Genomic DNA, 57,089 nt, shown 5'->3' with positions numbered 1-57,089 from the left:
TGGATAAGCCGTTGGGGCGGGAGTTGCGGAGGTTGGCGGGGGAATTTTCCGGTGTTCAGACGCTGGAGCAGCTTGATGCCCCGCTCGTTGCGCTCAAGGATTATCTGAAAGACATTCAATGAATAGCGCCAGCAATGTATTGCGCCAACCTAAAATAAATAAATTACAGCGAAACTTTCCACACACCATCAGGTTACGCCCTCGCCACACTTAACTCTCTTCTTAAAAGATCCATACGTCGATAATTGGCAAAACAAAAGAAAAGGAAAGGAAAGGAAATGGGCCGTACAATACATCAACCCATCCCCCCTATTAGCTCATTCTTCTAACAGCAAAAAGTAAACCACCACAACCAATAATATTATAAAAGCCCGTTTTACAAAGCTCAACCTTCTCTTAAGGAAGACTGGAAGTCCGTTCAAATCCTCCACACTTACTCCGCCACGCTTCATGTAATAACCGGGAAACGTAACAATCCCGGATATCCACCCAACCAAAAGAAGCTTCCCACACGGCCCGCCATGCCTTAAAGGGGCTTGAACCATGACAGCGGAACTGTTTTTAATATGCTCTAGCATTAAAATCCATTTTTGAATATGCCAGATGTAACGCGAGCCCAACACAAACCAATATACCGCCAAAACTCATTAGCCCGACAACAAGAAATGCTTTATCCGCAGCATTCAAGCTCATTGAGTAGCCTCATAAATAACCTCACCTATATCTTCGCCAACGGCACTGCCAAGTTTGCTTGATGCATAGCTACCCATGCCAACCACTACGACCCTACAAGCTAAACCGCCTAGTCCGCCAGTAGGCACACTCAATCCGACACATACAGCTGTGGTTGCAGCACCTGCTGATGCCAACCCAAAGATCGCGCCAACCGCCATTCGGACCAGTGGGGACAGATTCATTTTTACTTAATAATAAGCCCGCCCCCCTATTCGCCCCGCCATCTATTTACCCACTATTTGCCAAATCGCTCTCTAATCAAGGACTCTTGCACTGCCTATACTGACCAGCAATAGCATAGTGATGAAGACTCCTAGAAACCCCCATTGCAGCCCTACAAGCTTTCGCCTAAGGTTCAAAGGGAAACTCCTCATATCCTCAGCATCGAGAATTCCATGTTTTAAAAAATAACGAGGAAATGTCACTACAAAAGAAACCCCTCCAACAAACTGTATTTTACCGTAAGGACCTGAGTTCCTATGTGTAACGCTAGTTATGCTGGAAGAGCTATACTTGAAACACTTGGATATTTCTTCGCCCTGGGCATATCCCAAGTAAAGAGCAAGTGCAATGCAAACAAATAAACAAATGGCCACGAACAAACTCAAGCTACCAATAACCATTCCCGCAGTAGTCATTTCGCCGCCTCATAAATTACTTCACCAGCCATTTCACCGAGGTTACTACCCAATTCACCTCCCACCAGAGAACCAGTTCCAACCACAACAATACTACATGCCAACGTTCCAACTCCGCCTGTAGGCACCCCTAATCCAATACACAGTGCACCGACAACAGGGGCACTCAACATCCAACCAGCCGCCATGCCTCCGCCCACACCAACCACAAAACTCCCGGTCTCGGTAAACCTGATCCGTTTACACGCCTCGGTATTTCCTGCAGAACACACATCCTGAATCTTCGCAGCAGAAACGCCTCCGCCGACGGCGGTCCCTAACCAACCGCCGTATTTGACGTATTTTGCAGCTTTTGCCACACCGTCAAGGTGGGTTGCGTGACCCGGTATCTGCCCCGCAGGACTGGCATTGCTCCAGTGATGAACCATGCTTTGACTGGAGATGCCCAACATTTTTTTCAAATTAATGTGGTGAGGAAAACCAATCCCCTTGCGGGTCAGCGTCGTCATGTGGCTGTTAAGTATTGCAAGCAAACGCTGACGTTCTGCAAAAAAGGCTGGCGAGCGCAGGTGTCCATCTCTTTGCAGCGTTTTCTGTTGCAGCACTTCAATGTCCGTTAAAGCACTGCCGACGCTATCCAGATTATTCTTGAAAATACTCGCGCCAACGCCAATAGCGCCAGAGCTATAAGTCAGGAGGGTCTGGAAGGCCTCGCGGTGTTCCACCATGAAGTTCGCTTCTTCCGGACTAAGCGTTTCAAGCACCTGATTGGTCTTGGCCGCCATCTCCATGAGCAGCGCTTCTTCACGTGTGCACTGGAAATTGTTGGGATCACTCAGCACGATCAGCGAGCCGGCTTTGACGTCGCGCAGATTGGGATTGAGCAACTTGAATTTGCCCATCACCGCCGGGTCGCGCAGAGTGAACAGCGAGGCCTCGAGTTGTTCGCTGGTGGTGCTCTTCGGAACGATGTAAAAGCCTGGCTCGACTAGCTCTGCGCTGTTGTCACGCATCGGCATGGGAAGGGTTGGCGTCGGCGCGAAGCTGGAGGATCGAGACGCTACGGTTGCGCGGGTAGCGGCGGGCTCGGCTTGCGCAGTGGCGGTTCGCGTGGCGTGAGGCGCTGCACTGCGCTCGGACTGGTAGCCCGCCGTGTCCTGCGACGGGATCAGCCCGGCTCTGCAAGGACAACTACTGAAGCTATCCAGCGATCCCGCCACCATCTTGCCGTTGCTGCTTCTGATGTAGGAAACACCGCCAGCGATCACGTAGCTCTTATTGTCTTTGCCGCAGGAAACCCGGTCACCGTCGCGCGCATGGGCGAAACCAAACATCATGATGTGAGTATCGCCCTCCAGTACTTTGCCGCCGCAGGTGGTTTTGTCACCCTCGCGAATGAAGTATCCCTTTGCCATTGCTTGTACTCCTTGTCCATCCACGCGCCAGGCAGGCGCATGCTGCGTTTTATGAGTCGCGCCGACTCGGGAACGAGTCGGCGAACACAAACTACGTGGGCGCGGAGGCAATTCAAGACATTGCGGAACGAACAGGAACCTTCCTACAAGCTATACAGAAAAAGACGACAAAAACTAAAAAAACAAATACGCATAAGTGCTTGGTTTGCAGTCGAACTGGAAAAAAGAAGAACAAACCACATTAGTTCGCCAAAAGTAGATTTCTGGCTGATGTGTTCAAAAGTTGCGAGAAAGGAACCTGCACGATACCCTTCCGCCGTCGCTGCCAATTCAGCGACCGGGCTTGGTAACCCGAGGTAAATCACTGCGTAACAGTGCCATGCGTTCGCAGGCGCTTTTTTTCGCCTGCGATCTGCGTTATGGCGGCTGTGCGTGGGACGTCTTCGGACGTGCCGGTTTCCTTGATTTCCCGGTTTACCAACCTGCGCACAGCTGCCACCCATTCGCTTGGTAACGAATGCGGCAGCTCTTCAAATTAAGGAGCTTCAGAATGCGCAGTATCAATCCGTTTGAAATTTGGCTTTCCCCTCTACGCAATTCCCAATCGCGTAACACCCTCTCCCATTGCCTCTCCATCCTCGGAGGTGGCCAATGACTGAACAATCTGAACTCAAAACCATTGGCCTGACGCCTGCGATCTACTGCGCGGATCAACCGCTGTTTCATGTCACTCGCGGGGTTCCTCTTGGTGATGCGTTGTCCATGGCCTCCGATTTTCTGTTCCTGGCCAAGACGCTCACTGAAGATGCTGCTTATGCCAGCGACACTGATCGTCATGCTTGGGCTGCGCATTATCTGACTTCTATGAGTAAGGCGTTGGTGGATGATGCGGTGAAGGTGTTGACTCGGGATCGGGCTTTTGTGCCGGTGTCCAAGCGTGCGGGGGCTAAGGCTGAGGGATAGTGGTTGAGCCTGTGGGTGTGGTTTGTGAGGGTGGTGGCTGATTCGGCATTTGTGTTGGCTGAGTGGGCGCTATCGCCGGCAAGCCAGCTCCCACAGGTTATTGCGATGGGCTGTCGGGGGTTGTTTGCCGTCGGGGTGTGGGTGGGTTCTTGGTGCATCTTCGGCATTGTGGATGGTTGGCATGGCGCAATCGCCAGCAGACTGGCTCCCACAGTAGGTTTGTGGTGCATCTTTGGCATTGAGGGTGTTTGGGCTGGCGCTATCGCCAGCCATCCTGCGCCGAAGAAAAATCCTGCCGATTACTTCAGTGCTTTTACGACTCGAACGTCGATGGGAAATCCATCCGCACCGGCCAGTTTCTTCCACCCCACGTACTGAAAAATCCCTTTCGGATTGATGTAGTCGCCTCGCTCCACCGTTTCACCGCCCAGCACGGCGACGAACTTGTAGACGCCGCAGCTGCCATCCGAACGATGGACGGTGTACACCACATAGGGTTTGACGTATTGCGCGGCGCGGAAATGGCGGCCGCAGCCAAAATCGACTGTGATCATCAAGGTCTTCAGATTCGCTTCGCCATCCAGCTCGGCGTGCTGGTCGAGGTCGCCGATTTCGCCGACGTCGGTGAAGCCCAGAGAGCGTGCACGCTTGTATTCCGGGGAGTTCAGGTGCTCGGTCTGGGCTTGCCGGAAATGCTGATCCATCGCCTCGTCGTATTCACCACTGCCCTTGGCCCATACGTCTTTGGCTTGGGAGACGACGCTTTCACAACGGGCGTAATCGGGGGAGCCGAGGCTTGGCTGGGCCAGGTTCTTGCGGTGTACCGTAATGGTTCGCAGAAAGCCCTGGATGTTGGGCAAGACATCCATGGCCATCTTGCGCCCGTTCTGTACATCGGTCACATCCCGCTGCAATTGCTGGCAATCGGAGAGGTAGGTCTTCCAGGCGTATTCCGGGGATTCTTCCCAGTCGGCGAGTGCCGGGGTCATCACGACGGCGAAAGTGATCGCGCAGAGCAGACGCGAGGCTGGAGCGACAGTGAGCATGTGTAGTCCGTTACAGAGAGGAAGGCAGTGGCGCGACGCTACTATTTTGCCATTTTGCTGTCCACTGGCAGCAAAGGGGGCAGAGGGATTGCGTTGGCAGCACAGCTGCACCTTAGTATTTCCCACCGATCTGATGCTGTTTCCTGCCCGTATCGCCTGCTATACATCAGGCATCGACAGGCCCGTGGGTAAATGCCCCCGCGCCACTCTCATCTAGACTCAATAAGAGGTCGTAGGCAGAACCGAGCACGTCGCTTTGGTGCAGGTCGATCAATAGCCGCGTGGCAAGCTGCCTTTTATGCCCTGAAAGATGTGCGACAGAGATCGCATCGGGCACAACAAGATGCCCGCCAAGGGTGCCCTGGCCACCGGCCTGAAATCCACGATACCGTGACGTGGTGTGAGTGCCGCAGCCGACACTTTCGGACGACCGACGACCTTCTGGTTTGTCCGTGACCGTGAGGATTGCTGAATGCCTGATGAGTTGTTGCACCTGCCTGTGGTCAACAGTCTGCTGGAGCGCCATAAGGGCACCCCGGGTGCGCTGTTGCCCATTCTTCATGATATTCAGGAGCGCATCGGTTACGTCCCCGATGTCGCCGTCCCCGAGATTGCCCATGCCCTCAATCTGAGTCAGGCCGAGGTGCGTGGGGTGATCAGTTTTTACCATGACTTCCGTACCGCGCTGCCTGCGCGGCATATCTTGCGGCTGTGCCGGGCCGAGTCGTGCCAGAGCCGTGGCGCCGAGCAGTTGGCCGCGCAGTTGCGTGAGCGGCTGCAGCTGGATGATCACGGTAGCAGCGCCGATGGCAGCATCAGTTTGCGTCCTGTTTATTGCCTTGGTGCGTGTGCCTGTTCGCCGGCACTGGAGCTGGATGGGCGGGTGCATGCGCGGCTCAGTGCCGAGCGGCTGGATGCGTTGCTCGATGCTTGTCGGGAGGACGCGTGATGCCGGCTTTCTATCTGCCCCGTGATTCGCTGGCCCGAGCCGTAGGCGCCGAAGAGATTGCGGCAGCCCTTATCATCCATGGCCGGGGCCGCGTTATGTCTGAGTTGCAACGCACCAGTTCGCGCGGCCTGTATTGGCTGGAACCATTGCTGGAAGTGGACACGCCGCAAGGCCGTTTCGGCTTCGGCCCACTGACTGCTGACGATGTACCGTCAGTGCTCGAAGCCTTGAAAGGCGATCCGTCTGCCCATCCGTTGGCGCTGGGCCTGGTGGAAGAGTTGCCCTATCTGAAGACGCAACAACGCCTGCTGTTTGCCCGCGCCGGCATCACCCGGCCGCTGTACATCGACGATTATCTGGATCATGGCGGTTTCGAGGGTTTGAAAAGAGCCATTGCCCTAGGTGGCGAACAGACTGCGACTGAGGTATTCGATTCGGGCCTGCGCGGCCGTGGTGGCGCGGCCTTCCCCGCCGGGATCAAATGGCGCACGGTGCGCGCTACCGAGGCGGCGCAGAAATACATCGTATGCAACGCCGACGAAGGCGACTCCGGCACCTTTGCCGACCGCATGTTGATGGAAGGCGACCCTTTCCTGCTGATCGAAGGCATGGCGATTGCCGGCATTACCGTCGGCGCCACCTTCGGCTACATCTATGTGCGCTCGGAATATCCGGATGCCGTGGCGACATTACGCGCAGCGCTGAACATCGCCCGAACTGCCGGCTACCTCGGCGCCAATGTCGGCGGCAGCGGCTTGGCTTTCGATATGGAAGTGCGCGTCGGTGCCGGCGCCTACATCTGCGGTGAAGAAACCGCGCTGCTGGACTCCCTCGAAGGCAAGCGCGGGATCGTTCGCGCCAAGCCGCCGATTCCGGCGTTGCAGGGTTTGTTCGGCCTGCCGACGCTGGTCCACAACGTTCTGACCCTGGCCTCGGTGCCGCTGATTCTGGCCAAGGGTGAGCAGTTCTATCGCGATTACGGCATGGGCCGTTCCTTGGGCACCATGCCCTTCCAGTTGGCGGGCAATGTTCGCCGCGGCGGTCTGGTGGAACGGGCCTTTGGCCTGACCTTGCGGGAGCTGGTGGAAGACTACGGCGGCGGGACCGCCAGTGGCCGGCCGCTGAAGGCTGCTCAGGTGGGCGGCCCGCTCGGCGCCTGGGTTCCGCCTTCGCAATTCGACACGCCGCTGGATTACGAAGCCTTTATGGCCATCGGCGCGATGCTCGGTCACGGTGGTGTGGTGGTGGCTGACGACACCCTCGACATGGCCCACATGGCACGCTTCGCCATGCAGTTCTGCGCCGAGGAATCCTGTGGCAAATGCACGCCGTGCCGCATCGGCTCGACCCGTGGCGTCGAAGTGATCGACCGCTTGCTGGCCGCGCCTGACCAGAACAGCCGCGATGCGCAGGTGATCATCCTCAAGGACCTGTGCGACACCCTGCAATACGGTTCGCTGTGCGCGTTGGGCGGCATGACGTCTTATCCCGTGGCCAGCGCCCTCAAGCACTTCCCCGCTGACTTCGGTCTGCAAGCCTCGGAGGCCGAACAATGATCACTCTCTTCGACCCGAAAACCGATATCGACCTCGGCACGCCGGCCCGCGACAGCCAGGTGCAAGTCACCCTGAACATCGACGGCCGCAGCATCAGCGTGCCCGAAGGCACTTCGGTGATGCGCGCCGCCGCGTTGCTCGGCACCACCATTCCGAAACTCTGTGCCACCGACAGCCTGGAAGCCTTCGGCTCCTGCCGCATGTGCCTGGTGGAGATCGACGGCATGCGCGGTTATCCGGCGTCCTGCACCACGCCGGTCAGCGAAGGCATGAGCGTGCACACCCAGACGCCCAAGCTCGCGACCCTGCGGCGCAACGTCATGGAGTTGTACATTTCCGATCACCCGCTGGACTGCCTGACCTGCTCGGCCAATGGCAACTGCGAACTGCAAACCGTGGCCGGTCAGGTCGGCCTGCGGGAAGTGCGTTATGGCTATGAGGGCGAGAACCATCTGGAGGACGTGAAAGACACCTCCAACCCGTATTTCGATTACGACCCGAGCAAGTGCATCGTCTGCAACCGCTGCGTGCGTGCCTGCGAAGAAACCCAAGGCACTTTCGCCCTGACGATTACCGGGCGCGGTTTTGAATCCCGGGTCTCGGCCGCTGGTGGGGATAACTTCCTAGACTCGGAATGCGTGTCCTGCGGCGCCTGTGTGCAGGCCTGCCCCACCGCGACGCTGATGGAAAAAAGCGTGGTCGAACTGGGCCAGCCCGAACGCAGCGTGATCACCACCTGCGCCTATTGCGGGGTGGGTTGCTCGTTCCGCGCCGAGATGAAAGGCGACCAGTTGGTACGCATGGTTCCGGACAAGAACGGCCAGGCCAACCACGGCCACTCTTGCGTCAAAGGGCGCTTTGCCTGGGGCTATGCGACCCACCCGGATCGCATCACCAAACCGATGATCCGCAAACACATCAGCGACCCTTGGCAGGAAGTCAGCTGGGATGAAGCGGTGACTTACGCCGCCAGCGAGTTCCGCCGGCTGCAGCAAAAATATGGCCGCGATTCCATTGGTGGCATTACTTCCAGTCGCTGCACCAACGAAGAAACCTACCTGGTGCAGAAACTGGTGCGCGCCGCCTTCGGCAACAACAACGTCGACACCTGTGCGCGGGTCTGCCACTCGCCGACCGGTTATGGCTTGAAGCAGACGTTGGGTGAATCTGCCGGCACCCAGAGTTTCGACTCGGTGATGCAGGCCGACGTGATCCTGGTGATGGGCGCCAACCCCAGCGACGCTCACCCGGTGTTCGCCTCCCAGCTCAAGCGCCGCTTGCGTGAAGGCGCGCGGCTGATTGTTATCGATCCGCGTCGCATCGATCTGGTGGACACGGTGCATGCCCGCGCCGAGTATCACCTGGCCCTGCGCCCCGGTACCAACGTCGCCATGCTCAACGCGCTGGCCCATGTGATCGTGACCGAAGGACTGCTCAACCAGGACTTTATCGACGCCCGCTGTGAGCCTGGCGATTTCGCCCACTGGAGCGAGTTCGTCAGCCGTGCGGAAAATTCGCCGGAAGCCCTCGGCCCAATCTGCGGTGTACCCGCTGCCGACATCCGTGCCGCTGCACGCTTGTATGCAACCGGCGGCAACGCGGCGATCTACTACGGCCTCGGCGTCACCGAACACAGCCAAGGCAGCACCTCGGTGATGGGCATCGCCAACCTGGCCATGGCCACCGGCAACATCGGCCGCGAAGGCGTGGGCGTGAACCCGTTGCGGGGGCAGAACAACGTGCAGGGCTCCTGTGACATGGGCTCTTTCCCCCACGAGTTGCCCGGCTACCGGCACGTCTCCAACGATGTGGTACGAGCGCAGTTCGAGCAGGCGTGGAACGTCACTCTGCAACCCGATCCGGGATTGCGCATCCCCAACATGTTCGAGTCGGCCCTGGCCGGTAGTTTCAAGGGTCTGTATTGCCAGGGTGAAGACATCGCCCAGAGCGACCCGAATACCCAGCACGTCACCGCGGCTCTGTCGGCCATGGAATGCGTGGTGGTGCAGGACATTTTCCTCAACGAAACCGCCAAGTTCGCCCACGTGTTTTTGCCGGGCAGTTCGTTCCTGGAAAAGGACGGCACCTTCACCAACGCGGAGCGACGCATCTCCCGGGTACGCAAGGTCATGGACCCACTAGGTGGCAAGGCCGACTGGGAAGGCACCGTGGCGCTGGCCAATGCCTTGGGCTACCCGATGAGCTACAAGCACCCGTCAGAAATCATGGATGAAATCGCCAGCCTGACGCCGACTTTCACCAACGTCAGCTACGCCGAACTGGACCGCCATGGCAGCCTGCAATGGCCGTGCAACGCGGCGGCACCGGACGGCACGCCGACCATGCACATCGAGGAGTTCGTGCGCGGCAAGGGGCGGTTCATGCTGACCGGGTATGTGCCCACCGAGGAAAAGGTCAACGCTCGCTATCCGCTGCTGCTGACCACCGGGCGCATCCTCAGCCAGTACAACGTCGGCGCCCAGACACGGCGTACCGACAACGTCGCCTGGCACGACGAAGACCGCCTGGAAATCCACCCGACCGACGCCGAGAGCCGTGGCATCAACGAAGATGACTGGGTCGGCATCGGCAGCCGTGCCGGGCAGACCGTGCTGCGGGCGCGGATCACCGAACGGGTCGCGCCGGGCGTGGTGTACACCACGTTCCACTTCCCGGAATCGGGCGCCAACGTGATCACCACCGACAACTCGGACTGGGCTACGAACTGTCCGGAGTACAAGGTCACGGCCGTGGAGGTCAGCCGCGTTTATCACCCTTCGGAGTGGCAGAAGCGCTTCCAGGAGTTCAGCGATGAACAGCATCGTCTGCTCAAGGACCGGGGCCGTGGCGCCAAAGCGGAGGTACGCCGATGAGTACGGACAATCTGGTCAAGATGGCCAACCAGATCGGCCAGTACTTTGCCACGCAACCGGACCAGGAGCAGGCGGTGCTGGGCGTGCGCAATCACCTGCAGATGTTCTGGGCGCCGAGCATGCGCAAGGAGTTGTTGGCTTGGCAGATGGAGCATAAAGGGGCGGACTTGCACCCGCTGGTGCAGGCGGCGGTGATTGGGGCGGGCTGGGAGGCTTAGCCTGCTGGCTGAAAAACCTGTAGGAGCGAGCTTGCTCGCGATGGTCGTCAACGATAACGCGCAAATCCTGGATAAACGCGGCGTCCTTGAAACCATCGCGAGCAAGCTCGCGCCTACACACCCTTGCGCGACGCCGTCACGGTCACTTCAATCGCCCGCACGCTGATCGCCGCGAATGTCGCCGTCATCAGTACGCCGTTGAAGCCCAGCAGGACCGCCAGCACTCGCGAGACGCCGAGTTTGGGCACCAGTTCTCCGTAGCCAATGGTCAGGCCTGTTACGAAGGCGAAGTAGACACCGTCATCGGGGCTCCATCCTTCCAGTTGGGCGATGATGAGGCCGAACGCGACCATCACTAACAGCAGGATCGAGAAGATCGGCCAGACCACTTTGAAGTAGAACCAGACGGCTTTGTAGAACTCGTGGCGGACGTTTGATGCACGGGCGGGGTTCATGGCATGGGCTTCCTGGGGTTTGCCTGGCCGGCATTGACATGCGCGGCGTTTCAACAACCTACTAGTTTGGCACAACCGTTGGAGACTGTCGGCCAACGTCGGGTTGCGACCAACAGGGCACTGTCCGTGAAGGACAGCAACTCCCCAGAATCGTGAACTTCATCAAACCACCCGCCACAATCGAGAATGTTAACAATCACCCTGCCAATTCAAAATGCCAGTTATAAATATCAACAGCCCCTACACACATACGCCCACAGAAAATTCTTGCAGCAGTGACACTAAGCGTTTATATAACCGCCCCGAAAAATTGGAACTATCGTCTCAACTTACCAGCACTACCGACATCAGAGAGCAGCTTTCAAATCAGGATGCCAGACCCAATAAAATAATTTTCATTTGCTGGCGCATCGAGTCCGCTCCACACTGTAGAATCCCGGCGCATCGCGGCGTCCGCTGATCTCGGGATCAACGCGCAACGACCACCCTGGTGACTATTCGAGGAAAGGAAACCCGCTGGCGACGACATTGCCAGATTCACGTCATTGAACATTAAACAGCTCGCGAGCGGATCCCGACCACCAGGATTCCGAACACCGAAACTGTTGTTCAGACGGACTAAATCAGCAAAGGAATGGATTATGATTTCACTGGATGAACTTCTCACCATGTCGGATTTGTCGCGCAAGAGCGATTGGTTCGAAGCCCTCAAGTCAAATACTACGGCACTGGGTTGTGATGGTGTGTTGTTTGCTTTCAAACCGAACAGCAGCACCGATAATAATCAAGCCATTATTCTCAGTGACTATCCCGCTGCGTGGCGTAAGAAATACGACACTGAACACTATGCCCGGATAGATCCCGTCGTTGCCCACTGTCTTACCTCAACGGTGCCCATCGTGTGGTTCGACAATATTTACACCTCTGTACAACAACTGAATTTCAGGGAGGAAGCAAAAAATCACGGCCTTATGCAAGGTGTGAGCTTGCCAGTGCACGGCGCCGGTGGCCAGGTGGGAATGCTCAGCGCCCGACTCGAAGCGGTCCCGGAGCGTCAACTCAAATACCATTTGGCGCGGACGCTTCCCAGCCTGACCCTTATTCGCGATTACGCTCTCGATACGCTCCTGAAGTTGATCGGCAAAGAGGAGGCCGATGAGCCCGTTGCCCTCACAAATCGAGAGCTGGAAGTACTCAAATGGAGCGCTTTCGGCAAGACCACTTGGGAAATTGCCCGTATTCTCAGTTGTTCAGAAGCCAACATCAATTATCATTTTTCAAAGGTCAGGGCGAAATTCAATGTCGGGTCCAGGAGAATGGCGATTGTCAAAGCCTTGCAAACCGGTGTATTGGAGTTTTAAACAGCAGGCTGCGATCATCAGGTTACGACTGAACAGGTGTATTGAATCAAAACTTAGAACACAGCTGCACTGGTCAAACGCAGGACGTTCGGTTTTCAATTTCTACAAGCAGTCGTTCCCGCAGCGCGGGCTCCCACACTTCGTCCCATTGCCGCACATAATCATGGCGCTGATCAAGGATCTGCTGACTATTCAAATCAAAATCAGCGCCAATAAGTTCAATCTGCCGCGCCTTGGTATATGACATGAACGGAGAGCTGGATAAACGCCGGGCATCTGTGTCTATGCCAAGACGCTTTGCGCAGTATTGTGCTGCGGCGAGGGCTTCGTGCTCAGAGTGGTTGGCGTCCATGACTTCAGACTGGACTCGCTGAGCATTCCAGACCGGCTCCTGAAAGATATGTTGATAAACATCAACGGCGACGTCGCAATGCTCTATTTCTTCGGTGAAGTGATAGCCCAACAAATAGAGCACACCCAAATTCGCTGAAATATTGCAAGTCCGGGCAAAATTCTTTCCGGAGAACAGTTGCTCAAAAAAAATGAAACTGGAAATACAATTCTTGCTTTCAAACACGGCAATTTTTAGTAGAGCGTCCCTGATACCTTCCCGCTCGCCCCTGGAAACGCTTTGCAGTATGGGCTCGTAGTTCTGCACATGAAACTCATGAAGATAGGGATACACCCTTGGGTGTAATTGATCTTTGTACACATTGCCCGGACAGAGAAACGAATTCAGGTGTTTATGTGCCTTGGCATGGTGCATCTCCTGGACCAGAAACGTATGCTCAAGGTCCAGCAACCCCTCATCGGCAATCAATCCCCGCGAATGTTTGCTGACGAAATTACAAAAATACTCAATGTATTCCAGGTAAAAGGAATACCCCAGTCCCACTAGCGAAGTCTGATCGTCATAAGCCCAGCGAAAATCGAAATCCGCACCGATCTTCATGGCTTGCTTGATATCAAATGGAATTCTTCTAATTTTCATGCGGCGTCCTGGCTGCCTATCGCGAAATGGCGCTCGCCCTCGGTAGAGCGCCCCCCGACACTGTCAGTTCTGAAGAAACAGAATCCCGTCTTCGCTTTCCGGCGAATGAACCGCTCGGGTCTGCCCCAATCCTTTAACCAGGAAAGAAACATGCTGGGCACGCATCTGTTCCTGGGTATAAGGGTTTTTGGCACCGAAAATCTGCTCCATCAATTGTGTTTTCTTGCGCACAATTCGATCGACCGCGCCCTCTCCGCGCTTGGCGGGCAGGAACAACTGCATCAGTTTGTTTTGCCCTTCAAAGTAGGTTTCATGGACCATTGCATTGTGGTACGTCAAACCGACATCAATCACGGCTAGCGAACGCTCGAGATGAGCGGGATCGGACTTGACCATTTCCTCGATCACCGCTGCCCATGCCTGAGTGTGCCGTGCCTCGTCTTTCATAATATTGGTGATTAGCGCCTGGAGAGCCGGGTGGTGCACTTGACTACGTACATCCCGGTACAACTCAGTGTTGACCACCTCACCGAACAAGTGGGCGAAGGTATAACTGTAAAGATCCCAGTACTTTCTATCTTCGTAGCACCAGATGTATTTTTCTGAATACTCGCGGACTGACAGTTTGTCCACATACCCTAACTCACCCGTTGAAACATAGTGATAGGCCGTCGCTAGTGCGATGCCATGACGCATTTCCTCGTAGGCAATGATGTTGACATACGCAAGAATCTGCCCCCAGTCATTGGCAAGGTCTTTTGGGTAACCTTCACGGACTTCAGTGAGCAGCAGATCATGAAACTGCACCGCTGATGCCTGGCCGGAAAACTCGCCATCAGACAAACAGTCGAGCAAGTTCACAATATCTCGATCATGCTCGTCCAGTTCCGTCAGCCAGTTCCAGTCATAGCGCTGCGCATCCCACCTTTGCTCATCGGAAAGGCAGCCAAAGTTAACGATAGTGCTGATCCCGGACATGCAATGTTCTCCTTGAAATGAGTCACCTGCTAGAGAGCGACTCAGTTATTGCCTGATGGTAATAACGATGTTCAGCAACTCAGGCCGCCATCGATCACGAGCGTCTGACCGGTTATATAGGCCGCGCCCTCGCTCATCAGGTAATCCACCAGTGACGCCACCTCGGCGGTGCTTCCGAGACGACGCAGCGGAATGCTTTTTTTCAACCCTGATCCATTGTCTTTCAAGTGCCTGGTCATGTCGGTCTCGATATAGCCTGGCGCGATACTGTTGACGCGCATGTTAAATCGGGCCATTTCAAGCGCGAGCGAGCGGGTCATTCCAATCAACGCAGCCTTACTGGCTGAATACGCTGTTTGGCCGATATTGCCCTTCACCCCTGAAACCGAACTGATGTTGATAATGCATGTATCTGATTCCCCCATCATCGCCCCAATAAAAGCCCGGGAAACCGAAAATGCAGAAAAGACATTTTGACTGAAGATCGCGTTAAGGACCTGTTCATCCAGATTGGAAAAAAGCCGATCCTCGGCAACACCCGCATTGTTGATGACCGCATAAGGTGGGCCAAAACGATGGATGAGCGACTGTGCAATATCATTGACCTGACTGACGTCTGACACGTCGCAGTGAACAGCTTCCACCTGCCTGCCAGGCTCACTATTCAACTGCTCAGCCAGCAACCGGGCCTCGTCCACGCTGGATTTATAGGTGAACACAACATCGAAGCTACGGCTGGCCGAGCGTACGATTTGCGCGCCAATACCCCGAGAGCCACCCGTCACGAAAATCCATTTGCGTTTCATGCCGGCTCCTCCAGCAGATTGGCGATCAACCCCATTTCTACCGCCAATACAGGCCGATCCTGGGTGTACAAGGTAAAAACGACAGAGGCAAAAATAGAATCGTTGACCCTGACCAGATCCTTACCCTTTACGCTGTAATACGTTGAGTCATAGCCCGCGCGCGGTAGCTGGGACCAATCACTGTCCATGAGTGTCAGCGCATGGGATATCTGATAAACGACGTAAGGCCGCGCCTGGGAAATGCCTTCCCTGGCGAGAAAGCGCTGAACGTCACTGGCCAAGGCTGTCTTGCGGTTATCTTCGATATAAATGGAAAACAGGATTGCGTCCCAGTACACACTCGGATGTACCGGTGTTCCAACAAGCGTCGACAACAACTCGTATTTCTCATCCAGCTCTTCGGCGCTAAATCGCTCCAGTATCGGGCGGCGCTCGTCCGCTGCTACCAGGGCCGCAACTTGCGGGGCAACCCGCGCCTTGACACTGCCCATATACAGAGACTTTCCGTCAGAACTCACTTTAATGCTCTGAACCGGACTGAGTGTGTAGTCGACAAACTGGTCGATCGGCACCGCGTGTTTGAGATGCAGTTTTATCTCGCAGGCCTGGGCACAAATGGAGGCTTCCAACGCCAGTTGGTTTTTTAGCGGCAACATGGCCAGCATTCCATGGACAATGCGCCCGGAATGGCCATTTTTTATGGCAAAGTCCGCATCAAAATGCACCGGGTTACGATCACCGGAAAACTGTGCCCATCGCTCCAGGTCTTCATGATTAAAGTTTCGACGCATTTCACGAATACCTTCTGATTACCAGGCAACTATTTGCCCCGCCGAATCCGTAGTTGATGTTCAGTACGTTGTCGACAACCCCCAGGTAGCGATGCTCGTTAGGGATGTAGTCAAGATCGCAAAGTGGATCGGAACGCTCCAGATTGATCGTTGCCGGCGCCATGCCGGTCTGGATGGTCTTGATGCAAAAGACTGTTTCAATGGCACCCGCCGCGGCGATGAGATGGCCGGTATAGGACTTCGTACTGGAAATCGGCACCGTATGGGCATGCTCACCAAAAACCTTCTTGATGGTATTGGTCTCGTTCAGATCATTGAGCTGAGTCGAGGTCCCGTGCGCATTGATGTAGTCGATATCCCATGTATTGAGACCTGCCTCTTCGATAGCCTTTTCCATCGACATCGCTCGCCCCAACAAGTCCTCGGCCGGGGCAGTGATGTCGTAGGCATCCGAATAGTTGGCGTAGCCGCTGATCTCGGCATAGATCGTAGCGCCTCGCTTGAGTGCCTCATCCAGGTCTTCCAGAACCAGTACGGCGCTGCCTTCTGACAACACAAAGCCGCTACGGTCCTGACTGAATGGACAGCAAGCCTTCGCTGGATTCTCCTGTTCCTTGCTCAAGGCACCGAGGATGTCCACCGACCATACGTTGTAGGCTCCGGTGATGCTCTCGCTGCCGCCTGCAAGCATGCATTTGGCCCGACCACTGCGGATAACTTCGCAGGCATCACCGATAGCAATGTTTCCTGTGGCGCAGGCCGCGACCAACGTGTTCTGGTAACCCCTGAGGTTCCAGGCCATTGAAGCCGACCCGGTCCATACGCTATGCATGGAAAAAATGGTACTGAGCGGTGAAGCGAGACCCGACTCGACATACATGTCGTTGTTATCAATGGTCGAGTCGACGCCCCCCCACCCTGTCCCCAGCACGACGCCACGGTCGAAGGGTGAATAGTGCTTGTCCATCTCAGCGACCGGGTCATCGCCGAAGGCCATGCACAATGCCTGCTCCGATGCGGACATACCAATCCGCGCAAAGCGGGGAAGATTCTTGGCGATACGCTTGGGCACCGCTTTGAGCTCAATCGGAAAATCGATCTTTCCGAAAAACCTGGCTGTAACCGACTGATCTTGCATCGGATGCAGGGCGTAACCCATTTGATAGTCTTTTATCGCCCCCCAGATCTCTTCCGTGTTCCGACCCAAAGCACAGACGGAACCGAACCCCGTAACGACTACCCGTTTCTTAGTTTGCACTGCACGCCTCTCCCTAGCTGTGTTTGCATGGTTATGCCAGCGTACTGGACCGGGCCTGCTCGCTTCGGCAGAAGGCATAAAAATCGCCCATCGTGCTGAGCTTCGCCTCAGGTAACTTGTTGACATCGATGGCGATGCCCAACTCTTTCTTCAGGGCAACCTGAATACTTACGTAATCAAGACTGACCAAGTGGATATCGCTGATCAGGGTTTGGTCGGTGATGGTCGCGACGTCAAAATCAGTCAGCTCGCCAATCACATTATTAACCACGGTACTTACGTTCATTATTCCACTCCTACTGATTGAGGTTTATTGGCACTGCCGGACATGATTTCACTCATGATCGCGCGAATTTCATCAGTCATCGGCACTTCCATGGAAAAAGTATTATCGATCACTGAATAATCGAGATATCCCATTCGACCAATGGGCCGAACCTTCTGAATATCGACACAACCATCCGGCTTTATGTAGTCATCATTAATATGTACACGAATCACCTCACCGATGATCAGGTCCACTGTTCCCAGTTCACTTTTACCCTTGACCACCGTTGTTGAAACATAACGACACTCAAGGTGGCACGGACTGTCTTTCACCATCGGCACATCGGAAAGATCGGCCTTTATTTTCTCGAGGCCTGCCAGTTCGAACTCACTCTGATCGGAAGGGACAATCATTGCGGAGATATTTACCGCTTCCTTAAGCGCCTCGGTTGCCATATTCCAGACGAACCAGCCGGTCTTTTCAGCATTAACCGCCGAATCTTTTCGTTGACCTGTCGGATAATGGTTAGCTGCGAACATGACCATAGGCGGATCAAATGTAAGAATGCCGCACTGACTGAATGGCGCCAGGTTTTCATTGCCACTTTCATCGACGCTGGATATCCAGGCGATTGGACGGGGCACGACGCAACTTCTGAACGGCGAGTGGGGTAGAGGGCAATTATCTTCTTGTGGATCGTATTTCATTTCTTAACTTCACTCCTCATATATCCAACCAATGTTTACAGTTGAATTTTTCCGAGTCAAGCACACCAACAACTGACTATCTCAACTAACAGTGACGACCGAAGCACTGACAAACAAGAAAACGAGCACCGACTAGCACAACTACTAGTCGATAATTAAACCAAGCACAATAAATAGAGATGCCCCGTAGTAGTCACTGTTGCACCCACGCATAACCAGCGACTCGCCGTTGTTATACCTGATTCGACGAACGAGCCCAGTGGGTGTTTAAGTACATGAGTTGATCGGGGATGCAATAACGCGGATTGGTGCTGATCCAGGCTGAACAAATGTGTTCGCATTGGATGCCGAGGCTGGGAGCCCCTGCTTTCTGGAGGATGGCCGAGCAGGCATGACGCAAAGCGGCTTGAACAAGCCAGACGACAGATCGCCGTTCTGCGTTGTCTCGGAAGGTCGCTGCCGGGCGAACCCGGCAGTGACGGTTAGAACAGTTCGATGCCACCCAGCCTGTCACTCAAGCGACAGAACTGAAGATAAACACGAAGGATGTGGCAGGTGTCAATCGCGCCACGCCTTAAGCAGTAGACTGGCATTGACCCCACCAAAGCCGAAACCGTTGCACAGCGCGTAATCCATCTCTATAGCGCGCGGTTCACCAAGCACCAGGTCGACATCTCGGGCGTCTTCATCAGGTTGGTGGCAGTTAAGGTTGAATGGCACCACTTGGTTAACCAGCGACATGGCCGTAAAAATGCCTGCCAGGCCTCCTGCCGCGCCCAGTAGATGGCCGGTGGATGACTTGGTAGAAGACACCGCGACATTCTTCGGACCAAATACCGCCTTGACTGCCGCCAGCTCGCCTTTGTCACCGACCATCGTCGAAGTGGAATGCGCGTTGATGTACTTCACCGCGCCCGGTTCAACACCTGCTTTCTTCAGGGCAACCCGCATGCAACGCTGAGCGCCCGCGCCGTCCTCAGGCGACGCCGTAACGTGATAGGCGTCGGCGCTGGTGCCATAACCGACAATCTCGGCGATAGGTTTGGCACCGCGAGCCAAAGCATGTTCCAGGGTTTCGATGACCATCAGCCCTGCGCCCTCCGCAATAATGAAGCCGTCGCGATCCGCATCGAAAGGACGGGAGGCCTCTTGCGGGCGATCATTGAAACTGGTCGCCATTGCCTTGGCCGCGACGAACCCACCAATGCTGACCTCATTGATGCACGCCTCGCTGCCACCACAAATGGCAATATCAGCTTCATCGTTCTGGATCATTCGCACGGCATCGCCAATTGCCTGCACGCCAGCGGCGCAGGCCGTTGCAGGTGCTCCCAGCGGCCCTCTGAAACCGTATTTGATCGAAACCTGACCGGATGCCATGTTCACCAGAAAACCGGGGACGGTAAAAGGCGAAACACGGCGCACGCCACTTTCGTTGATCGAATTCACCGCATCACGAATGTAATTCAACCCCCCGATGCCCGAAGCGATGACGGTCGCTGTGCGTGCCTTTTCTTCATCCGTTGATGGAACCCAGCCCGATTGCCGGATCGCCTCACTGGCGGCAGCCAGGGCAAATATGATGAAGCGATCCATGCGTCGAGCTTCTTTGGGATTCACGAAGACGCTGGCATCGAAACCGGCTTCAGGGTCGGCACCAATGTCCGGGACAGTACCCGCAATTTCAACCGGCAGATCGCCTATTCGCTCGATCTTGCGCACGCCAGACTTTCCCTCTAACAGACGCTTCCAGCTGTGTTCAACGCCAACACCCAACGGGGACACCGCCCCCATTCCAGTAATTACAATTCGTTTTGTCATCGCGTTGATCCCTCTGTTTCGATATTTGGCAAGCAGTGAATCTTCCGTCCATTGAACCGGTGGTCGTGGAGGCTGAAACCAAATAGAACATTTGATAGAGGCACCTGCGGCAGGTCAACCTGTGAGCAGATTGACTATCAGTTCTGATAGTCGACCCTGGCCCAGACACGGACTTTTACCGTGAAACTATCAATTTGCTCAGGATCTCCGAACGCCCACCGTTGCTTTATTCACATGGAGAGGGATGCACGAGTGGTGTCGTTAAGTTCTATACGCAGCGCAACGGCATTCTCGACACCAATGCGCATGGCCGGGCCAAAACGGCTGATATCGAGCCCTTTTCGCCTGAGTAATTTTTCCACGCCGAGTGTGGTCACCGTTACAAACTGATCAACGCCCCGTTCAATGGCAAAATGAATCAGGGCCTTGATTGCCAGAATTGAATCAAGCGACAGACATTGCGGGGACTTTTCCCGCGGCAAGATAGCGAAACGACTCAATTCCCATATACGCTCTGAATGAGGGGCTTGGGCACCGTACAACAACGCTGGAAAAGTGTCCTTGAGCATATAAGGGCCAGTGGTCGGCAAGATTCGCCAACATCCGAATAAACGCTCAGAGCCAGGCTCATCCTGCAAGATCAGATAATAGGGGTTCAGCGCATCATAACCATCGATTTCCATGCCGGCGATGATCGAAACATCCCAACATTTACGCTCCTTGAAAACTTCGGCACGCAGCCTGTGCATTTGTTCAAGTCGCTTGTTATCAAGTTCGATACGGGAACCAATTGCGATAGCCATTATTACCTCCTTTTCAGAGCTAATATTATTTGGCCATTTAGCATTAATGATAACTAGCAAATGTGTTAGACCGTCATTGATTATTGCAATGACAACTAGCTAATTCACGGACCCCCATCAACTTTTCTTGATCACCTTACACACGCAACTATCTATTATGTCAGTCGCGAACAATTGCCAGGAAACTTACCATTGGATCCCCAAAGGCTGACAATGAGCGAATCATGAACTTCTCCGCGCTAATCGACGCAAGTCGTCTACCCCATCGTCCCCTGATGATTCCCGCGAGTTGGAGCCAAGGCCGAGCTGCTTTCGGTGGCGTCGTCGTGGCGCTTGCGCACGAAGCAATGCGTCAGTTCGTTCCTCGGGATCGTTCGCTACGGTCACTTTCGTTGACGTTTATAGGCCCCGTAGCGGTAGATCAACCGTTGTTCTTTGAAACCGAAGTACTTCGCGAAGGCAGTGCAGTGACTCAACTGCATTGCCGGGTCGTGCAGTCGGAGCAGACCGTCACCTCCGTGCAAGCTTGCTTTGGTTCCGCCAGGTCTTCTGCGTTGGCGTTGCCGGCTGAGCCGATGCCGGGGCTGCCAGCCCTGGAGACGTGCGAACCCTTGCCCTTGTTGCCTGATGTGGCTCCACGGTACTTACAGCATTTCGACATTCGCTGGGGCTATGGCGGAATGCCGTTTAGTGGCGCGTCATCACGGTCGACAGGAGGGTGGATTCGATTGAAGGACGCTCCCCTCGACGCAACGTTGAGTGAAACACAGCTACTGGCGATGCTTGATGCCTGGCCACCAGCGGTACTCTCCCAGCACCGTGCCTTGGCTCAGGGCAGCTCGCTGACCTGGAGCGTGGAGTTCGCGCAACCGCTGATCAATCTGCCAGCCGATACCTGGTGTGTCATGCATGCCTCAACCGATTATGCGCTTGAAGGTTACAGTGCCTGTTCGACCACCCTGCATACACCCGATGGAAAACTATTGGCACTCAGCCGGCAGACCGTGGTGGTGTTCGGCTAGCCTGGTGTGACTGTTATTTATTTAACGTTTTTCTCCTCGTCCCCAAATCAAAAAAGGTCTTGCTGAGCGAGACCTTTTTTTCGGCAGCAGGAAAGTGAAACCGCAAGCGCAAACGCCGTGCAACGTCTGCCTGCCACCGAGGTGCAGTAGCAGGCAGATCCCTGCGCAGCAACTCGATCCCTCAACGATGCCGCGCCCCCGGATATAGCGCTCAGCTCATTTCGTTTTCCCGAATCAGCTTCTTGTTGATCTTGCCAACGCTGGTCTTGGGGATTTCGGCGACGAACTTGAACTGCTTGGGGATCGCCCATTTGTTGATGCGCCCGCCGTCGACGAAGGCTTGCAGGTGGGTCTCGAGGATCTTGCGGTCGAGGAAGTGCCCCGGCTCGCACACCACCATGGCCATGGGCCGTTCGCCCCACTGTTCATCGACGATACCCACCACCGCCACCGACATCACAGCCGGGTGTTCGCTGATCAGGCTTTCCAGTTCCAGGGAGCTGATCCACTCGCCGCCGGTCTTGATCACGTCCTTGATCCGGTCCTTGATTTCCACGCCGCCCAGCTTGTCGATCGAAGCCATGTCACCGGTGTGCAACCAGCCGTCCAGCCAGAGCTCGGCGCCCTTTTCCGGGGACTTCAGATAGCCCTGGGTCAGCCACGGCGCGCGCACCACGATCTCGCCCAGGGACTCGCCGTCGTGAGCGACGTCGTTGCCTTCAGCGTCGATGATCTTCAGGTCGACCATCGGCACCGGCGTGCCGGTCTTGATGCGGATCGGCAGTTGCGCTTCGGCGGACAGCTGCAGGTCCTCGTCGCGCAGGTACGTCAGGCACAGCAACGGGCAGGTCTCGGACATGCCGTAGCCGGCGTGCACCACCATGCCTTTGGCGTTGGCTTCGCTGGCGATGCCGAGGGTCAGCGCGCTGCCGCCGAGGAGCATTTTCCAGCCGTCGAAACGGATCGCCTTGCCTTCTTCGCAGTTGAGGATCATCTGCAGGATGGTCGGCACGCAGTGGGAGAAGGTCACCTTCTCTTCGCGGTACAGCCTGACCAGGCTGTTGGGTTCGTAGCGGCCGGGGTAGACCTGCTTGATGCCCATCAGGGTCGCGACATACGGCACGCCCCAGGCATGCACGTGGAACATCGGCGTGATCGGCATGTACACGTCGTCGGAGCGCAACAGCGGCTGGCCCTGATAGACGCCCAGGGTGCCGACCGCGTTCAGGGTGTGCAGCACCAGTTGCCGGTGGCTGAAGTACACGCCTTTCGGGTCGCCGGTGGTGCCCGTGGTGTAGAACAGCGTGGCCACCGAGTTCTCATCGAAATCGGGGAAGTCGTACTGGTCCGGGGCCAGGGACAGCAGGTGCTCGTACTCGCCCAGCACCGGCAGCGAGGTGGTGGTCGCCTCGTCATCGGTGAGTTGCAGGTAGCCTTTGACGGTTTCCAGGCGCCCGTGGATCTGCTCGACCAGGGGCAGGAAATCGTCATGCACCAGCACCAGGTCATCCTCGGCGTGGTTCATGGTGAACAGCACCTGCTCCGGCGACAGGCGAATGTTCACCGTGTGCAGCACCGCGCCGATCATCGGCACGGCAAAGAAGCATTCCAGGTAGCGGTGGCTGTCCCAGTCGAGCAGGGCCACGGTGTCACCGGCCTTGACCCCCGCTTCCGTCAGCGTGTTGGCCAGGCGGCGGATGCGCTGGTTGAGGGTCTGGTAGCTGTAGCGCAGCTTGTCGGCGTAGACGATTTCCCGGCCCGGCTCGTAGCGCACGCCGGACAGCAGCAGTTGCTTGATCAGCAAGGGATAGGCATAGGCGCCGTCGGCGGGCGGGATTATTTTTGTCGCCATCATGATTAGGGTTCCTTGTCCTTTCGATCAGAACTGATCGGCTTGCAGCTCGTAGAGGCAGTCACTGCCGGCCTTGACCGATGCGCTCAACGAGTGGATACGCGGCAGCAACCGGGCGAAGTAGAAGCGTGCGGTGGCCAGTTTGCTGGTGTAGAAATCGTCTTCGGCATTGCCGCTGATGACGGCCTTGGCCATGCGCGCCCACATGTAGGCGTACGCGGTGTAGCCAAATACGTGCAGGTACTCGACCGACGCCGCGCCGATTTCGTTCGGGTTGTTTTGCGCCCGGTCCAGCAGCCACGCGGTCAGCTCGTCGAGGCTGTCCACGGCGGCATTCAGCGGTTTGGTGAACTCGTCGAGTTCGGCACTGGCGTTGGCGGTGAAGTTGCGGATTTCCGAGGCGAACAAGCGATAGAGCGCCCCGCCGCTGCCGACGATCTTGCGCCCGGCCAGGTCGAGGGACTGGATGCCGTTGGTGCCTTCGTAGATCTGCGTGATGCGCACGTCGCGCACCAGTTGCTCCTGGCCCCATTCGCGGATGTAGCCGTGGCCGCCGAAGATCATCTGGCCGTGCAGAGTGGTTTCCAGGCCCATGTCGGTGAGAAAGGCCTTGGCCACCGGAGTCAGCAGGGACACCAACTCTTGTGCGCGGTTGCGGGTGACTTCGTCTTCGCTGTACCTGGCGGTGTCCAGTTGCAGCGCGACGTAGCTGGAGAACGCACGACCGCCTTCGTTCAAGGCCTTCATGGTCAGCAGCATGCGGCGCACGTCCGGATGCACGATGATCGGGTCGGCGGAGTGGTCCTTGTTCTGCGCGCCGGTCGGTGCACGGCTTTGCAGACGGTCACGGGCGTATGCGACGGCGTTCTGGTACGAACGCTCGCCTTGCGCCAGGCCCTGGATACCGACGCCCAGACGCTCGTAGTTCATCATGGTGAACATTGCCGCCAGGCCTTTGTTCGGCGCGTCGACGATCCAGCCGGTGGCGCCGTCGAAGTTCATCACGCAGGTGGCGGACGCCTTGATGCCCATCTTGTGTTCGATGGAACCGCAGGACAGCGCGTTGTTGTCACCCAGCGAACCGTCGGCGTTGACCAGCACCTTGGGCACCAGGAACAGCGAGATGCCTTTCGGCCCGGCCGGTGCATCGGGCAGGCGCGCGAGCACCAGATGAATGATGTTCTCGGTCAGGTCGTGGTCGCCGCCGGTGATGAAGATCTTGCTGCCCGTGACCTTGTAGCTGCCGTCAGCCTGCGGCTCGGCGCGGGTGCGGATCAGGCCCAGGTCGGTGCCGGCATGGGCTTCGGTCAGGCACATCGAACCGGTCCAGATGCCGGCGTACATGTTCGGCAGAAAGCGTTGCTTGAGCTCTTCGCTGGCGTGGGCCTTGATCGACAGACACGCTCCGGCGGTCAGCATCGGGTACAGACCGAACGACAGGCTGGCCGAGTTGACCATCTCTTCGACCTGCGCCGAGATGGCCTTGGGCATGCCCATGCCGCCGTACTGCGGATCACCGCCGACACCCACCCAACCGCCGCCGGCAAAGGCTTGATAGGCCTGGGCAAAACCGTCCGGAGCGCTGACCGAGCCATTGTCCCAGGTGCAGCCCTGTTCGTCGGTGGCGCGGTTCAAGGGTGCGATCACTTCGCCGCTGATCTTGCCGGCCTCTTCGAGGATGGCGGCGGCGGTTTCTTCATCGATCACGTCGGCCAGGCCGGGCAATTGCGCCCAGAGCCGGGACACCTGGAAAACCTCGTTGAGTACGAAGCGCATGTCGCGCAGGGGAGCTTTGTAATCAGACATCTTGGCTTACTCGGAAGTGGTCACGGCATGCGGCATGCCGGGACGTTCAGTGGATTCAGTGTTTTCGGCTGCCGCGACAGAACCGGGCTGAGGAGCCCGTTCGCGCAGCAGGAAGTAGGACAAGGCCGGAATCAGGATCAGCGCGCCGAGCATGTTCCACAGGAACATGAAGGTCAGCAGGATGCCCATGTCGGCCTGGAATTTGATCGGCGACCAGACCCAGCACACCACACCCGCCGCGAGGGTGATGCCCACCAGCCCGACCACGCGGCCGGTGAAGGACACCGCGTTGCGGTAAGCCTCGGACAGCGGCAGGCCCTGGCGCTGGAAATGCAGTTGCACGCTGAGCAGGTACAGGGCGTAGTCGACGCCGATGCCCACGCCGAGGGCGATCACCGGCAGGGTCGCGACTTTCACGCCGATGCCCATGGCCACCATCAGCGCTTCGCAGAGGATCGAAGTCAGCACCAGCGGCAACAGCGCCACCAGCGTGGCACGCCAGCTGCGGAAGGTGATCAGGCAGAACAGCGTCACCGCCGCGTACACATACAGCAGCATGGTGCGGTTGGCTTCACGCACCACGATATTGGTCGCGGCCTCGATCCCGGCGGTGCCGGCGGCGAGCAGGAACTGGCGATCAGGGGTGCTGTTTTCCTTGGCGAACTTGTCGGCAATCGCCACCACCGCGTCGAGGGTTTCGGCCTTGTGATCCTTGAGGAAGGTGATCACCGGCATCAGCGAGCAGTCGGTGTTGAACAGCTCCGGAGAGTTGACCGAGGCTTGTTGCGCGGCGTAGTTGAGCACGTCCTGGTTGCGCTGGATGCTGTTGAGCTTGGGGTTGCCTTCGTAGGTGCCGGCGGTGATCTGGCGCACCGCATTGACCAGCGACGTGGTGGCCTGCACGCCCGGATACTGTTGCAGTTCCCAGGCCAGGCGGTCGGCGAGCACCAGGGTCTTGTAGTTCAGGCAGCCTTCCGGCGCGGTCTTGATCATCACCGCGAACAGGTCGCTGGACAGCGCGTAATGCTGGGTGATGTAGGCGTTGTCGCGGTTGTAGCGCGAGTCGGCACGCAACTCCGGCGCGCCGCTTTCCAGGTCGCCGATCTTCAGGTTGAGGCTGACCACATAGCCGCCAATGCCCATCAACACCGCGACCAGCACGGCGCCGGTGGCCCACTTGGCGGTGGTGAAGCGGTCGAGCGCATCCCACAGTTTGCCGAAGCCTTTGTGCTTCTCGGCGCGGTTGTCGATTTTCAGTGCGCGCTCGGCGGCCTTGGCGCCAACACCGACGTAGGACAGCGCCACCGGCATGAGCAACAGCGAGGTGAAGATCAGTACCGCAACGCCGATGCTGGCGGTGATCGCCAGGTCCTGGATCACCGGAATGTCGATCAGCATCAACACGGCGAAGCCGACGGCGTCAGCCAGCAGCGCGGTGACACCGGCGATGAACAGACGGCGGAAGGTGTAGCGCGCAGCGATCAGCTTGTGGGTGCCACGGGCGATGTCCTGCATGATCCCGTTCATCTTCTGCGCGGCATGGGACACGCCGATGGCGAAGATCAGGAACGGCACCAGCACCGAGTACGGATCGATGGCGTAGCCGAGCCAGGCGACGATGCCCAGTTGCCAGACCACCGCGATCAGCGAGCAGCCGACCACCAGCAGTGTGCTGCGCACGCAACGGGTGTAGGCGTAGATGATGATCAGTGAAGTGACCACGGCCAGGCCGAAGAACATCATCACCTGGATCAGGCCGTCGATCAGGTCGCCCATCAGTTTGGCGAAACCGATCACCCGCACCTTGTACTGGCCCGTGCCCTCCTCCCCGGATTTGCGCGCGGCGCTGTCGCCGGCGTATTCGATCTTGTCGCGCAACTGCTCTTCGAGCATCTGCGAGAACGCGTGGTAGTTGATGCGCTGGCCACCGGCGCCGGCTTTGTCCAGCAGCGGCACGATCAACATGGTCGACTTGAAATCGCTGGCCACCAGGCTGCCGACGACGCCGGCGCGGGAGATGTTCTGGCGCAGCTGTTCAATGTCGGAGGGCGAGCCCTGATAGCTGTCGGGCATCACCGGGCCACCCTGGAAACCGTCCTCGGTGACTTCGGTCCAGCGCACCGCCGGGCTCCACAGCGACTTCATCCACGCGCGGTCGACGCCTTCGGTGAGGAACAACTGGTCGTTGACCTGCTTGAGTACATCGAGGTACGCGGGGTCGAAGATATCGCCCTTGGTGTTCTCGACCACCACCCGCACCGAGTTGCCCAGGCCGCGCAGGGATGAGCGGTTCTCCAGGAAATTCTGGATGTACGGCTGGCTCTGCGGGATCATTTTTTCGAAGCTTGGGCGCAGCTCCAGGCGAGTCACGGCCATGAAGCCCAGCAGCACGGTGGTCAGCGCCATCAGCAGCATGAACAGCGGGCGGAAGTTGAACACCAGCCGTTCGAGGAGGTTGCCGGAGCGCTGGTCGAAATCACGCACATCGCGGATCACCGGCATGGCGTCTTGTTTGATATTGCCCATGTCTGGGTTCTCGCTCTTAGGGTTCGAGGGCTAGCGTCTGGGCGCCACGGCTGCCCGCGACCACCAACGCGCCGGCGGCGGACTGGGTGGCAGCGGACACCGGAGTCCGTGCGGGCTTGCGCACCCATTGCATCTGCGCGCCCGTGCCCTGGCTGACCAGCATCTGCCCGCCCTGGGTGAACAGGCGATAATTGCCACGGGCATCGATCAGGCCGGCGGTGATGCTGACGTGCAGGCCGCTGTCCAGTGCGGTCCAGCTCTGGCCGCCGTCGGTGCTGCGCAGTACGTTGCCGCGCAGGCCGTAGACCAGCACTTCGCCGGGCTTGCCGAGCACGCCGAAGAAGCTGCCTTGATACGGCGTCGGCACGGCATTGAAGCGTTGGGCGTTGTCGTCCCACTTGAGCAACAGGCCCTGCTCGCCGGCGATGTACAGGCTATCGCCGGTGGAAGCGATGGCGTTGAGGTGGAAACCCTGGGGGTTGTCGGTGCGGTCCTGGAACGGGGTCCAGCTCTGGCCACCGTCGTCGGTGCGCAGGATCAGGTTGAAGACACCGACCACATAGCCGGTCTTGTCGTTGGCGAACCAGACGTCGAGCAGCGGTTTGTCCGCGCCTTGATCCAGTAGCCTCTGGCCCTCGGCAGACAGCAGCGGCCATTGCTCGTTGTCCGGCTCGGCCTTGGCCAATGCCGAATAATGTTTGATCAACAGTTCGCCTATCTGGCGACCGTCGAGTTGCTTGTTCCAGGTCGCGCCGGCGTCGCTGCTGTGCAGCACCACGCCGTCATTGCCCACCGCCCAGCCTTGGGTGGCGGTCGGAAAATTCACGGCCGTAAGATCGGCACTGACCGGCACGGCCGCCTGCTGCCAATGCTGGCCGGCGTCATCGGAAAACAGAATGTGGCCACGCTGGCCGACGGTGATCACACGCTCACCGGCGCGGGTCATGCCCGACAACGGACTGTTGACGGCCAAGGCGCTGACCCTGGCGGGCAGGTCCAGCACATCGACGTACTCGGCCGCGTGGGTGACGCCCTGCGACAGGCAGAGCACAGCGCCGAACGCCATCTGCAGAATATTATTTTTATACGAACACATACTGCGTCCTCTTCGGAAAACCGCTCCACACCTCGCGCTGTGCAGCTCATGCAGTTGTAGGAGCGAGCTTGCTCGCGATGGTCGTAAACGATGACGCGGGGAGTCTGGTTCCCCGCGGTGTCCTTGAGTCCATCGCGAGCGAGCTCGCTCCTACAGTGCCGGTGGATCGTGCGAGCGCTTTTTTGCGGTTGGCTTAGCGAATGCCTGCGCCTGCCAGGGATTCCGAAGACCACTGGGCCTTCGAGAGCGGCTCGATGTACTTGATGCCGCCGTAAGGGCCGACCACACCGTTGATGTTGTACGAACCACCGACCAGGTCGTAGATCATGAAGGGCGTCGAATCCGGAACCTGCTTGTCGTAGCTCTGGCTCAGGAACGCGAAGGAACCACGATAGAGCTGACCACGGGCGTCATATTGATCCGAGGCCAGAGCGGTCCAGCTGTCTTCGTCGAGGTAGAAGCGGCGCTTGGCGTAGATGTGACGAGCACCGGCCTTGAGGTTGCCTTCGACGACCCACACGCGGTGTTTTTCCCAGCGCACGAAGTCAGGCGACAGGTGATTGGCGGTGGTCAGCGACTTCGGATCCTGCACGTAGGTCAGCTTGTAGGTGTTGTAGGGCACGATCATTTCCTGCTTGCCCACCAGCTTCCAGTCGTAGCGGTCCAGCGCACCGTTGAACACGAACACGTCATCGTAGGTGCCCGCACCGGCGGTCCCTGGGTTTGGCGTGTCGTAGGCCAGGCTCGGCGCCAGCTTGACTCGACGCTGCCCCGGCAAGTACTGCCAGGCGCGACGCGGCTGCTGCAGCGGGTTGGCGGCGTCCTTGAGCATGATCGCCTCACCGGCGCGGCGTGCAGGGCCGGTGTACGCCAGCTTCATCTGGTAGTACACGTCGGCGCTGCTGATCGGCTGCGAGAGGTTTTCGTAGATCGGGTAGGAGATGTTCGCTTGCCCGGTGGTTGCCAGGCTCGCCACGCCGGCCGAGTCGACGTTCCAGGAGTCGTACTTGGAGCTGATGCTGACGCCCTGGTAGCGCAACAGGAAGTTCCACATCGCTTCGTTGCCCGACTGCGGAATCGGGAACGGAATGCCCGGCAGGACGTTGTCGATGGCCAGGCCACCTTCCAGAGACTTGGCGCCGCTGGCGTTCTTCACGCCGTTATCCAGAATCGCCTGGGGCAGCGAAACGGTGCGGTGGGTCGGGAACACGTCGACACGGAAGGTCGGGAAACGCTTGGCCAGTTCTACCGTGGTCGCCGTGAGCAGGCCCTTGTACTGATCGACGTTCTTGCCGTCGATCACCAGCAGCGGCTTTTCACTGGCAAACGGATCCGGGCGCATGCTGTCGCCGGATTTGAAGCTGGCTGGCGGCGTGGTCAGGCCACCGGCATAGGCAGGGATGGAACCATCAGCGTTCCCGGCTTTTTCAGCCCCTACCTGTGTCAGGCTGGTGCCGAGCCTGGCAGCTTCCTGAGTTGAAACAGCAGCCTGTGCCTGAGCGGCGAAGACCATGGCCAAGGACGCGGCCAACACGGTTTTTACAAATTTCATGTTGTTATTCTCCTGCTTGCATTGAGCAAATCAGTGGTGAATCAGAATGTTGTTTTCATCGTCAGGTACACGGCGCCACGGTCCTCGGTCGTGGCTCCGCCTCCGGAGAAGGACGAGTAGCCACCGGCGTAGCAGGCGTAGTTTTCGTTGCCGCTGAAGGCGTTCGGGGTGGAACCGTCACCGGCCTTGGAACCGGTACTCACACCGCTGTTGTTGCACTTGTCGGTCTGGCCGAAGGAGTCCACGTATTTCAGGTCGACAAAGTATTTGTTGTACACAACGGCACCGACGCCCACGGCATAGTTGCCGGTGTCCTTGGCACCACCACCGGAGACCGGCGACACACCGTCGAGACCGACGTTGACCGACATCGGCGCGTTGAGGTCGACACCCGGGAACACCTGGTACCAGGTCGGTGTGAAGTTGACCGCCAGACCCCAGTTGTCGCGGGTCGGCGCGTCGATGCCGCGATAGCTGCTCTTGCCTTTGTAGAGCGCCTCGTTTTCGCTATCGAGCTTGAGCAGGTTGCTGTAGTACAGCTCGGCCAGCACGGTTGCCTGATCGAACACCGGCGTTTTCGGCAGGGTCATCAGACCGTTGAGCGTCCAGTGCAGGGTGTCGCCGGTGGCGCTCATGCTGTCGCCGCGGCTCGGGGTGTCATAGACCACACCGGTGGCGTCGGTCCGTGCAGGCAGCAGACCAAGCCCTTGCCCCAGGCCCAGCGGGCTGCGGGTACTGACGATCGCCGGGATACTGGCCAGCGGCATGTTGTGACGAACGTTCAGGTCGGAACCGACGCTGATCCCGCCGACATCCTTGGACAGGCTCAAGCCAACGATCTTGATGTTGTCGGCGTAGGCCAGTTGATAGGTGGCGGTGTCCAGCGAATTGAGGGTGTTGACCACCGCTGGCACTTGCCCTGCCGGCCGGGTGCCGTTGGGGTTGGCCGAGGTAATGCCCCTGGCGTCCAGATAAGCTTGCGGCAGGATTTCCGAAGTTTCGCGGTAGTAAACGCCGAGGGTGCCATCCAGCCAGGCCGGCGACCATTTGGCCATGACGCCCCAGTCGCCGCTGTCATGCGGCGTCAGGTCCTTGCCACGACGCACATTGGTCAAGGCGTTGCACGGCGCCAGGCCACAACCCAGCGGGCTGCCCGGTACCACGCCGTTGGTGTTGCCCAACAGGAACGATTGCGCGCCGAAGCCGACCAGGTCGGAACCACCGTAATAGGTGCCCGCTTCCGGCAGGCGCGCGGCATCCCAATTCAGGAAATACTGGGCACCCACGGTCAGCTCGGGATTGACGGTGAACGACATCGACAGCTGGTTACGCGGAACGAACAGTTCCTTGGCTTCGGTACCCGGCGACGCGGCAAGCTTGGCCAGGTCGAGGCCGGACTGGCCGTAGCTGACCGAGTGCACCGGGTTGAGAATGGTCTCGCCCCAGAACACGTTGTGCTGACCGGCCTTGGCGCTGAACATCGACTCCTCGCCCACTTCGGTGCTGTAGAACACGAAGGCATCGAGGATCTCCCCCGAAGGACCGCTGTAGTAGCGCTGGGCATAGTTGCTCAGGTGCGAGCTGCCGTTGCCGACGTTGTCACGGGTGACCCCTGCCAGGCGCGGGTCGTTGGCGATCAGGCCCGAACGCGCATCGTTGCCGTTGACGAACGGGTTGGAGTTGGAACCGGTGTTGTCATAGGCCTTGTCGTACCAGCTGGCGGCGCTGACGCGAAAGCCCATGGCGTTCTTGTAGACCACGTCCATCTCGGTCAACAGGTCGACACGGTTGGTGATGTTGGTGCCGGCCTTGCGGAAGTTGTAATCGCCGTCGTTGTTGTTCGGCGTTCCCAACATGCGTTTGTCGGCACTTTCGGTGCGCACGCCGTAGTTGTACTTGACGGTGTTATCCAGGCGCGCAGTCCAGTCCGGGTTGCCCAGGTCGATCTCGACCCCATGGGCCATCGGCGCGATCACGGCCAGAATGGCCGAGGCCAGCAAGGTGTAGCGTGCTGCAGTGAAGCCGTGATTCTTGTTGTTGTGCATTGCGTTGTCTCCGCCCTTTTTGTATTTGTTTTAGCGCAGCCGCCCTCACGCAAGCATCGTTGTGCCTGCGTTTAAGGAATGAGGGCAAATGCCGGTGGCGTACTGCCAGTCCAGCTCCTTGTACTAGCGGTCCAGCTCCAGAATGAGTGCTTCGGCTTGCGGCCAGTGGCCAAATCCTGAGGCCGGATTGAGGTGACCGACATCGCCCAGGTCGAGCAATTCGGCGCCCCAGCCTTCTGCCATGCGGGCGACCGCAGGCAGCGTGGCAAGGTGATCGTTGGTGCTTGCGGCCACGATGCTGCGAAATGGCAGCGGGCCTTGTGGCAGAGGATTCCAGCCCTGGCTACGCAGGGTTTCTGAAGAAGGATAGTTGGCTGGCCAGACCGCATCGAGATCCGGTGGCGCGGCCAGTAAAGCGCCCTTGATCGGACGACTGTAGTGAGCAGCCCAGTGCGCGACCATCAACACACCGGCGCTGTGGGCCACCAGGATCACGGGGCCGTCGATCTGTTCGAGTTCGTGTTGAATCGCCCGCACACGGGCCATGCAATCGAGCTTGTCGGTCGTAAGCGGCGGGACGCTACGCACTTTGCCCAGCCTGGCTTGCAGCAACGTTTGCCAATGTTCGGCCACGTGCTCGCGCAGACCCGGGACGATCAGAACGGTGGCGGCAGTTTGCAGTTTGTCCACGGTCAACACCTTCGCTTTCTCGATAACTCGACTGGCTGTTTTCGCCAGGGGCTTTTTGTAGGGTCGACATTAAAGAGCGCCCGCCCGAAGCGCTTTACATTGGACGTCAGGCACTTTTCTTTTGATGACAAATTGTCGGACACTTGGACAGTGCGACCACTGGTCGAAAAATCCCGCAGGTTGGCGCAGGGTCACTGTAATCAACGGATGAGCGCTGATGGCTCCATGCAGCGTAGAGGATGGGTGAGCGCACGGCATGAAAACCATCAACGACATGACAACTGTTCAACTGTTGATACGCTGGATATAGTCGCCACGCTCACGCCATTCGCCATCGGCACAGGGAAGACCTTCGCATGACCAAGCTTGTTCGCGCCGCCGTCTTGACCAACTACCTGGAGGTCACCCAGTACCTGGGCTTCAACCCGCGCGACGTGCTGGCCGCTGTCGGCCTGAGCAGGGCCCAACTGCAAGCCCCTGAACACCGCATCCATATCGATGCCGCCGTCCGCCTGCTGGAGGATTCGGCCGTCGCCAGCGGCTGCCAGACCTTCGGCCTGAGCATGGCCGAGTCGCGCCAGCTCTCGGACTTCGGCGTGGTCAGCCTGCTGCTCAGCCACCAGCGCACCCTGCGCGATGCCTTGCAGGTGGTGGTGCACTACCGGCACTTGATGAACGATTCACTGGCGATCTTCATCGAAGAGGCCGGCAAGATGGTGATTATCCGCGAAGAGGTGGTCACCGAAACGCCCATGCCCAGCCGCCAGGCCACGGAGCTGGCCATCGGCGTGATGTTCCGGCTGTGCTCGGCCCTGCTCGGCTCGCACTGGCACCCCTACAGCGTCAACTTCATGCACCAGGCGCCGGACAACCTGCACCTGCACCGGCGCCTGTTCGGCTGCACCCTGGAGTTCGGCAGCGAGTTCAACGGCATCGTCTGCTCCGACGCCAGCCTCGACATCACCAATCCCAACGCCGACCCGGCGATGGCGCGCTACGCCCAGAGCTACCTCGACTCGCTGCAGGGCCACCAGGGCACCTCGATGCTGTTCGAAGTGCGCAAGGCCATCTACCTGCTGCTGCCCATGGGCCGCGCCACCATCGAACAGATCGCCCAAAGCCAGGGCATGAACGTACGCACCCTGCAGCGTCGTCTCAAGGACGATGGGTGTGCATTCAATGACGTGATCAATGATGTGCGTCGCGATCTGGTGCTGCGTTATCTGGACAACCCGAACTATCCGCTGAGCCGGATTGCCGACATGCTGGGTTATTCGATGGCGAGTTCGTTTACGCGGTGGTTTATCAGTCAGTTTGGAATGCCGCCGGCGACTTGGCGGGCGCAGAAGGTGGGGGGTGTGAAGGTTCAGGTGGAGGGTGCGGGGCAGGTTGTTCCGAAAGAAAGCTGATTCGGTTGGACTATTGGTAGTTCCAAAACGCCTTCAGTCCGGTGCCGGGCTGCCAGCCTGGGTGTTTCTGTTTTATATGTTTTCTCATATAGGTTGGGGCACCGACACTAGAGAGACAGTCTACAACTGGACATATTTGTTTTGGTACGTGGCTCCAGCTGTGTCTATCCCTGGCTACTGTATCGCCAAATTTTTTGGCGCACTCAGGATATATACAGTCGTAGGGCTTTTCGCCGGTATGGATTCGCTTGTGGATCGTAAGATCTGACGAAAACGAAAACGCTTTGCCGCATCCAGAATGATCACATTGATGGGGCTTTTCGCCGGTATGGGCTCGCTTGTGGGTCGTTAGATTTGACTTATGCGAAAACGCTTTTCCGCATCCCGGATAGTCACAGTTGTAAGGCTTTTCGCCGGTATGGATTCGCTTGTGGAGCGTAAGATCTGACGCTTTCACAAACGCTTTGACGCATCCCGGATGGTCACAGTGATGGGGTTTTTCACCAGTATGGGTTCGAAGATGATTCGTTAAACTGCGGTTTTTCGTAAATGCTTTACTGCAGGTCGGGCAGATACGTGGCTCCAGGGAACGGCCAAAACTCAACTCAGCCAGCGTCACCGGCGCCGCAAGTAATTTCCCGATGCTCAATTGTGAAATCTGTGAAGTCTGTGAAGTCTGTGAAGTCTGTGAAGTCTGTGAAGTCTGTGAATCCAAGTCGACTTCGTTGATGACGAATGACGGCAACTGGCTTGTTCCACTCATGTCTAACGTTTCAAGCAAGCTCTCAGGTAACGATGCCAGTGAGTCGTCTTTAAACAATGACGATACCGGACTCCCCACCCGCCCATCCCGGTCCACCCTTGCTACCGGCGAATTCCCCAAAAACCCATACAGATTCAACCCATCCACCGCCCCCGCCGGGTCAGGGTTGATCCAGCGACTCAACCACGGCGCAAAGTAGCGATAGCCGTAGTAATACAACCCGGTGGCATCACGCTCCTTGCCCGAGTAACGAAGGGTTTTCCAGTCGCCACTCTGGTCGCTGTGGTCTTCCCAGGCCGTGCCGCCAAACGGGTAGTACGCTTCGCGGCTCTGCACGTTGGCGTGTTCATCCAGTTCTAGGGTGCCGGAGCCCAGATGGTCGGTCAGGTGATAACGCATGGCATGCGCGGGTGCGTCCGTTCCTCGCAACCACTGCACGCGATTGCGGCCGGCCTCGAGGTTCAGCACCTGGTGCGAGGGGGCGCCGTTGCGTTGGTGGATTTCCAGTCCCGGTAGGTAGCGCACTTCGGTGGTTACGGTTCGAGCGTCGGTCAGGGCCGTGTGGACTTTGCGCAGGCGTTTACCTCCGCCGCCGTAGAGGTAGCGTTCGACATCGTCGCCTTCATTTTCACGTTGCACTGGCGACACGCTGGACAGTTGGTTGCGCACATCCCAGCTCATCGCCTGACCACGCTGCAAAAACCGCAGGTTGCCGTTGCGGTCGAAGCCGCTGGCGAAATCCGCCGGTTGATCATCCTCCAGCAAGCTGCGATTGCTGTTCGAATCGACGGCCCAACGCCGAGTAAAGGGCTGTGCGCCGAGGTGGCGCAGCTCGGTCATGTTGCCGGCCGCGTCATAGTCGTATCCCTCGCGGTAGTTGACCACGGCGTTGGCGTCGTTCGACGCCCGGTAACCGCTGGCGGGATAGGACGCGGCTTTGTCGGCTTCCCAGCCGGTAGCGCTGATCAACTGACCGAGGGTGTCATAGCCGAAGGTGCGTAGCGCCTCGATGCGCTGGTTCTTGAAGAAGCGCACCGGCAGCGCACGGTCTTCGATGCCGACGATATTGCCGGCCGCATCGACTGCATAACGCAGGTCTTGCACGGGTGGATCACCGGGTAATCCCGCGGCCAGGCGCAACAGGCGTCCATCGTCGGGCGCGTATTCGGCTTCGCTGACAACGCCGTTGCCGGCAGTTTCCCGTTCGACATGAGTGCTCGGGGTGTAACGAATGCCGTGCACCAGGCAGCGACCGGGTGATGCCTCTCCCGCCGGTTGCAACCAACCTTGCGTGAGCTGACCGGCCACGTCGTGGTTGAAGCGCCGACGGTGGCCGTGGGCGTCGACCAGGCTCAGCAAATCGCCGGTGGGGTTGTAGGCCCAGCGACTCTCCAGTCCGGTGCCAGGCTCCAGCAACGCATCGCGCGCCGATGCCTCCAGCGGCCAGTCGGGCGTGTCCAACTCAGTGAGAAAGTGACTGGTTTCACTCTGCGCCAGCCCCCGCAAATCGTACTCGGGCATATGTCGGGTACCGGCCGGATCGTCGTGACGAATCAGCCGACCGCACCGGTTGCCGACTTCAAAATCGGCGGCGCCATACTCGAAACGCTCGACCACCCGCACCGCCGCACCAAGCGCCTGCTCTCTCACTGCCGTCGGGCGCAACGACGTGTCGTATTCAGAATCCTGTCGCGAGCCTCGACTGTCCCACTGGCTCAGGCTTTCACCGGTCTGCCCCGACAGCAACACCCGCCAGCCGGCATCCACGCTGTCCGTCGCCAGTACCTGCCCCGACAAGTTATATCCATGACACAACGCCGGAATCGCCAACCGCGCATCCCACTGCTCAACCTCACGCCCCGCCGCATCAAATACCTGCCGCGTCACCCGCGCCTCTGCTGTTTGCCCGACGGTCGAGCGCCAGTAGCCGACACCACGCACAGCCAGCCCGCGCGGGTCGATGACCGCGAGGGTGGGCGTGGCGTGATGCACAGCGGGATTGTTCATGGGCTCTGGATAGCATTCGCTGTCGGACAGCGTCTACTGTCAGAAATTACAGGTGAAGCCCCTGCAAAGTCGATTCAAGGACGACCGCTGTACGTTCAACGACGTGATCAACGATGTGCGTCGCGATCTGGTGCTGCGTTATCCCGATAACCCATCACCCATCACCAATCACCCATCACCCATCACCCTGTAGGAGCGAGCTTGCTCGCGAAAAACTCAAGGCATCCACCACTTCACCTGAATGCCTGAAGTCTAAAAATCCAGAAGCTACCTTTCAAACGCCGTGCTAACGGAGATTGTGGATCTGGTAAATGGCGGTCGCTCTTGCTAGCACCTCGTGGGCTTCATTGGTAAGTTGGCCGGTGGTAAAGCAGATTTTGCTGGTTGCGTGTTCAACCTGCCCCCAACCGAGAATGCGCCCTGGTGATGCAGGGCGAAAGAACTGGGTCTTCGCTTCAATCGTCACAGCGACCTGAGTGGCGGATAAGTTGGCATAAACTGATGGCCCCATGCAGTCATCCAGCATGGCGGAGAGTATGCCACCCTGAATATTGCCCATTGGGTTGGTCAATTCAGCGCTGGCGTCGAACTCGATGTAGGCTTTGCTGTTTTGTTCATCGTATGTGATGAACTTCCAACCTAACAGTGCGGCGGCATTCGGTCGGGGAAGTTCGCCGTTAGCGACTTTCCAGAACAGGCTTTCGGGATTCATGCTCTTTACCTCCATTGGGAACAATCAGGTGAACTGAGCCGATAGAAGTGCAAATGTAAAACCCAGTAGCGTCAGAATCACAACAAGGGCGCCGCTGCGTATCGGCGTAGGGGCCAGGGTTTTTTGACGTACGTAACAAGCAACAACTATGGGAGGAGTTACAGCGACGAAGCAATACAGCTGAAACACTATAAGCTGCTCAAGTCCACCGTTTTGCCAGAACAGGAGGTATAACAGCAAGAAGCCAGCAGTGGCCACGGCCAGCCATGCCCAACCCGTCACTTTGATCAGCGCCAGAAGTAACACTTGCATGCGGGGTTCAACTTCGCTCCAAGGGCGGGCGACGGCGATACTGTGATAAGGCATAAAGTCGGATCGTGACAGATATGCAATTGAAAAAAAGATGATGATCAGAAACGCCGACGCATAGCTGACGAGTGCAAGCCAAAAGAACAGGTTCATTTGCAGAGACTCCCATCTCTCGGGCAAGCACTACAAATCGCCCTGACCAAGCTTAGTGTCAGCAACAAATTGGCGTGTATGCCGAACGTTGGAAAACTGTCTGGTATACGGTGGGGTTTAAGCTATTTTTTATCGCGACAACTGTCTACTGTCAGAAGTAACAGGGTGGTTATATGTCCATTGGTTTGTTGTGCTGAGTCTGAGGAAAAGAGAGGCGATTTATTGTTTGGCAAGACGTGGCGAACAGCGATGAACGCCCGTCGGCACCCGGCATATGCTCAAGTTGGCCGCCATAAAAAAACGGCGACTGCTGGGGGCAGTCGCCGCGAAAGACCGGTGTTTTTAGCACCGATCTGGAGCCCCACGGCATGAGGAGTCAACGCCGCGTGGCCCTGCCATAAAACGTCAGCGCGCTCAGAGCCCCCAGCGCAGCAACAGCAATACCAGCACAACGAGAAACACCGTCTCCCCAACCATCAGCAAGATCGGCTTGATCCCGACAGCCGCCAGCTCGCGCAAGCGGGTCTTCATGCCCAGGGCACTGATGGAAATCACCAGGCACCAGCGCGACAACTCATTGACCCCGCCTTGCACCGCAGGAGCGATCCAGCCGGTGCTGTTGATGCACGCCAGGATCAGGAAGCCGACGGCGAACCACGGCAACAGCGGCGGGCGCTTGCCGGTCGGGTCGGCGCCTTGCATGCGGGTGATCATTGCGGCGGTGACGATCACCGGCAGCAGCATCGCGACGCGCATCAGCTTGACCACCGTGGCCGTGTCGCCGGTCTCGGTCGACATGCCGTAACCGGCGCCGACCACCTGGGCCACGTCGTGGATCGTGGCACCGAGGAACACGCCAGCGACCTGCGGCGATAACTCCAGCCAGTTGGCGATCATCGGGTAGACGATCATCGCCAGGGTCGACAACGCCGACACGCCGATCACCGTGAACAAGGTGGCGCGTTCTTTCTGCGGATGGTTCGGCAGCGCCGCTGCCAACGCCAGGGCCGCCGAGGCGCCGCAGATGGCCGTCGCGCCGCCGGTGAGCAGGCCGAACAAACGCTGGAAACCCAGGGCCTTGGCGGCGATCACCGACACGCTGATGGTCACCACCACCAGGATTACGACCAGCGCTATCGGCTTCCAGCCCAGCGCCGCCATTTGTTCCAGGGTGATGCGCATGCCCAGCAGCGCCACGCCGATGCGCAGCACGGTACGGGCGGTGAATTCGACGCCGGCCTTGCACGGGCCGTCGTCGGCGAGAAAATTCAGGGCCATGCCCAGCAGCAAGGCAAACAGCATGACCGGCGCACCGTAATGCTCGGACAGGAACGAAGCGGCAGCCGCCACGATCAGGCTGACGATAAACCCCGGTGCCAGTTCGCGCGTGCGACTGTGGATGCGGGTGAGAGCAATGGCGCTCATGGCGCGGACTCCTCGGTTGCGATGACGATAAACGCCTGGCCGTCGATGATCTCGACCGGGTAGTTGGTGACTTTGACCTGCCTTGAATTGAGCAGGTAGCCGCTGTGCAAATCGAAGCGCAAGCCATGGGCGAGGCATTGAATCACCCGGCCTTCAAGACGCCCCCCGCAAAGCGAAGAGCCCTGATGCGGACAGCTGTCGTCGATGGCGAACAACTGCCCGTCGACGTTGAACAGCGCCAGGCTTTTGTCTTCGAATTCGAACAGCGCCCGGCCACCGGCCGGCGGGTATTTGCCGGCCGGTACGGGAATGCGCCGGGTCATGCTGGCTGCCGCTCGCGCTCACTTTCCTTGAGGGCTTCGTTCATGGCCCCGAGCAGCGCCTGGGCCGGCTGTGCACCGATCACGGTCAAACGGCCGTCGAACTGAAAGCTCGGCACGCCGCTGGTCGCGCCGGGGGGGCCTGCAAATGGCGTGGCGTCGCCCATCAGGCAATCAACCAGTCCGTCCGTGGCGATGCCGCAGGAGCGGGCAATGGCCAGCAAGGTCTCACGGCAACCGAGGTTTTCGCGCCTGAGGAAATAAGCGGCGAACAGTCGCTCGAGCAGCATTTCACGCTGACTGGCATTGCCCAGTGTGCTGGCACGCTCGAACAAACGATGGGCGTCCGCGGTGTTGGGCATCGTCTCGATGCGACTGAGGTCAATGGCCAGGCCCACCGCACTGGCAGCCTGCTGCACCTGTTTCTGGCGCATGGTCATGGCATCGGCATTGCCCAGGCGCTTGCGGTAGAAATCGGCGAAGGGCTCACCCTCTACCGGTATCTGCGGCAACAACTGCACGCCATGCCACACCGTGGTGATCTGCACGTCCGGATGGCGGCTGCGAAACTGTACCTGCGCATGCTCCAGTTGGCGTTTGCCGATCAGGCACCACGGGCAGATAAAATCGAAAAACACATCAATACGTAAACGACGACTCACAACTTCACCTCTATCCCGGCTTCACCGATAGGGTCAGGCACGCTCTGACCCTGAAGGCGGGCAATATCTTTGTGGTAATGACACTTGGCATAAAAGAACACCGCTGCCGCCGCGAGGCTGACCAGTGGCACCAGTTGAAACGCGGCATGCAGACCGATCAGGTCCGACACCCGGCCGGTGATGAACGGCCCCGGCGCCAGCCCGAGCATGTTGTTGGCCAGGGTCAGCGTGGCGAACGCCGTGCCGTGCACCGAGTAATGGGTCAGGTTGGCGACCATCGCGCCGGCGGGGCCGGTGGTACCGGTGGCAATCAGCATGCCCAGGCAGATCAGCAGCAGTTGCACCGGTCCTGCCTGCAAGGCAAACGCCGCCGACAGCAACAGGCAACTGCCCAGGCAAAAGCCGATAGCCAGGCTGACCTTGCGCTCCGGCGAGTTGCGACACAGGCGGTCGCTGAGCATGCCGCACAGGATCATGCCCGCACCGCTGCACAACACGATGATCGCCGCCATGCCGCCGGCCTTGTCGGTGGGCATGTCGTAGTAGCGGTTGAGGTAGCTGGGAATCCACACCATCACCGTCCCGCCGACGAACAACTGCAAGCCGCTGCCGATGTAAGTCGCTACCACCGAACGGCTCGACCACAAGGTGCTCAGCGGGCGCTTGACCGCCGCGGCCGTCTTGTTCGCGATCTGCGCGGCACGTTGTGGCGCAATGCGCGCTTCCTTGACGATGATCGGGTAGAGCACCGCCAGAAACAGGCCAAACAACGACATGCCGGCGAACGACCAGCGCCAGCCAAGCTTCGCCGCGATGGCGCCGCCCAGGGCCATGCCCAGCACCGAGCCGAACATCCCGCCGGCCATGAAGGCGCTGGCCAGGGTGGCGCGCATGTGTTTGGGGAACACCGAAATCACCACCGCGATGCCGACGCTACCGTAGGCGGCTTCGCCGACGCCGACCATGAATCGCGCAATGAACATCTGCTGGTAATCCTGCGCCAGCGCGCAGCCCAGGGTGGCCACGCTCCAGAGCATCGCCATCAACGCCAGGCTCTTGACCCGGCCGAAGCGGTCGGCCATCAATGACAGCGGGAAAGTCAGCAGGCCGACCATCAGGGCGACGATGCCGCTCAACAACCCGAGCTGTCCGTCGCTCAACGCCCACTCCGTCTTGAGCAGGGGGAATACCGCGTTCAGCACCTGACGCGACATGTAATCGGAAATCAACAGGCCGAACGTCAGTGCAAAGACGATCCAGGCATATTGGCGCGCAACGCCGACGCAACCTGCGTCGTCATCGTCAGCGGCGATTGGGTGAAAGGCCATGCAGCCTCCTCAAGAGCTTTGTCTTATTTTTGTTATCAAGCGTGTAACGGTCAGGCGGACGAGAGGTCACGGCCCCTCGTCCCGACCCACGGTCAACCGCGTTGCGGAGTACCTTTCTGCCCAGCCTTGCGGTTGGGGGCCATGCCGTTGGCCAACAGGGTTTCTTCGATGGTTTCGTACTGCACGCCGATGCGGTAGATCTCGCGGGCTTCCTTGCCGGTGGCGATTTCACGGCCCAGTTCGTGGGCAATGCGCACGGTTTGCTGGATCTGGGCAACGGAGCCGAAACGATCGCCCTTGTGGTCAATGATAGTGTCTTCGTTGCCCACACGCGGGTGCATGCCCATGGCCATCGACATGGTGTTGAACGGCATCACGTTCTTCAGCAGCGATTCGGAGGTCAGGGTGCAACCGTCCGGCGCGCGGTGGATGAAGTTGAAGAAGTTGAACGGGTTCGGGCCATCGAAGCCGCCGCCGATGCCGATCCAGGTCAGGTTCAGCGGACCTTTGTAGATACCACGGCGCACCAGGCGCTCGAGGGTTTCCATGGCGTGCATGCCGGTCAGCTGGAAGTGCGGCTGGATGCCGTTGTCCATCAGGCGCTTGAGGTGCTCGGCAACCCAGGCAGGGCCCGCCGGTACGGTCATTTCGCTGTAGGCGGCGTGGATCATCGGGTTGTCCAGGGAGGTGCCTTTGAGGTACTCCGGGTACAACAGCTCCATGATGTTCATTTGCGTGGTGTTGATCGCGACCGTGACCTGATCCGGCTTCGGCGTCAGCTCGGCCAGCATGTGGCGGGTATCGTCGGACAGCCACTTGGCCGCTTCGCCGTCGCTTTCCGGGGCGAAGGAAATCGAGCCGCCGACCTGGATGATCATGTCCGGCACGGCTTCACGCACACCGGCGATCAGCTCGTTGAACTTCGACAGACGCTTGGAACCCTTGCCGTCCAGTTCGCGCACATGCAGGTGCAGCACGGTGGCGCCGGCTTCATAGCAATCGACCGCTTTCTGGACTTGCTCGTCCATGGTCAGCGGGATGTCTTCCGGGAAATCTTCAGGCATCCATTCCGGGCCGTACGGGGCCACGGTGATGACTACCTTTTCCATGTTTTCGGGGTGCAGGGAATCGTCGAAAAATTGCATGGGTTACTCCAGTTCTTATGATTGTCCCGCCCACCCGGAGTCGCGCCGGGCAGGCGTGTTTACGAGAGCGAATGCAGAGGCGTGGATCAGTAAGTCTTGTCGCCGATGATCCCGGCGCGATCCATCTTGCGATGGCAAGGCGGGTAATCCATGACGGCGTAATGCTGGGTACTGCGGTTGTCCCAGATGGCGATGCTGTTGGGCTTCCAGCGCCAGCGCACTTGATACTCGGGGACGTACGCCTGGCTGATCAGGTAGCGCAGCAAATCGCTTGCGCCCGGGTTGGCGTCCTGACCGAAGCGCACCCGCTCAGGGGTGTGGTAGTTGCTCAGGTGAGTGGCGAACGCGTTGACGAACAGCACCTTCTCGCCGGTTTCCGGGTGAGTGCGCACCACCGGGTGCTCGGCATCCGGGAACCTCTCCCTGAGTGCCAGGCGCTTTTCGATCGGCATCGCCGCACCGAAGCTCGCTTCGATGCTGTGGCGCGCACGCAGGTCGGCGATCTTGACCTTCACGTCTTCGGGCAAACGCGCGTAGGCCTCGACCATGTTGGCCCACATGGTGTCACCGCCCACCGGCGGGCACTCCAGGCAACGCAATACACAGCCCATCGGCGGGGCGTCACGCCAGGTGGCGTCGCTGTGCCAGGAGTTTTCGTAGCGGTCCGCCGGCTGGTCCGGACGCTTGTAGATTTGCACCAGACCCGGATGCTCCGGATCGCTGCCGGCCACCGGATGATCCTCCAGCTCGCCGAAACGCCGGGCGAAGGCCACGTGCTCGGCACGGGTGATGTCCTGATCGCGCAGGAACACCACGCGATGCTTGAGCAACTGTGCGCGGATCTCGGCAAACAGGCCGTCGTCATGCACGGCGTCGGCCAGGTTGACGCCGATCAGTTCGGCGCCGATGGTGCAGGTCAATTGTTCGACTTTCATGGCTGGTCGCTCCTTAAATGACGAAAATCGACGAGCCGGTGGTCTTGCGTGACTCAAGGTCGCGATGGGCCTGCACCGCGTCCTGCAAGGCGTAGTGCTGGTTGATCTCGATCTTGATCCGGCCGCTGCCGACGTGGTCGAACAACTCACCGGCCAGCGCGGCTTTTTCGGCCGGGTCGCTGATGTAGTTGGCCAGGGCCGGACGGGTCAGGTACAGCGAACCTTTCATTGCCAGCATCACCGGATCGAACGCCGGGATCGGTCCGGATGCGGTGCCGACGCAGACCATCAGGCCACGGGGCTTCAACGAATCCAGCGAACCCATGAAGGTGTTCTTGCCAACGCTGTCGAACACCACGTTGACGCCCACGCCATCGGTCAGTTCGCGAACGCGAGCGGCGACGTCTTCATGGCTGTAGTTGATCGTATGGTCGCAACCGTGAGCCCGGGCGATTTCCGCCTTTTGCTCGGTCGACACCGTGCCGATCACGTTCAGGCCCAACAGCTTGGCCCACTGCGAAACGATCAGGCCGACACCGCCAGCGGCGGCGTGCAGCAGGATGCTGTCACCCGGTTTGAAGTCGTAGATGCGGCGCATCAGGTACGAAGACGTCAAGCCGCGCATGGTCATCGCCGCAGCAGTCTCGAAGCTGATGGTTTCCGGCAGCTTGATCAGCGGCGCGGCCGCGATCAGGCGCTCGGTGCTGTAGGCGCCGAGGGTGTTGAGAAAACCGGTGTAGGTGACGCGATCACCGACCTCGACGTTGGTGACCCCTTCACCCACAGCCTGGACGACGCCAGAGGCCTCGACACCCATGCCGTTGGGCATCGGAATCGGGTAGGTGCCGTTGCGGAAATAGGTGTCGGCATAGTTCAGGCCGACTGCCACATGACGAAGCCGAACCTGACCCGGACCGGGTTCGCCGACTTCGACGTCCTCATAACGTAGAACTTCGGGACCACCGGTTTCGTAAAAGCGTACGGCTTTGGCCATTTTTCTTATTCTCCAATCTGCAATATGGGCGTGTTGCATCGAATTGCGCTGATTGGACTGTAGGACGAGGCCTGTCGGGACGCTTCTCATCAGACGACAATGGCTTTTCATTTGGTGACAGGCGGGGTTGCTCCTTGCTGGCTGTCCGGGGCCTTTTCCTGATTGTTCCCGGTCGCGTCCGGTGCCGGCGGGTTGCTGAACCCGGCCTTGGCGTTTTCCGCCTTGGACTTGTGGATATCGCAGCCCTGCGACTCGCTCACCTGGGTGCAACCGGACTTCTCCAGTTGCTTGCGGTACTTGTCATTGATGGCATGGGCCGGGGATTGGACGAGGAGTAAAACGGCCAATGCCGGCAGGATAATCTTGTACATGGGTGCCTTTCTCCGACTGAAATTGCCGACACACGGCGCGGCAGAGTCACTCTAGCCTGTCTCGCCGCCACCTGCGCTATCATCGCCCGCCTCGATGCCCCAAGAGCCTTGACCGCGGATGTCCGAAACACTGCCACTGCCCGATTATCACCAATCCCTGCCGCCAGTCCTGGCCGGCCCACTGCTGCGGCGCCTGGAGCCCACGCGGCTGGTGCTGTGGCTGGTGGGTTCCCGGGCGCTGGCGCTGACCCTGCGCTTGCAGGGCGTCGGCAATATCCGTCTCGATGCCGGGCAATGTACGGTGATTGCCGCGGGGGCTCATGCCTTTGTGCACTTGATCGATGTGCAACTCGATAGCGCCCTGCCCTGCGACGAATTGATCGAATACGACGTGTTGATTGAAGGGGCAGGCATCGCGGATTGGGCGCCGCACTTGCTGTACGGCGCTGCCCGCTGCCCGAACTTCGTCCTGCGTGCACGGGTCGATCAGTTACTGCACGGCTCCTGCCGCAAGCCGCATCACCCGGCGGCCGACGGCTTGCTGTGCGTCGACCGGTTGCTGGCGCAGGAACACGCCGCCAAAGACCGCCCGGCACTGCTGATGATGACCGGCGATCAGGTCTACGCCGACGACGTCGCAGGGCCGATGTTGCGCGCGGTTCACGCCTTGATCGAGCGTCTGGGCCTGTTCGGTGAGCACCTCGAAGGCGCTGTGGTCAGCGACGGCGCCAGGCTCTACGAGCATCCGGCCAGCTACTACCACCGGGCCGATCTGCTGCCGGCGCTGCAAAGCAATGAAACCCTGCGCGAACGGTTTTTCGGCGGTGCGCGCAAGCCGATTTTCACCAGCAGCAGTGCCGACAACCACCTGGTGACCTTCGCCGAAGTCATGGCCATGTACTTGTTGGTCTGGTCGCCAATGCCCTGGACCCTGATCGCGCCCCAGGCACCAGCGCTGACGCCGGAACGGCTCAAGCGCTACACCCTTGAACAGACGCGCATCGATGCCTTCAAGGCGGGCCTTGGCAATGTCGCGCGGGCACTGGCGCATCTGCCGACGCTGATGATTTTCGACGACCACGACATCACCGATGACTGGAACCTTAGTGCGCAATGGGAGGAAACCGCCTACGGCCATCCGTTCTCCCGACGCATCATCGGCAACGCACTGTTGGCGTACATGCTGTGCCAGGGCTGGGGCAACAACCCGGATGCGTTCGGTGCAGTGCTGGAAAAGGCCGGCGCGTTGAGCGCCAGCACACACCAGAGTCACCTCGACAGCACGGTTCAGGATGACTTGATCGATGATCTGCTGAAGTTCCAGCACTGGCATTACGTATTGCCGACCACCCCGGCCATGGTGGTGATCGACACCCGCACCCGGCGCTGGCGCAGCGAGATGAACCTCAAGCAGCCTTCCGGCCTGCTCGACTGGGAAGCCCTCAGCGAACTGCAACAGGAACTGCTGGACCACCCCAGCGCGATCATCGTTTCGCCGGCGCCGATCTTCGGCGTCAAACTGATCGAAACCGTGCAGCGGGTATTCAGTTGGTGCGGTTATCCACTGCTGGTGGACGCGGAAAACTGGATGGCCCATCGCGGTGCGGCGCAGGTGATCCTGAACATTTTCCGCCACTCGCGCACGCCGGGTAACTACGTGGTGCTGTCGGGCGATGTGCACTATTCCTTCGTCTACGAAGTGCTGATCCGCCACCGCAAAGCCGGACCACGCATCTGGCAGATCACCAGCAGCGGCATCAAGAACGAGTTTCCGCCTGCCCTGCTTGAATGGTTCGACCGCCTCAACCGCTGGCTGTACTCGCCACGCTCGCCGCTGAACTGGCTGACCAAGCGGCGACGCATGCGCATCGTGCCCCACGTGCCCGAACACGCCGAGGCCGGTGAGCGGCTATGGAACTCGGCAGGCATCGGCCAGGTGTTTTTCAATGAGCTGGGGCAGCCGCAAACCATCTATCAGCACAACTCGAACGGCGCACCGAAGACCCGGATGATTGCACCCGAGCACAATGACTGAAGCTATTGGCGATAACACGCCAGGCCATTGCCCAGGTCCACTGACAGGCAATCACCCTTCACTTCCAGTTCCAGGGTTTTGAAGACCTCGGACAAATCGCGCATCTGATCGGGGTTGACGCGTTCGTCCCACATCATGTCGATTGCCCGGCTGTGCGCCGCGACATCGAACCATTGCGGGCTCTGATCAGCGCTCGACTTCACCCCGATTTTTTTCAGGGTCTTGCCCGCAGGTGCCGGCAGCAGCAATTGCGCTTGCCGTGAATCGGTCCAGCGCTGGTGTTGCTGCGAACCGTCGTCGAACGACCAATAGATATCCACAGGCTTGATCGCCGGCGGTTGGGCAGTCACGCCATAGAGCAGCGTAAGGATGTAGTTGTGATCAATCTGCGCCAGCGCTTTGCGGGCGTTGCGAAACAACTGTTGCGACTGTGCCAGGCCAAGCTCATCCGGTTTGTCGTAAGTCATTTGACCCGTCGTGCGATCGACCTTCCAGCTCAAGGACAGGGTGCGTGTCTGCGGGGCGATGGCAAACCATTGTGGCGCTTGATCGGGGCTGCCTTGCAAACCGATCCGGGTCAGGGGTCGTTGTTCGGTGTAGGGCACATAGAGCTGTCGACCCACCGCGTTGTTCCACAACAGTTGGGTGGCCGGCCCCTGTTTGAACTCGAACGTCACCATCACCGGGGCGATGCTCGGCACGGGGCTGGAGCGGGCGTAACGCAGGTTCAGCACATAGTTGTCTTGCGCCTGCCTGAACGTGTCGCCGCCATCGGGCTGATGGGTGTCTTGCAGGTCTGCCAGACTGTGGGTACGACTGAGATTGAACAGCAGGTTTTCAGCGGGCGGTTCGACGGCGTCACTGGTCAGGGTCAGGGTATTGTCGACCTGCTTCCAGTGACCTTTGGCGGAACCTTCGGCACCGGCGTACTCGATGTAGGCCTCAAAGGTGTTGTCAGGTTCCAGCACCAGCTTCGAGCCGATTTCCCTGGCCTGCAATGTGTAATGCCCGGCAATGTCCGGTGCTTGCGTTGCAGCATTTACGCCTGAAACCGTGCCCAACGTCATGAGTAACGCAATTGGAATCCACACCTGATGGAGCTCCTTTCCCTTGAGTGAGCATCGATTCTGCGGGTTCTCCCGATGGGACTCCAGCGAATGAAGATGAAATCTCCAAGCGCACACGAACCGGATCTGACCCGGACCCTGATCATCGGTAATTCCGGGGCCGGCAAGAGCTGGCTGGCCGAAAGACTGGCCGGCCACCTGCAAGTGCCATGGATCGATCTGGATTCTGTTCATTGGTTGTCGGACCCGCACAGCATCGCCCGCCCCCGCCCACAGGCATTGGCCATGGCGCGGATCGCAGCCGATGAAGAGCGCTGGGTGATCGAAGGGGTTTACGGCTGGATCGTCAGCGAACTCCTCCACCGCGCCACGGCGTTGATCTGGTTGTGTATTGATGACGTGGAGTGCGTCGCCAACATTCGTCGACGGGAAACACAGGATGATGAACGGTTGGTGGCAATGCTGGAGTGGGCGGGCAGCTATCGCGTGCGGGATGACTCAAGTGGATTTGCGGCGCATCAACGGTTGTTCAAAGAGTTTCGCGGTACGAAAATCCGGTTGGTAGGTCGGGAGGAAACCGCGGTGCTGGTTCATCACTCGTAAGGTTTCGAAGCTGTGGTCAGACACAACCCCTTATGGATGGCATGTAGCTCAGAACGGGATTACATCTGTCACGGAAACGTCCTGGGGAACATTCGGCGATACTGAATACAAACGTGGATGCACTTTCCCCGTAACAGCCACTCGTAGGTATCGCCTTGCCAACATGTACTCATTTCTGTACGTTCTCTGCATCAAGCGAGGACAATCACATGGAAACCATCAACTACACCAACGCACGGGCACATCTGGCGCAAACCATGGACCGGGTGAATGAGGATCGCGCCCCGCTACTGGTAACCCGTCAGAAAGGCGAGCCGGTAGTGATGATGTCATTGGCCGAATACAACGCTCTCGAAGAGACAGCCTATCTGCTGCGCTCCCCAGCCAACGCTGAACGCCTGATCAAGTCAATCGGTAACCTGCGAGCAGGCAAAACCAAAACCAGGCAACTGATTGAAGAATGAATATCGAGTTCACCCCTGAAGCCTGGGACGATTATCTCTGGTTCCAGCAGAACGATAAGGCAGGGCTCAAACGTATCAACCTGCTGATCAAAGCTATCCAGCGCGAGCCTTTCGACGGTCTGGGAAAACCCGAACCGCTCAAACATAACTTGAGCGGATTCTGGTCACGCCGGATTACGGCTGAACATCGTCTGGTCTACACCGTTGAAGACGGCGAAATACGCGTTGTGATGTGCAGATACCATTACTGATCCGAACTTCAGCCCACTTTCACCACACTGCTCACCCCCCTGACAATCATCTCCACCTCCCGCTCATCAAGCGTCAGCGGCGGTAGCAGGCGAATGGTTTTGCCCCGCGTGACGTTGATCAGCAAACCATGATCCCTTGCGGCGATCAGGCTCAAATCGCGGATCGATTGCTTGAGTTCGATGCCGATCATCAAGCCCTGCCCCCGGATCGCGAGGACATTCGGATTGCCCGCCAATTCTGCGTGCAGTCTGTCGAGCAGGCGCGCCCCCTGGAGCCGGGCGTTTTGCAGCAGCCCTTGTTCTTCAACGATCTCCAGCACGGTGCATCCGACCCGGCAGGCCAGCGGATTACCGCCGAAGGTGCTGCCGTGGCTGCCCGGCGTGAAGAGTTCGGCCGCCTTGCCACGGGCCAGGCACGCGCCAATCGGCACGCCGTTGCCCAGGCCCTTGGCCAGGGTCATGACGTCCGGGACGATGCCTTCGTGCTGGAAGGCGAACCACTGGCCGGTGCGGCCGATGCCGGTCTGGATTTCATCGAGCATCAACAACCATGAGCGCCGGTTGCACAGTTCGCGCACGGCCTTGAGATAGCCCGGTGGCGCCAGTTGCACGCCGCTTTCGCCCTGGATCGGCTCCATCAGGATCGCCACGATCCGTGAACCGTGGGCCTGCTGCACCTTGTCCAGCGCGTCGAGGTCGCCGAACGGCACCTTGACGAAATCCCCCGGCAGTTTGTTGAAACCCAGGCGAACCGCCGGGCCATCGCTGGCCGACAAGGTGCCGAGGGTGCGGCCATGGAATGCGTTCTCCATGACCACCACCAGCGGCTGCTCGATGCCTTTGTGCCAGCCATGCAGCCGGGCGATTTTCAGTGCGGTTTCGTTGGCTTCGGCCCCGGAGTTGTTGAAAAACGCCCGGTCCATGCCCGCCAGCCGCGTCAGCTTCTGCGCCAGCCGTAGTTGCCAGTCGATGCTGTAGAGGTTCGACGTGTGCAGCAGCAACCCGGCTTGCTCAGTAATTGCAGCAACGATTTTCGGGTGGGAGTGGCCGACGTTGGTCACCGCCACACCGGCAACCGCATCCAGGTATTCGCGACCGGCCTGATCCCACAGGCGAGTGCCCAGGCCCTTGTTGAAACTCAAGGCCAGGGGTTGGTAAGTGCTCATCAGGCAGGCGGCGGTCATGACATCAAGCTCCAGCAGGGGTCGGTGTTTTTGCAGTATGGTTAGCCACCGAAGCTGGATAAACGCTGTAAAACTTCAATCATTTAAAAGCTGGGCTTGATAATGGATCTGTTCCAGGCAATGACCGTCTACGTCAAAGTGGTGGAAACCGGCAGCATGACCGCCGCCGCTTTGCAGTGCGAAATGTCCACGACCATGGTCGGCAATCACCTCAAGGCCCTGGAGCAGCGGCTGGGTGTGCGCCTGCTCAACCGCACGACACGGCGCCAGCGGCTCACCGAATTCGGCACCGCGTATTACCAGCGCTGTCTCGAAGTGTTGGGGTTGGTGGCCGATTCCGAGCGCCTGGCCGAACAGGCGCTGGACGAACCGAGCGGCATCTTGCGCATCACCGCCCCCTTGACCTTCGGCACCGAGCGCCTGGCGCCGGCACTGAGTGAATTCAGCCTGCAACACCCGCGGGTGAAGCTCGACGTGGTGCTGACCAACCGGCGTCCGGATTTGCTGGAAAACGGTCTCGATGTGGCGTTTCGCCTAGGCGCACTCGAGCCCTCCAACCTGATCGCCCGTCCGCTGATCGACTACACCCTGACCATGTGCGCGTCACCGCAATACCTGGCCCGGCGCGGCACGCCGCAAACGCCTGAAGACCTGCGACACCACGACTGCCTGTCCTTTGCCTATCCGGCCGGCGATGACTGGCAATCGGTGCAGAAGGAATGGCGCCTGGCCGGTCCCGATGGCGAGGTCAGCGTGGGGGTCGGCGGGCCGATGCTGATCAACAGTTCGGCCGGCCTGCATCAAGCGGCGCGTACCGGCATGGGCATCGTGATGATGCCCGACGCGCTGGTCGAAGAGGATCTGCGCCAGGGAAAACTGGTAGCGTTGATGCACGATTACTGCCCGCCCAGCCGGCCGATGCATCTGGTCTATGCCCAGGACCGCTATCGCCTGCCGAAATTGCGTCGTTTCGTCGACTTTGCCGTACAACGGTGGGGCAAGCATTAATCCTTCACCAGCACCGGTTTTTCCTGATAACGGTCCGGATACAGCTGTTTGAGCTGCGCCACTTTCGGCAGGTCATTGATGACGATGTACGGATAGGTTGGATGTTCGGTCAGAAAGTCTTGATGCTCATCCTCCGCCGGGTAGAAGCCGTTGAAGCTTTCCAGTTTGGTCACGATCGGTTTGCTGAACGACTTGGCGGCATCAAGCTGAGCTATGTAGGCTTCGGCGACTTTTTGCTGCTGAGGGCTTTTGGTGAACAACGCCGAGCGATATTGCGTGCCAGTGTCCGGTCCCTGGCGGTTGAGTTCGGTCGGGTTGTGTGCCACTGAAAAGTAGATTTGCAGCAAGGTGCCGTAACTGACCTGGGTCGGATCGAATGTGACTTCGACAGCCTCCGCATGCCCGGTATTGCCATTGCTGACACGCTCGTATTGCGCCGTGCCGGCCGCACCACCGGCGTAACCGGACACTGCGTCCTGCACGCCTTTGACGTGCTGAAACACCCCTTGCACGCCCCAGAAACAACCGCCGGCAAACACGGCCGTTTCGCTGCGGGCCTGAGTGGTTTCATCAAGGGTCGGCGGCGCAATTATCACGGCCTCTTCGGCCCCACCAAAAGAGAACGCAGAGCATTGGCCAATCACGCCAACGGCGGCGATTGCCAACAGCGTACGGCGCCAGGTGAACAGGGTTTTCATGCAGGGCACTCCTGAATAATCCAAGGGGCAAAAATCAGACGGTCCGTGGCACGAACTTCATCGCCAAACCGTTCATGCAGTAACGCAGGCCAGTGGGTTTCGGGCCGTCATCGAAGACATGGCCCAGATGCCCGCCGCAGCGCCGGCAGTGAACTTCCTCGCGGACCATGCCGAACGCACGGTCCTGACGGGTGGCCACGGCCTTGTCCAACGGTGCCCAGAAACTCGGCCAGCCGGTGCGGCTGTCGAACTTGGTGGCAGAAGAAAACAGCGGCAGGTCACAACCGGCACAGGCAAAAGTGCCGTCGCGGTGCTCGTTGTTCAGCGGGCTGCTGTAGGCCCGTTCGGTGCCCTCTTCGCGAAGGATGTCGTACTGCTCGTCGCTCAGGATCGCGTGCCATTCGCTGTCGCTGTGGGTCACTTCGAACGCCTCGGCCGCACTGGCCTCGTTGATCAATGCGGTGCCTGTGGAAAACTTTGGCAACAGGCCGATCGCCAGGGCTGCAACCCCAAGCCCGCCGCCTGCTACGAGAAATTGCCGTCGTGAAAACATGCTCGCCTCCCAAAAATCCAGGGGTGTTTCATGGAACACAGCCTAGGCTTTGGGTGATCGCCAAATCCTCACGGGAAGTTAAACAATTCGTGATAACTCGGGCGCCGAAAAACCCGCACAATGCGCATGCCACTACTGTAGGAGCGAGCTCGCTCGCGATGGAGGCCAACGATGACGCGGGATTTCTGACGCCCCGCGGCGTCCTCAGGTTTTTCGCGAGCAGGCTCGCTCCTACAGGGGGCATTACGCACAATGCGCCGAAGGATTGACCTGGATGGAACAGACCAAACGCGTCCTCGTGGTCGAGGACGACCAGCACATCGCCGACCTGATCTGCCTGCATCTGCGCGATGAGCAGTTCGAGGTGGTGCACAGCGCCGATGGCGATGAAGGCATGCGCCTGCTGCAGCAAGGCAACTGGGACGCACTGGTCCTCGACCTGATGCTGCCCGGCGTCGACGGCCTGGAGATCTGCCGCCGGGCCCGGGCGATGGCGCGCTACACGCCGATCATCATCACCAGTGCGCGCTCCAGCGAAGTGCACCGGATTCTCGGCCTCGAGCTGGGCGCCGACGACTACCTGGCCAAGCCGTTTTCCATGCTTGAGCTGGTGGCCCGGGTCAAGGCGCTGCTGCGCCGGGTCGATGCCATGGCGCGCAACCTGAAGATGGACGCCGGCAGCCTGCTCATCGACGGCCTGGCCATCGACCCGATCACTCGCGAGGTGGCCCTCGACGGACGGCGCCTGGACCTCACGCCCCGGGAGTTCGACTTGCTGTACTTCTTCGCCCGCCAGCCCGGCAAGGTGTTTTCGCGCATGGACCTGCTCAATGCCGTGTGGGGCTACAGCCACGAAGGCTACGAGCACACGGTCAACACCCACATCAACCGCCTGCGCGCCAAGATCGAGACCGATCCCGCGCAGCCGGTGCGCATCCTCACGGTCTGGGGCCGCGGCTACAAATTCGCCACCGGTGAGGAGCCGCAGCCATGAGGCTGACCCTGACGCAACGCCTGTCCCTGGTGTTCGCCGTGCTGCTGCTGGTGTGCTGCGGCACCTCGGCGTGGATGCAGGTGCGCGCCAACCAGATGCACGAGCAGGAAGTGGTGCAAGGCTTGTCCCGCGACCTGGCGCAGCACATCGCCAGTGACACGGTGCTGATGGACACCCAGGGCCTGATGCCTAACGCCGTACGCGACCTGTTCAGCAAGCTGATGCAGGTCAACCCGAGCGTCGAGGTGTACCTGCTCGACTCCCAGGGCAAGATTGTCGGCAGCGCCGCGCCCGAGGGCCGGATTCGTCGCGAGCAGGTCGACCTGGCGCCGATCCAGCGCCTGTTGCGCGGCGATGCCCTGCCGATTCTCGGCGACGATCCGCGCAGCGTCGATGCGCGCAAGGTATTCAGCGCGGCACCGCTGAAGGTTGATGGCAAGCCGGCCGGTTATCTCTACGTGGTGCTGCTCGGTGAGGATCACGATCGCCTGGCCGAACGTGGCGCGACCAGCGCGGCGCTCAACACCGCCCTGCTGTCCATCGGGCTGGTGGCGTTGCTGTGCCTGATTGCCGGTCTCACCGCGTTTGCCCTGATCACCCGGCCGTTGCGGCGCCTCACCGACACCGTCAGCCAGTTCGACATCGACGGCGTTCCGGTTACCCCGGCCCTGCCCGTCGCGGTGGAGAAAACCGCCAGCCACGATGAGATCGCCATCCTCGACGCCACGTTCCGGCAGATGCAGGCACGCCTGGGCGAGCAATGGCGCTCATTGACCCGCCAGGATCAGGAGCGCCGCGAACTGGTGGCGAACATCTCCCACGACTTGCGCACGCCGCTGGCCTCCTTGCATGGCTATCTGGAAACCCTGTCGCTCAAGGACGCCACGCTGTCCCCCGCCGACCGCCGTCGCTATCTGGGCATCGCCCTGGACCAGAGTCGCAAAGTGGGTGGTCTGGCGCAGTCGCTGCTGGAGCTGGTGCGGCTGGAGCACGGTTTCGTGCAACCGGTGCTGGAGCGTTTTTCCCTGACCGACCTCGCCCAGGACATCTTCCAGAAATTCGAACTCACCGCTGAAGCACGCAAGGTCGAACTCAAGGCCACGTTCGCGCCGAATGCCTCCGCCGCCTGCGCGGATCTGGGGTTGATCGAGCGGGTTCTGACCAACCTGTTCGACAACGCCCTGCGCCATACCCCGGCCGGTGGCGAAGTCGAACTGGGCCTGCGCCCGCAGGGGGCATTCATCGAAGTCACGGTCAGCGACACCGGGCCGGGGATTGCCCCGGAACTGCGCGAAGGGTTGTTTCTGCGCCCGTTCAATATCGGCGGCGCACGGCGTGATGGCGGGTTGGGGCTGCGGATAGTGCATCGCATCCTGCAATTGCATGGGCGCGAGATTCAGTTGATCGATGTGCCGGGGCGTGGGGCGACATTCAGGTTTTCGTTGCCGATCGATGAGGAGACAGCGACAGCGTTGGCTGAGCGGTCGATGAACCTCAATACACCGCGGCAGGCCTGACGGACCGAGGCGCCTGCATCGCGGGCAAGCCACGCTCCCACAGGATCCCGGTTGTTCGCGGGATTTGCGTACACCCACAACCCCTGTAGGAGCTGGCTTGCCAGCGATGAGGCCAGCCCAGACAACCGAGAGCCTGGATCAGTCCCGATACCCCGGCGCCACTCGCTCCAGCAGTCGCATCAATGCAGCCCAGGCCAATTGCATCGCATCCGGATCAGCCAGTTCCCCCTCTTCCAGCGGCCGCCCCGGGTCGTTGAACTGGCGCTCGGTGTGTTCACACACCTCGACCGAGGGCAGCACGACCTCTCCCGCCGCCATGGCCGCCAACTGGATCTCACAGGCCTTTTCCAGGTAGTACATGCGCATGAACGCCTGCCCCACCGTTTCGCCGACGGTCAGCAAACCATGGTTGCGCAGCATCAGTACCGACTTGTCGCCCAGGTCCGCCACCAGGCGTTGTTGCTCGCTCAAATCCAGCGCCACGCCTTCGTAGTCGTGGTAAGCGACGCGGCCATGGAACTCCATGGAAATCTGGTTCACCGGCAACAACCCGCACTGCAACGCCGCCACCGCGCACCCGGACCTGGTGTGGGTGTGCAGCACGCATTGCGCATCTTCGCGGGCGCCGTGGATGGCGCTGTGGATCACGAATCCGGCCGGGTTGACCGGGTACGGCGATGGCTCCACGGCATGGCCATCGAGGTCGATTTTCACCAGGTTCGACGCGGTGATCTCATCAAACATCAGCCCATAAGGGTTGATCAGGAAGTGATGCTCCGGCCCGGGAATGCGCACCGAGATGTGGGTGAAGATCAGGTCGGTCATGCGAAAGTGCGCCACCAGTCGATAACAGGCGGCCAGTTCTTCACGCAAGCGTTGTTCTGTCGGGCTCATGCGGTCTCCTTCAGCGTACAGGCCTCAAGTCCCTCCCCCAATGCGTCCCAGCCGTCGAAGCCACGAC

Annotated in this window: 52 protein-coding genes and 1 pseudogene (2 of these 53 cut by a window edge); 17 read left to right on the top strand and 36 right to left on the bottom strand. The window is 59.2% G+C overall.

The window, feature by feature from the left end:
• Positions 1-122, top strand: the 3' portion of a protein-coding gene (locus tag EI969_RS09125) for a hypothetical protein (protein WP_160387202.1). It extends 208 nt beyond the left edge of the window; the window shows 122 of its 330 coding nt (coding positions 209-330); the start codon falls outside the window, past its left edge; it ends in the stop codon at positions 120-122.
• Positions 123-1,369: 1,247 nt separating this feature from the next.
• On the opposite strand, the gene EI969_RS09120 is transcribed toward EI969_RS09125, so the two are convergent.
• A complete protein-coding gene (locus EI969_RS09120; protein ID WP_160387200.1) occupies positions 1,370-2,788 on the bottom strand; it encodes a PAAR domain-containing protein in 1,419 nt (472 codons plus the stop codon).
• Positions 2,789-3,439: 651 nt separating this feature from the next.
• On the opposite strand from EI969_RS09120, the gene EI969_RS09115 reads away from it, so the two are divergent.
• Positions 3,440-3,751 carry a DUF3077 domain-containing protein gene (locus EI969_RS09115; protein WP_160387198.1) on the top strand — a complete coding sequence of 104 codons (312 nt, stop codon included), beginning with the start codon at positions 3,440-3,442 and terminating at the stop codon, positions 3,749-3,751.
• Positions 3,752-4,050: 299 nt separating this feature from the next.
• Here EI969_RS09115 and EI969_RS09110 read toward each other — a convergent pair whose 3' ends face one another.
• A complete protein-coding gene (locus EI969_RS09110; RefSeq protein WP_160387196.1) occupies positions 4,051-4,797 on the bottom strand; it encodes a hypothetical protein in 747 nt (248 codons plus the stop codon).
• 472 nt (positions 4,798-5,269) lie between these two features.
• On the opposite strand from EI969_RS09110, the gene EI969_RS09105 reads away from it, so the two are divergent.
• From EI969_RS09105 to EI969_RS09090, 4 genes are read left to right on the top strand one after another with little or no spacing between them, the layout of a single operon-like run.
• Positions 5,270-5,746 carry a formate dehydrogenase subunit gamma gene (locus tag EI969_RS09105; protein WP_160387194.1) on the top strand — a complete coding sequence of 159 codons (477 nt, stop codon included), beginning with the start codon at positions 5,270-5,272 and terminating at the stop codon, positions 5,744-5,746.
• On the top strand, positions 5,746-7,302 hold the full coding sequence (locus tag EI969_RS09100) for an NADH-quinone oxidoreductase subunit NuoF (protein WP_160387192.1): 1,557 nt from the start codon (positions 5,746-5,748) through the stop codon (positions 7,300-7,302). The genes EI969_RS09105 and EI969_RS09100 overlap by 1 nt, the downstream gene beginning before the upstream one ends.
• A complete protein-coding gene (fdhF, locus tag EI969_RS09095; RefSeq protein ID WP_160387190.1) occupies positions 7,299-10,175 on the top strand; it encodes a formate dehydrogenase subunit alpha in 2,877 nt (958 codons plus the stop codon). Before EI969_RS09100 ends, fdhF begins: the two co-directional genes overlap by 4 nt.
• Positions 10,172-10,393 (top strand): formate dehydrogenase subunit delta, encoded by a 222-nt coding sequence (locus EI969_RS09090; protein ID WP_160387188.1) that lies wholly within the window; start codon positions 10,172-10,174, stop codon positions 10,391-10,393. The genes fdhF and EI969_RS09090 overlap by 4 nt, the downstream gene beginning before the upstream one ends.
• A gap of 113 nt (positions 10,394-10,506) precedes the next feature.
• Here the strand turns inward: EI969_RS09090 and EI969_RS09085 are convergent, their stop codons facing one another.
• Positions 10,507-10,848, bottom strand: a complete 342-nt coding sequence (locus EI969_RS09085) for a potassium channel family protein (RefSeq protein WP_160387186.1) — start codon at positions 10,846-10,848, stop codon at positions 10,507-10,509.
• Positions 10,849-11,489: 641 nt separating this feature from the next.
• On the opposite strand from EI969_RS09085, the gene EI969_RS09080 reads away from it, so the two are divergent.
• On the top strand, positions 11,490-12,209 hold the full coding sequence (locus EI969_RS09080) for a LuxR family transcriptional regulator (RefSeq protein WP_160387184.1): 720 nt from the start codon (positions 11,490-11,492) through the stop codon (positions 12,207-12,209).
• A gap of 73 nt (positions 12,210-12,282) precedes the next feature.
• Here EI969_RS09080 and EI969_RS09075 read toward each other — a convergent pair whose 3' ends face one another.
• The 9 genes from EI969_RS09075 to EI969_RS09035 form a co-directional block, all read right to left on the bottom strand.
• Positions 12,283-13,200: a metal-dependent hydrolase gene (locus EI969_RS09075; protein WP_160387182.1), complete on the bottom strand. Its 918-nt coding sequence runs from the start codon at positions 13,198-13,200 to the stop codon at positions 12,283-12,285.
• Positions 13,201-13,263: 63 nt separating this feature from the next.
• On the bottom strand, positions 13,264-14,178 hold the full coding sequence (locus tag EI969_RS09070) for a hypothetical protein (protein WP_160387180.1): 915 nt from the start codon (positions 14,176-14,178) through the stop codon (positions 13,264-13,266).
• Positions 14,179-14,249: 71 nt separating this feature from the next.
• Positions 14,250-14,984, bottom strand: coding sequence for an SDR family NAD(P)-dependent oxidoreductase (locus EI969_RS09065; RefSeq protein WP_160387178.1), 735 nt, complete (start codon positions 14,982-14,984; stop codon positions 14,250-14,252).
• Entirely contained in the window at positions 14,981-15,775 is a 795-nt protein-coding gene (locus EI969_RS09060; RefSeq protein ID WP_160387175.1) for a MaoC/PaaZ C-terminal domain-containing protein, read from the bottom strand. The genes EI969_RS09065 and EI969_RS09060 overlap by 4 nt, the downstream gene beginning before the upstream one ends.
• 1 nt (position 15,776) lies before the next feature.
• Entirely contained in the window at positions 15,777-17,033 is a 1,257-nt protein-coding gene (locus EI969_RS09055) for a beta-ketoacyl-[acyl-carrier-protein] synthase family protein (protein ID WP_253562682.1), read from the bottom strand.
• A gap of 31 nt (positions 17,034-17,064) precedes the next feature.
• Complete coding sequence (locus tag EI969_RS09050; RefSeq protein ID WP_160387171.1) at positions 17,065-17,319, bottom strand: hypothetical protein; 255 nt, start codon at positions 17,317-17,319, stop codon at positions 17,065-17,067.
• Positions 17,319-17,945 (bottom strand): flavin reductase family protein, encoded by a 627-nt coding sequence (locus tag EI969_RS09045; protein ID WP_371925907.1) that lies wholly within the window; start codon positions 17,943-17,945, stop codon positions 17,319-17,321. The genes EI969_RS09050 and EI969_RS09045 overlap by 1 nt, the downstream gene beginning before the upstream one ends.
• 621 nt (positions 17,946-18,566) lie before the next feature.
• Positions 18,567-19,829, bottom strand: a complete 1,263-nt coding sequence (gene fabF / locus EI969_RS09040; RefSeq protein WP_160387161.1) for a beta-ketoacyl-ACP synthase II — start codon at positions 19,827-19,829, stop codon at positions 18,567-18,569.
• A gap of 230 nt (positions 19,830-20,059) precedes the next feature.
• Complete coding sequence (locus EI969_RS09035) at positions 20,060-20,632, bottom strand: acyl-homoserine-lactone synthase (protein WP_160387160.1); 573 nt, start codon at positions 20,630-20,632, stop codon at positions 20,060-20,062.
• 224 nt (positions 20,633-20,856) lie between these two features.
• On the opposite strand from EI969_RS09035, the gene EI969_RS09030 reads away from it, so the two are divergent.
• Positions 20,857-21,654, top strand: a complete 798-nt coding sequence (locus EI969_RS09030; RefSeq protein ID WP_160387159.1) for an acyl-CoA thioesterase II — start codon at positions 20,857-20,859, stop codon at positions 21,652-21,654.
• Positions 21,655-21,865: 211 nt separating this feature from the next.
• On the opposite strand, the gene EI969_RS09025 is transcribed toward EI969_RS09030, so the two are convergent.
• The 7 genes from EI969_RS09025 to EI969_RS08995 all read right to left on the bottom strand — a co-directional run bounded on the left by EI969_RS09025 (position 21,866) and on the right by EI969_RS08995 (position 33,221).
• Positions 21,866-23,509, bottom strand: coding sequence for a fatty acid--CoA ligase (locus EI969_RS09025; RefSeq protein ID WP_160387158.1), 1,644 nt, complete (start codon positions 23,507-23,509; stop codon positions 21,866-21,868).
• A gap of 24 nt (positions 23,510-23,533) precedes the next feature.
• Positions 23,534-25,312, bottom strand: coding sequence for an acyl-CoA dehydrogenase C-terminal domain-containing protein (locus tag EI969_RS09020; protein WP_160387157.1), 1,779 nt, complete (start codon positions 25,310-25,312; stop codon positions 23,534-23,536).
• A gap of 6 nt (positions 25,313-25,318) precedes the next feature.
• Positions 25,319-27,838, bottom strand: a complete 2,520-nt coding sequence (locus EI969_RS09015; RefSeq protein WP_160387156.1) for an RND family transporter — start codon at positions 27,836-27,838, stop codon at positions 25,319-25,321.
• A gap of 16 nt (positions 27,839-27,854) precedes the next feature.
• Positions 27,855-28,934 carry a YCF48-related protein gene (locus EI969_RS09010; RefSeq protein WP_160387155.1) on the bottom strand — a complete coding sequence of 360 codons (1,080 nt, stop codon included), beginning with the start codon at positions 28,932-28,934 and terminating at the stop codon, positions 27,855-27,857.
• A 193-nt stretch (positions 28,935-29,127) separates the two neighbouring features.
• On the bottom strand, positions 29,128-30,486 hold the full coding sequence (locus EI969_RS09005) for a DUF1329 domain-containing protein (RefSeq protein ID WP_160387154.1): 1,359 nt from the start codon (positions 30,484-30,486) through the stop codon (positions 29,128-29,130).
• A gap of 41 nt (positions 30,487-30,527) precedes the next feature.
• Positions 30,528-32,531, bottom strand: coding sequence for a DUF1302 domain-containing protein (locus EI969_RS09000; protein ID WP_160387153.1), 2,004 nt, complete (start codon positions 32,529-32,531; stop codon positions 30,528-30,530).
• A gap of 123 nt (positions 32,532-32,654) precedes the next feature.
• Entirely contained in the window at positions 32,655-33,221 is a 567-nt protein-coding gene (locus EI969_RS08995; RefSeq protein ID WP_160387152.1) for an alpha/beta hydrolase, read from the bottom strand.
• A gap of 356 nt (positions 33,222-33,577) precedes the next feature.
• On the opposite strand from EI969_RS08995, the gene EI969_RS08990 reads away from it, so the two are divergent.
• Entirely contained in the window at positions 33,578-34,630 is a 1,053-nt protein-coding gene (locus EI969_RS08990; protein ID WP_160387151.1) for an AraC family transcriptional regulator, read from the top strand.
• A 10-nt stretch (positions 34,631-34,640) separates the two neighbouring features.
• Here the strand turns inward: EI969_RS08990 and EI969_RS08985 are convergent, their stop codons facing one another.
• Positions 34,641-37,400 carry an RHS repeat-associated core domain-containing protein gene (locus EI969_RS08985; protein WP_160387150.1) on the bottom strand — a complete coding sequence of 920 codons (2,760 nt, stop codon included), beginning with the start codon at positions 37,398-37,400 and terminating at the stop codon, positions 34,641-34,643.
• A 52-nt stretch (positions 37,401-37,452) separates the two neighbouring features.
• On the opposite strand from EI969_RS08985, the pseudogene EI969_RS08980 reads away from it, so the two are divergent.
• Positions 37,453-37,557, top strand: a pseudogene (locus EI969_RS08980) (AraC family transcriptional regulator); the annotation flags it as partial.
• Between the two features lie 129 nt (positions 37,558-37,686).
• Here the strand turns inward: EI969_RS08980 and EI969_RS08975 are convergent.
• The 10 genes from EI969_RS08975 to EI969_RS08930 form a co-directional block, all read right to left on the bottom strand.
• Entirely contained in the window at positions 37,687-38,112 is a 426-nt protein-coding gene (locus EI969_RS08975) for a PaaI family thioesterase (protein WP_160387149.1), read from the bottom strand.
• 24 nt (positions 38,113-38,136) lie between these two features.
• Positions 38,137-38,574, bottom strand: coding sequence for a hypothetical protein (locus EI969_RS08970; protein WP_160387148.1), 438 nt, complete (start codon positions 38,572-38,574; stop codon positions 38,137-38,139).
• Positions 38,575-38,988: 414 nt separating this feature from the next.
• Entirely contained in the window at positions 38,989-39,999 is a 1,011-nt protein-coding gene (locus EI969_RS08965; RefSeq protein ID WP_110662420.1) for a YeiH family protein, read from the bottom strand.
• The gene (locus EI969_RS08960) at positions 39,996-40,322 is read right to left on the bottom strand and encodes a Rieske 2Fe-2S domain-containing protein (protein WP_160387147.1); all 327 of its coding nucleotides are present in this window, start codon (positions 40,320-40,322) and stop codon (positions 39,996-39,998) included. Before EI969_RS08960 ends, EI969_RS08965 begins: the two co-directional genes overlap by 4 nt.
• The gene (locus EI969_RS08955; protein WP_160387146.1) at positions 40,319-40,981 is read right to left on the bottom strand and encodes a DsbA family oxidoreductase; all 663 of its coding nucleotides are present in this window, start codon (positions 40,979-40,981) and stop codon (positions 40,319-40,321) included. The genes EI969_RS08960 and EI969_RS08955 overlap by 4 nt, the downstream gene beginning before the upstream one ends.
• Positions 40,978-42,309, bottom strand: coding sequence for an MFS transporter (locus EI969_RS08950; RefSeq protein WP_160387145.1), 1,332 nt, complete (start codon positions 42,307-42,309; stop codon positions 40,978-40,980). Before EI969_RS08950 ends, EI969_RS08955 begins: the two co-directional genes overlap by 4 nt.
• Before the next feature lie 92 nt (positions 42,310-42,401).
• The gene (locus tag EI969_RS08945) at positions 42,402-43,454 is read right to left on the bottom strand and encodes a 3-keto-5-aminohexanoate cleavage protein (RefSeq protein WP_160387144.1); all 1,053 of its coding nucleotides are present in this window, start codon (positions 43,452-43,454) and stop codon (positions 42,402-42,404) included.
• Between the two features lie 86 nt (positions 43,455-43,540).
• Entirely contained in the window at positions 43,541-44,389 is an 849-nt protein-coding gene (locus EI969_RS08940; RefSeq protein ID WP_160387143.1) for a TauD/TfdA family dioxygenase, read from the bottom strand.
• A gap of 13 nt (positions 44,390-44,402) precedes the next feature.
• Positions 44,403-45,383, bottom strand: a complete 981-nt coding sequence (locus EI969_RS08935; protein ID WP_160387142.1) for a quinone oxidoreductase — start codon at positions 45,381-45,383, stop codon at positions 44,403-44,405.
• 107 nt (positions 45,384-45,490) lie between these two features.
• Entirely contained in the window at positions 45,491-45,754 is a 264-nt protein-coding gene (locus EI969_RS08930) for a hypothetical protein (RefSeq protein ID WP_160387141.1), read from the bottom strand.
• A 118-nt stretch (positions 45,755-45,872) separates the two neighbouring features.
• On the opposite strand from EI969_RS08930, the gene EI969_RS08925 reads away from it, so the two are divergent.
• A complete protein-coding gene (locus tag EI969_RS08925) occupies positions 45,873-47,789 on the top strand; it encodes an alkaline phosphatase D family protein (protein WP_160387140.1) in 1,917 nt (638 codons plus the stop codon).
• A 2-nt stretch (positions 47,790-47,791) separates the two neighbouring features.
• On the opposite strand, the gene EI969_RS08920 is transcribed toward EI969_RS08925, so the two are convergent.
• Positions 47,792-48,880 (bottom strand): hypothetical protein, encoded by a 1,089-nt coding sequence (locus EI969_RS08920; RefSeq protein ID WP_160387139.1) that lies wholly within the window; start codon positions 48,878-48,880, stop codon positions 47,792-47,794.
• Between the two features lie 72 nt (positions 48,881-48,952).
• Between EI969_RS08920 and EI969_RS08915 the strand changes: the two genes are divergently transcribed.
• From EI969_RS08915 to EI969_RS08905, 3 genes are all read left to right on the top strand, one after another.
• The gene (locus EI969_RS08915; protein ID WP_160387138.1) at positions 48,953-49,459 is read left to right on the top strand and encodes an adenylate kinase; all 507 of its coding nucleotides are present in this window, start codon (positions 48,953-48,955) and stop codon (positions 49,457-49,459) included.
• Positions 49,460-49,668: 209 nt separating this feature from the next.
• The gene (locus tag EI969_RS08910) at positions 49,669-49,923 is read left to right on the top strand and encodes a type II toxin-antitoxin system prevent-host-death family antitoxin (RefSeq protein ID WP_056728535.1); all 255 of its coding nucleotides are present in this window, start codon (positions 49,669-49,671) and stop codon (positions 49,921-49,923) included.
• A complete protein-coding gene (locus tag EI969_RS08905; RefSeq protein ID WP_160387137.1) occupies positions 49,920-50,174 on the top strand; it encodes a Txe/YoeB family addiction module toxin in 255 nt (84 codons plus the stop codon). The genes EI969_RS08910 and EI969_RS08905 overlap by 4 nt, the downstream gene beginning before the upstream one ends.
• Before the next feature lie 8 nt (positions 50,175-50,182).
• Here the strand turns inward: EI969_RS08905 and EI969_RS08900 are convergent, their stop codons facing one another.
• Positions 50,183-51,358, bottom strand: a complete 1,176-nt coding sequence (locus EI969_RS08900; protein ID WP_160387136.1) for an aspartate aminotransferase family protein — start codon at positions 51,356-51,358, stop codon at positions 50,183-50,185.
• Positions 51,359-51,460: 102 nt separating this feature from the next.
• Here EI969_RS08900 and EI969_RS08895 point away from each other — a divergent pair, with 102 nt between their 5' ends.
• Complete coding sequence (locus tag EI969_RS08895) at positions 51,461-52,366, top strand: LysR family transcriptional regulator (RefSeq protein WP_160387135.1); 906 nt, start codon at positions 51,461-51,463, stop codon at positions 52,364-52,366.
• On the opposite strand, the gene msrA is transcribed toward EI969_RS08895, so the two are convergent.
• Both msrA and msrB read right to left on the bottom strand, forming a co-directional pair.
• Positions 52,363-53,064: a peptide-methionine (S)-S-oxide reductase MsrA gene (msrA, locus tag EI969_RS08890; protein ID WP_160387134.1), complete on the bottom strand. Its 702-nt coding sequence runs from the start codon at positions 53,062-53,064 to the stop codon at positions 52,363-52,365. The genes EI969_RS08895 and msrA overlap by 4 nt on opposite strands.
• 34 nt (positions 53,065-53,098) lie before the next feature.
• The gene (gene msrB, locus EI969_RS08885) at positions 53,099-53,617 is read right to left on the bottom strand and encodes a peptide-methionine (R)-S-oxide reductase MsrB (protein WP_160387133.1); all 519 of its coding nucleotides are present in this window, start codon (positions 53,615-53,617) and stop codon (positions 53,099-53,101) included.
• A 274-nt stretch (positions 53,618-53,891) separates the two neighbouring features.
• Between msrB and EI969_RS08880 the strand changes: the two genes are divergently transcribed.
• On the top strand, positions 53,892-54,611 hold the full coding sequence (locus EI969_RS08880) for a response regulator transcription factor (protein ID WP_160387132.1): 720 nt from the start codon (positions 53,892-53,894) through the stop codon (positions 54,609-54,611).
• Entirely contained in the window at positions 54,608-56,128 is a 1,521-nt protein-coding gene (locus EI969_RS08875; RefSeq protein ID WP_160387131.1) for a HAMP domain-containing sensor histidine kinase, read from the top strand. The genes EI969_RS08880 and EI969_RS08875 overlap by 4 nt, the downstream gene beginning before the upstream one ends.
• 138 nt (positions 56,129-56,266) lie before the next feature.
• Here EI969_RS08875 and EI969_RS08870 read toward each other — a convergent pair whose 3' ends face one another.
• On the bottom strand, positions 56,267-57,022 hold the full coding sequence (locus EI969_RS08870; protein WP_160387130.1) for a class II aldolase/adducin family protein: 756 nt from the start codon (positions 57,020-57,022) through the stop codon (positions 56,267-56,269).
• Positions 57,019-57,089 carry the 3' portion of a GTP-binding protein gene (locus EI969_RS08865; RefSeq protein ID WP_160387129.1) on the bottom strand. The gene runs 874 nt beyond the window's last position, so 71 of the gene's 945 nt are visible here — the last part of the coding sequence; the start codon falls outside the window, past its right edge; it ends in the stop codon at positions 57,019-57,021. The genes EI969_RS08870 and EI969_RS08865 overlap by 4 nt, the downstream gene beginning before the upstream one ends.

Origin of the sequence: Pseudomonas sp. PB101, from assembly GCF_009764265.1 — a bacterium.
In the GTDB taxonomy this organism is placed as follows: domain Bacteria; phylum Pseudomonadota; class Gammaproteobacteria; order Pseudomonadales; family Pseudomonadaceae; genus Aquipseudomonas.
This window is presented reverse-complemented; position numbering and strand designations above follow the sequence as displayed.

What these genes read in the sequence shown, in the direction of transcription:
- EI969_RS09120 (WP_160387200.1), bottom strand. Translation starts at nt 2,788, where the DNA reads ATGGCAAAGGGATACTTCATTCGCGAGGGTGACAAAACCACCTGCGGC.
- EI969_RS09115 (WP_160387198.1), top strand. Translation starts at nt 3,440, where the DNA reads ATGACTGAACAATCTGAACTCAAAACCATTGGCCTGACGCCTGCGATC.
- EI969_RS09110 (WP_160387196.1), bottom strand. Translation starts at nt 4,797, where the DNA reads ATGCTCACTGTCGCTCCAGCCTCGCGTCTGCTCTGCGCGATCACTTTC.
- EI969_RS09105 (WP_160387194.1), top strand. Translation starts at nt 5,270, where the DNA reads ATGCCTGATGAGTTGTTGCACCTGCCTGTGGTCAACAGTCTGCTGGAG.
- EI969_RS09100 (WP_160387192.1), top strand. Translation starts at nt 5,746, where the DNA reads ATGCCGGCTTTCTATCTGCCCCGTGATTCGCTGGCCCGAGCCGTAGGC.
- fdhF (WP_160387190.1), top strand. Translation starts at nt 7,299, where the DNA reads ATGATCACTCTCTTCGACCCGAAAACCGATATCGACCTCGGCACGCCG.
- EI969_RS09090 (WP_160387188.1), top strand. Translation starts at nt 10,172, where the DNA reads ATGAGTACGGACAATCTGGTCAAGATGGCCAACCAGATCGGCCAGTAC.
- EI969_RS09085 (WP_160387186.1), bottom strand. Translation starts at nt 10,848, where the DNA reads ATGAACCCCGCCCGTGCATCAAACGTCCGCCACGAGTTCTACAAAGCC.
- EI969_RS09080 (WP_160387184.1), top strand. Translation starts at nt 11,490, where the DNA reads ATGATTTCACTGGATGAACTTCTCACCATGTCGGATTTGTCGCGCAAG.
- EI969_RS09075 (WP_160387182.1), bottom strand. Translation starts at nt 13,200, where the DNA reads ATGAAAATTAGAAGAATTCCATTTGATATCAAGCAAGCCATGAAGATC.
- EI969_RS09070 (WP_160387180.1), bottom strand. Translation starts at nt 14,178, where the DNA reads ATGTCCGGGATCAGCACTATCGTTAACTTTGGCTGCCTTTCCGATGAG.
- EI969_RS09065 (WP_160387178.1), bottom strand. Translation starts at nt 14,984, where the DNA reads ATGAAACGCAAATGGATTTTCGTGACGGGTGGCTCTCGGGGTATTGGC.
- EI969_RS09060 (WP_160387175.1), bottom strand. Translation starts at nt 15,775, where the DNA reads ATGCGTCGAAACTTTAATCATGAAGACCTGGAGCGATGGGCACAGTTT.
- EI969_RS09050 (WP_160387171.1), bottom strand. Translation starts at nt 17,319, where the DNA reads ATGAACGTAAGTACCGTGGTTAATAATGTGATTGGCGAGCTGACTGAT.
- fabF (WP_160387161.1), bottom strand. Translation starts at nt 19,829, where the DNA reads ATGACAAAACGAATTGTAATTACTGGAATGGGGGCGGTGTCCCCGTTG.
- EI969_RS09035 (WP_160387160.1), bottom strand. Translation starts at nt 20,632, where the DNA reads ATGGCTATCGCAATTGGTTCCCGTATCGAACTTGATAACAAGCGACTT.
- EI969_RS09030 (WP_160387159.1), top strand. Translation starts at nt 20,857, where the DNA reads ATGAACTTCTCCGCGCTAATCGACGCAAGTCGTCTACCCCATCGTCCC.
- EI969_RS09025 (WP_160387158.1), bottom strand. Translation starts at nt 23,509, where the DNA reads ATGATGGCGACAAAAATAATCCCGCCCGCCGACGGCGCCTATGCCTAT.
- EI969_RS09020 (WP_160387157.1), bottom strand. Translation starts at nt 25,312, where the DNA reads ATGTCTGATTACAAAGCTCCCCTGCGCGACATGCGCTTCGTACTCAAC.
- EI969_RS09015 (WP_160387156.1), bottom strand. Translation starts at nt 27,838, where the DNA reads ATGGGCAATATCAAACAAGACGCCATGCCGGTGATCCGCGATGTGCGT.
- EI969_RS09010 (WP_160387155.1), bottom strand. Translation starts at nt 28,934, where the DNA reads ATGTGTTCGTATAAAAATAATATTCTGCAGATGGCGTTCGGCGCTGTG.
- EI969_RS09005 (WP_160387154.1), bottom strand. Translation starts at nt 30,486, where the DNA reads ATGAAATTTGTAAAAACCGTGTTGGCCGCGTCCTTGGCCATGGTCTTC.
- EI969_RS09000 (WP_160387153.1), bottom strand. Translation starts at nt 32,531, where the DNA reads ATGCACAACAACAAGAATCACGGCTTCACTGCAGCACGCTACACCTTG.
- EI969_RS08990 (WP_160387151.1), top strand. Translation starts at nt 33,578, where the DNA reads ATGACCAAGCTTGTTCGCGCCGCCGTCTTGACCAACTACCTGGAGGTC.
- EI969_RS08985 (WP_160387150.1), bottom strand. Translation starts at nt 37,400, where the DNA reads ATGAACAATCCCGCTGTGCATCACGCCACGCCCACCCTCGCGGTCATC.
- EI969_RS08975 (WP_160387149.1), bottom strand. Translation starts at nt 38,112, where the DNA reads ATGAATCCCGAAAGCCTGTTCTGGAAAGTCGCTAACGGCGAACTTCCC.
- EI969_RS08970 (WP_160387148.1), bottom strand. Translation starts at nt 38,574, where the DNA reads ATGAACCTGTTCTTTTGGCTTGCACTCGTCAGCTATGCGTCGGCGTTT.
- EI969_RS08965 (WP_110662420.1), bottom strand. Translation starts at nt 39,999, where the DNA reads ATGAGCGCCATTGCTCTCACCCGCATCCACAGTCGCACGCGCGAACTG.
- EI969_RS08960 (WP_160387147.1), bottom strand. Translation starts at nt 40,322, where the DNA reads ATGACCCGGCGCATTCCCGTACCGGCCGGCAAATACCCGCCGGCCGGT.
- EI969_RS08950 (WP_160387145.1), bottom strand. Translation starts at nt 42,309, where the DNA reads ATGGCCTTTCACCCAATCGCCGCTGACGATGACGACGCAGGTTGCGTC.
- EI969_RS08945 (WP_160387144.1), bottom strand. Translation starts at nt 43,454, where the DNA reads ATGCAATTTTTCGACGATTCCCTGCACCCCGAAAACATGGAAAAGGTA.
- EI969_RS08940 (WP_160387143.1), bottom strand. Translation starts at nt 44,389, where the DNA reads ATGAAAGTCGAACAATTGACCTGCACCATCGGCGCCGAACTGATCGGC.
- EI969_RS08935 (WP_160387142.1), bottom strand. Translation starts at nt 45,383, where the DNA reads ATGGCCAAAGCCGTACGCTTTTACGAAACCGGTGGTCCCGAAGTTCTA.
- EI969_RS08930 (WP_160387141.1), bottom strand. Translation starts at nt 45,754, where the DNA reads ATGTACAAGATTATCCTGCCGGCATTGGCCGTTTTACTCCTCGTCCAA.
- EI969_RS08925 (WP_160387140.1), top strand. Translation starts at nt 45,873, where the DNA reads ATGTCCGAAACACTGCCACTGCCCGATTATCACCAATCCCTGCCGCCA.
- EI969_RS08915 (WP_160387138.1), top strand. Translation starts at nt 48,953, where the DNA reads ATGAAATCTCCAAGCGCACACGAACCGGATCTGACCCGGACCCTGATC.
- EI969_RS08910 (WP_056728535.1), top strand. Translation starts at nt 49,669, where the DNA reads ATGGAAACCATCAACTACACCAACGCACGGGCACATCTGGCGCAAACC.
- EI969_RS08905 (WP_160387137.1), top strand. Translation starts at nt 49,920, where the DNA reads ATGAATATCGAGTTCACCCCTGAAGCCTGGGACGATTATCTCTGGTTC.
- EI969_RS08900 (WP_160387136.1), bottom strand. Translation starts at nt 51,358, where the DNA reads ATGACCGCCGCCTGCCTGATGAGCACTTACCAACCCCTGGCCTTGAGT.
- EI969_RS08895 (WP_160387135.1), top strand. Translation starts at nt 51,461, where the DNA reads ATGGATCTGTTCCAGGCAATGACCGTCTACGTCAAAGTGGTGGAAACC.
- msrA (WP_160387134.1), bottom strand. Translation starts at nt 53,064, where the DNA reads ATGAAAACCCTGTTCACCTGGCGCCGTACGCTGTTGGCAATCGCCGCC.
- msrB (WP_160387133.1), bottom strand. Translation starts at nt 53,617, where the DNA reads ATGTTTTCACGACGGCAATTTCTCGTAGCAGGCGGCGGGCTTGGGGTT.
- EI969_RS08880 (WP_160387132.1), top strand. Translation starts at nt 53,892, where the DNA reads ATGGAACAGACCAAACGCGTCCTCGTGGTCGAGGACGACCAGCACATC.
- EI969_RS08875 (WP_160387131.1), top strand. Translation starts at nt 54,608, where the DNA reads ATGAGGCTGACCCTGACGCAACGCCTGTCCCTGGTGTTCGCCGTGCTG.
- EI969_RS08870 (WP_160387130.1), bottom strand. Translation starts at nt 57,022, where the DNA reads ATGAGCCCGACAGAACAACGCTTGCGTGAAGAACTGGCCGCCTGTTAT.